Origin of the sequence: Pseudotabrizicola alkalilacus, from assembly GCF_003443995.1 — a bacterium.
GTDB lineage: Bacteria > Pseudomonadota > Alphaproteobacteria > Rhodobacterales > Rhodobacteraceae > Pseudotabrizicola > Pseudotabrizicola alkalilacus.
On record NZ_QWEY01000003.1, the window covers coordinates 339,112 to 393,844 of the forward strand.

General features: G+C 63.4%; 64 protein-coding genes (2 of these 64 running past the window's edge). 33 read left to right on the forward strand and 31 right to left on the reverse strand.

Going from position 1 to position 54,733, the window contains the following annotated elements; genetic code table 11:
• On the reverse strand, positions 1-332 hold the start of the coding sequence (gene argE / locus D1012_RS08410) for an acetylornithine deacetylase (protein WP_118151212.1). It extends 829 nt beyond the left edge of the window; only the first 332 of its 1,161 coding nucleotides appear in the window; the start codon lies at positions 330-332; the stop codon falls past the left edge of the window.
• A gap of 199 nt (positions 333-531) precedes the next feature.
• On the opposite strand from argE, the gene D1012_RS08415 reads away from it, so the two are divergent.
• From D1012_RS08415 to D1012_RS08440, 6 genes are all read left to right on the forward strand, one after another.
• Positions 532-1,542, forward strand: coding sequence for an ABC transporter ATP-binding protein (locus D1012_RS08415; protein WP_118151006.1), 1,011 nt, complete (start codon positions 532-534; stop codon positions 1,540-1,542).
• Positions 1,535-2,599, forward strand: coding sequence for an ABC transporter ATP-binding protein (locus D1012_RS08420; protein ID WP_118151008.1), 1,065 nt, complete (start codon positions 1,535-1,537; stop codon positions 2,597-2,599). The genes D1012_RS08415 and D1012_RS08420 overlap by 8 nt, the downstream gene beginning before the upstream one ends.
• A complete protein-coding gene (locus D1012_RS08425; protein ID WP_118151010.1) occupies positions 2,596-4,296 on the forward strand; it encodes a peptide ABC transporter substrate-binding protein in 1,701 nt (566 codons plus the stop codon). The genes D1012_RS08420 and D1012_RS08425 overlap by 4 nt, the downstream gene beginning before the upstream one ends.
• Before the next feature lie 140 nt (positions 4,297-4,436).
• The gene (locus D1012_RS08430; protein WP_118151012.1) at positions 4,437-5,444 is read left to right on the forward strand and encodes an ABC transporter permease; all 1,008 of its coding nucleotides are present in this window, start codon (positions 4,437-4,439) and stop codon (positions 5,442-5,444) included.
• Complete coding sequence (locus D1012_RS08435; RefSeq protein ID WP_118151014.1) at positions 5,437-6,357, forward strand: ABC transporter permease; 921 nt, start codon at positions 5,437-5,439, stop codon at positions 6,355-6,357. Before D1012_RS08430 ends, D1012_RS08435 begins: the two co-directional genes overlap by 8 nt.
• A 119-nt stretch (positions 6,358-6,476) precedes the next feature.
• Complete coding sequence (locus tag D1012_RS08440) at positions 6,477-6,839, forward strand: ArsR/SmtB family transcription factor (RefSeq protein ID WP_435530910.1); 363 nt, start codon at positions 6,477-6,479, stop codon at positions 6,837-6,839.
• Between the two features lie 27 nt (positions 6,840-6,866).
• Here D1012_RS08440 and D1012_RS08445 read toward each other — a convergent pair whose 3' ends face one another.
• Together D1012_RS08445 and D1012_RS08450 are read right to left on the reverse strand one after the other, a co-directional pair.
• Positions 6,867-7,601 (reverse strand): SDR family oxidoreductase, encoded by a 735-nt coding sequence (locus D1012_RS08445; protein WP_118151016.1) that lies wholly within the window; start codon positions 7,599-7,601, stop codon positions 6,867-6,869.
• A gap of 69 nt (positions 7,602-7,670) precedes the next feature.
• Positions 7,671-7,940 carry an usg protein gene (locus D1012_RS08450; RefSeq protein ID WP_118151018.1) on the reverse strand — a complete coding sequence of 90 codons (270 nt, stop codon included), beginning with the start codon at positions 7,938-7,940 and terminating at the stop codon, positions 7,671-7,673.
• A gap of 194 nt (positions 7,941-8,134) precedes the next feature.
• Here D1012_RS08450 and gyrA point away from each other — a divergent pair, with 194 nt between their 5' ends.
• The 5 genes from gyrA to gluQRS are packed head-to-tail and all read left to right on the forward strand — an operon-like array spanning position 8,135 to position 13,781.
• The gene (gene gyrA, locus D1012_RS08455; RefSeq protein ID WP_118151021.1) at positions 8,135-10,852 is read left to right on the forward strand and encodes a DNA gyrase subunit A; all 2,718 of its coding nucleotides are present in this window, start codon (positions 8,135-8,137) and stop codon (positions 10,850-10,852) included.
• Positions 10,845-11,144, forward strand: a complete 300-nt coding sequence (locus D1012_RS08460; protein WP_118151023.1) for a hypothetical protein — start codon at positions 10,845-10,847, stop codon at positions 11,142-11,144. Before gyrA ends, D1012_RS08460 begins: the two co-directional genes overlap by 8 nt.
• Before the next feature lie 53 nt (positions 11,145-11,197).
• The gene (locus tag D1012_RS08465) at positions 11,198-11,548 is read left to right on the forward strand and encodes a DUF6614 family protein (protein ID WP_118151025.1); all 351 of its coding nucleotides are present in this window, start codon (positions 11,198-11,200) and stop codon (positions 11,546-11,548) included.
• 53 nt (positions 11,549-11,601) lie between these two features.
• On the forward strand, positions 11,602-12,933 hold the full coding sequence (trmFO, locus tag D1012_RS08470; protein ID WP_118151027.1) for a methylenetetrahydrofolate--tRNA-(uracil(54)-C(5))-methyltransferase (FADH(2)-oxidizing) TrmFO: 1,332 nt from the start codon (positions 11,602-11,604) through the stop codon (positions 12,931-12,933).
• Positions 12,921-13,781, forward strand: a complete 861-nt coding sequence (gluQRS, locus tag D1012_RS08475; RefSeq protein ID WP_118151029.1) for a tRNA glutamyl-Q(34) synthetase GluQRS — start codon at positions 12,921-12,923, stop codon at positions 13,779-13,781. Before trmFO ends, gluQRS begins: the two co-directional genes overlap by 13 nt.
• 64 nt (positions 13,782-13,845) lie before the next feature.
• Here the strand turns inward: gluQRS and D1012_RS08480 are convergent, their stop codons facing one another.
• The 5 genes from D1012_RS08480 to D1012_RS08500 form a co-directional block, all read right to left on the reverse strand.
• On the reverse strand, positions 13,846-14,394 hold the full coding sequence (locus D1012_RS08480) for a sarcosine oxidase subunit gamma (protein ID WP_118151031.1): 549 nt from the start codon (positions 14,392-14,394) through the stop codon (positions 13,846-13,848).
• Positions 14,387-17,392, reverse strand: coding sequence for a sarcosine oxidase subunit alpha family protein (locus D1012_RS08485; RefSeq protein ID WP_118151033.1), 3,006 nt, complete (start codon positions 17,390-17,392; stop codon positions 14,387-14,389). The genes D1012_RS08480 and D1012_RS08485 overlap by 8 nt, the downstream gene beginning before the upstream one ends.
• Before the next feature lie 130 nt (positions 17,393-17,522).
• Positions 17,523-17,843, reverse strand: coding sequence for a sarcosine oxidase subunit delta (locus tag D1012_RS08490; RefSeq protein ID WP_118151036.1), 321 nt, complete (start codon positions 17,841-17,843; stop codon positions 17,523-17,525).
• A 78-nt stretch (positions 17,844-17,921) separates the two neighbouring features.
• Positions 17,922-18,344, reverse strand: a complete 423-nt coding sequence (locus D1012_RS22640) for a hypothetical protein (RefSeq protein ID WP_158569270.1) — start codon at positions 18,342-18,344, stop codon at positions 17,922-17,924.
• A 70-nt stretch (positions 18,345-18,414) separates the two neighbouring features.
• A complete protein-coding gene (locus D1012_RS08500; RefSeq protein WP_118151040.1) occupies positions 18,415-19,662 on the reverse strand; it encodes a sarcosine oxidase subunit beta family protein in 1,248 nt (415 codons plus the stop codon).
• 243 nt (positions 19,663-19,905) lie between these two features.
• On the opposite strand from D1012_RS08500, the gene ccmI reads away from it, so the two are divergent.
• From ccmI to D1012_RS08515, 3 genes are read left to right on the forward strand one after another with little or no spacing between them, the layout of a single operon-like run.
• Positions 19,906-21,126 (forward strand): c-type cytochrome biogenesis protein CcmI, encoded by a 1,221-nt coding sequence (gene ccmI, locus D1012_RS08505; protein WP_118151217.1) that lies wholly within the window; start codon positions 19,906-19,908, stop codon positions 21,124-21,126.
• On the forward strand, positions 21,123-21,608 hold the full coding sequence (gene ruvX, locus D1012_RS08510) for a Holliday junction resolvase RuvX (protein ID WP_118151042.1): 486 nt from the start codon (positions 21,123-21,125) through the stop codon (positions 21,606-21,608). The genes ccmI and ruvX overlap by 4 nt, the downstream gene beginning before the upstream one ends.
• A complete protein-coding gene (locus tag D1012_RS08515; protein WP_118151044.1) occupies positions 21,605-21,835 on the forward strand; it encodes a DUF1289 domain-containing protein in 231 nt (76 codons plus the stop codon). The genes ruvX and D1012_RS08515 overlap by 4 nt, the downstream gene beginning before the upstream one ends.
• Before the next feature lie 141 nt (positions 21,836-21,976).
• Here the strand turns inward: D1012_RS08515 and D1012_RS08520 are convergent, their stop codons facing one another.
• On the reverse strand, positions 21,977-22,708 hold the full coding sequence (locus D1012_RS08520; protein ID WP_118151046.1) for a hypothetical protein: 732 nt from the start codon (positions 22,706-22,708) through the stop codon (positions 21,977-21,979).
• On the reverse strand, positions 22,705-23,523 hold the full coding sequence (locus D1012_RS08525; RefSeq protein ID WP_118151048.1) for a sulfite exporter TauE/SafE family protein: 819 nt from the start codon (positions 23,521-23,523) through the stop codon (positions 22,705-22,707). The genes D1012_RS08520 and D1012_RS08525 overlap by 4 nt, the downstream gene beginning before the upstream one ends.
• Before the next feature lie 141 nt (positions 23,524-23,664).
• Between D1012_RS08525 and D1012_RS08530 the strand changes: the two genes are divergently transcribed.
• Positions 23,665-24,852, forward strand: a complete 1,188-nt coding sequence (locus D1012_RS08530; RefSeq protein ID WP_118151049.1) for a multidrug effflux MFS transporter — start codon at positions 23,665-23,667, stop codon at positions 24,850-24,852.
• Here the strand turns inward: D1012_RS08530 and dusA are convergent.
• Complete coding sequence (gene dusA / locus D1012_RS08535; RefSeq protein ID WP_233517064.1) at positions 24,834-25,778, reverse strand: tRNA dihydrouridine(20/20a) synthase DusA; 945 nt, start codon at positions 25,776-25,778, stop codon at positions 24,834-24,836. The genes D1012_RS08530 and dusA overlap by 19 nt on opposite strands.
• Positions 25,779-25,947: 169 nt before the next feature.
• On the opposite strand from dusA, the gene D1012_RS08540 reads away from it, so the two are divergent.
• Complete coding sequence (locus D1012_RS08540; RefSeq protein WP_118151051.1) at positions 25,948-27,015, forward strand: site-specific integrase; 1,068 nt, start codon at positions 25,948-25,950, stop codon at positions 27,013-27,015.
• 52 nt (positions 27,016-27,067) lie between these two features.
• On the opposite strand, the gene D1012_RS08545 is transcribed toward D1012_RS08540, so the two are convergent.
• The 8 genes from D1012_RS08545 to D1012_RS08580 form a co-directional block, all read right to left on the reverse strand.
• The gene (locus D1012_RS08545) at positions 27,068-27,475 is read right to left on the reverse strand and encodes a glycine zipper family protein (protein ID WP_233517054.1); all 408 of its coding nucleotides are present in this window, start codon (positions 27,473-27,475) and stop codon (positions 27,068-27,070) included.
• 475 nt (positions 27,476-27,950) lie between these two features.
• Complete coding sequence (locus tag D1012_RS08550; protein WP_118151055.1) at positions 27,951-28,145, reverse strand: hypothetical protein; 195 nt, start codon at positions 28,143-28,145, stop codon at positions 27,951-27,953.
• 9 nt (positions 28,146-28,154) lie between these two features.
• Positions 28,155-28,886, reverse strand: coding sequence for a TIGR02594 family protein (locus tag D1012_RS08555; RefSeq protein ID WP_354002031.1), 732 nt, complete (start codon positions 28,884-28,886; stop codon positions 28,155-28,157).
• Between the two features lie 67 nt (positions 28,887-28,953).
• The gene (locus D1012_RS08560; RefSeq protein ID WP_147335644.1) at positions 28,954-29,286 is read right to left on the reverse strand and encodes a coiled-coil domain-containing protein; all 333 of its coding nucleotides are present in this window, start codon (positions 29,284-29,286) and stop codon (positions 28,954-28,956) included.
• A 19-nt stretch (positions 29,287-29,305) separates the two neighbouring features.
• Positions 29,306-29,752 carry a hypothetical protein gene (locus tag D1012_RS08565; protein WP_118151059.1) on the reverse strand — a complete coding sequence of 149 codons (447 nt, stop codon included), beginning with the start codon at positions 29,750-29,752 and terminating at the stop codon, positions 29,306-29,308.
• Positions 29,739-30,062 (reverse strand): hypothetical protein, encoded by a 324-nt coding sequence (locus D1012_RS08570; RefSeq protein WP_118151061.1) that lies wholly within the window; start codon positions 30,060-30,062, stop codon positions 29,739-29,741. The genes D1012_RS08565 and D1012_RS08570 overlap by 14 nt, the downstream gene beginning before the upstream one ends.
• A 17-nt stretch (positions 30,063-30,079) precedes the next feature.
• Positions 30,080-31,231: a pyocin knob domain-containing protein gene (locus D1012_RS08575; protein WP_118151063.1), complete on the reverse strand. Its 1,152-nt coding sequence runs from the start codon at positions 31,229-31,231 to the stop codon at positions 30,080-30,082.
• A gap of 8 nt (positions 31,232-31,239) precedes the next feature.
• Positions 31,240-33,048: a hypothetical protein gene (locus D1012_RS08580; protein WP_147335645.1), complete on the reverse strand. Its 1,809-nt coding sequence runs from the start codon at positions 33,046-33,048 to the stop codon at positions 31,240-31,242.
• Here D1012_RS08580 and D1012_RS08585 point away from each other — a divergent pair.
• From D1012_RS08585 to D1012_RS08645, 15 genes are read left to right on the forward strand one after another with little or no spacing between them, the layout of a single operon-like run.
• On the forward strand, positions 33,001-33,693 hold the full coding sequence (locus D1012_RS08585; RefSeq protein WP_118151067.1) for a hypothetical protein: 693 nt from the start codon (positions 33,001-33,003) through the stop codon (positions 33,691-33,693). The genes D1012_RS08580 and D1012_RS08585 overlap by 48 nt on opposite strands.
• Positions 33,693-34,682 carry a recombinase RecT gene (locus tag D1012_RS08590; RefSeq protein WP_118151069.1) on the forward strand — a complete coding sequence of 330 codons (990 nt, stop codon included), beginning with the start codon at positions 33,693-33,695 and terminating at the stop codon, positions 34,680-34,682. Before D1012_RS08585 ends, D1012_RS08590 begins: the two co-directional genes overlap by 1 nt.
• The gene (locus D1012_RS08595; protein ID WP_118151071.1) at positions 34,679-34,936 is read left to right on the forward strand and encodes a hypothetical protein; all 258 of its coding nucleotides are present in this window, start codon (positions 34,679-34,681) and stop codon (positions 34,934-34,936) included. Before D1012_RS08590 ends, D1012_RS08595 begins: the two co-directional genes overlap by 4 nt.
• Position 34,937: 1 nt before the next feature.
• On the forward strand, positions 34,938-35,117 hold the full coding sequence (locus D1012_RS08600; RefSeq protein WP_118151073.1) for a hypothetical protein: 180 nt from the start codon (positions 34,938-34,940) through the stop codon (positions 35,115-35,117).
• Positions 35,114-35,389, forward strand: a complete 276-nt coding sequence (locus tag D1012_RS08605) for a hypothetical protein (RefSeq protein ID WP_118151075.1) — start codon at positions 35,114-35,116, stop codon at positions 35,387-35,389. The genes D1012_RS08600 and D1012_RS08605 overlap by 4 nt, the downstream gene beginning before the upstream one ends.
• Positions 35,386-35,667, forward strand: coding sequence for an NrdR family transcriptional regulator (locus tag D1012_RS23325; protein WP_435530907.1), 282 nt, complete (start codon positions 35,386-35,388; stop codon positions 35,665-35,667). Before D1012_RS08605 ends, D1012_RS23325 begins: the two co-directional genes overlap by 4 nt.
• Entirely contained in the window at positions 35,664-36,020 is a 357-nt protein-coding gene (locus tag D1012_RS08615) for a nuclease domain-containing protein (RefSeq protein WP_199489460.1), read from the forward strand. Before D1012_RS23325 ends, D1012_RS08615 begins: the two co-directional genes overlap by 4 nt.
• The gene (locus D1012_RS22380; protein ID WP_147335646.1) at positions 36,017-36,271 is read left to right on the forward strand and encodes a hypothetical protein; all 255 of its coding nucleotides are present in this window, start codon (positions 36,017-36,019) and stop codon (positions 36,269-36,271) included. Before D1012_RS08615 ends, D1012_RS22380 begins: the two co-directional genes overlap by 4 nt.
• Complete coding sequence (locus tag D1012_RS08620; RefSeq protein WP_118151079.1) at positions 36,268-36,456, forward strand: hypothetical protein; 189 nt, start codon at positions 36,268-36,270, stop codon at positions 36,454-36,456. Before D1012_RS22380 ends, D1012_RS08620 begins: the two co-directional genes overlap by 4 nt.
• Positions 36,449-36,646 (forward strand): hypothetical protein, encoded by a 198-nt coding sequence (locus D1012_RS08625; protein WP_118151081.1) that lies wholly within the window; start codon positions 36,449-36,451, stop codon positions 36,644-36,646. The genes D1012_RS08620 and D1012_RS08625 overlap by 8 nt, the downstream gene beginning before the upstream one ends.
• A complete protein-coding gene (locus D1012_RS08630; protein ID WP_118151083.1) occupies positions 36,639-36,821 on the forward strand; it encodes a hypothetical protein in 183 nt (60 codons plus the stop codon). Before D1012_RS08625 ends, D1012_RS08630 begins: the two co-directional genes overlap by 8 nt.
• Positions 36,818-37,144 carry a hypothetical protein gene (locus D1012_RS22385; protein ID WP_147335647.1) on the forward strand — a complete coding sequence of 109 codons (327 nt, stop codon included), beginning with the start codon at positions 36,818-36,820 and terminating at the stop codon, positions 37,142-37,144. Before D1012_RS08630 ends, D1012_RS22385 begins: the two co-directional genes overlap by 4 nt.
• Positions 37,141-37,371 (forward strand): hypothetical protein, encoded by a 231-nt coding sequence (locus tag D1012_RS08635; RefSeq protein WP_118151085.1) that lies wholly within the window; start codon positions 37,141-37,143, stop codon positions 37,369-37,371. Before D1012_RS22385 ends, D1012_RS08635 begins: the two co-directional genes overlap by 4 nt.
• Entirely contained in the window at positions 37,368-37,625 is a 258-nt protein-coding gene (locus tag D1012_RS08640) for a pyocin activator PrtN family protein (RefSeq protein WP_118151087.1), read from the forward strand. Before D1012_RS08635 ends, D1012_RS08640 begins: the two co-directional genes overlap by 4 nt.
• Before the next feature lies 1 nt (position 37,626).
• Positions 37,627-38,244, forward strand: a complete 618-nt coding sequence (locus D1012_RS08645; protein WP_118151089.1) for a hypothetical protein — start codon at positions 37,627-37,629, stop codon at positions 38,242-38,244.
• A 756-nt stretch (positions 38,245-39,000) separates the two neighbouring features.
• Here the strand turns inward: D1012_RS08645 and D1012_RS08650 are convergent.
• Positions 39,001-40,428: an FAD-binding oxidoreductase gene (locus D1012_RS08650; protein WP_118151091.1), complete on the reverse strand. Its 1,428-nt coding sequence runs from the start codon at positions 40,426-40,428 to the stop codon at positions 39,001-39,003.
• 121 nt (positions 40,429-40,549) lie between these two features.
• On the opposite strand from D1012_RS08650, the gene D1012_RS08655 reads away from it, so the two are divergent.
• Both D1012_RS08655 and D1012_RS08660 read left to right on the forward strand, forming a co-directional pair.
• Positions 40,550-41,320: a FadR/GntR family transcriptional regulator gene (locus D1012_RS08655; protein WP_118151093.1), complete on the forward strand. Its 771-nt coding sequence runs from the start codon at positions 40,550-40,552 to the stop codon at positions 41,318-41,320.
• Positions 41,317-42,312 carry an MDR family oxidoreductase gene (locus D1012_RS08660; RefSeq protein WP_118151095.1) on the forward strand — a complete coding sequence of 332 codons (996 nt, stop codon included), beginning with the start codon at positions 41,317-41,319 and terminating at the stop codon, positions 42,310-42,312. Before D1012_RS08655 ends, D1012_RS08660 begins: the two co-directional genes overlap by 4 nt.
• A 50-nt stretch (positions 42,313-42,362) precedes the next feature.
• Here D1012_RS08660 and D1012_RS08665 read toward each other — a convergent pair whose 3' ends face one another.
• The 11 genes in view from D1012_RS08665 to D1012_RS08715 are tightly spaced (at most 26 nt apart) and all read right to left on the reverse strand, a layout consistent with a single transcriptional unit that may run on beyond the window.
• Positions 42,363-44,012, reverse strand: coding sequence for an acyl-CoA synthetase (locus D1012_RS08665; protein ID WP_118151097.1), 1,650 nt, complete (start codon positions 44,010-44,012; stop codon positions 42,363-42,365).
• Positions 44,013-44,038: 26 nt separating this feature from the next.
• Positions 44,039-44,434 carry a rhodanese-like domain-containing protein gene (locus tag D1012_RS08670; protein WP_118151098.1) on the reverse strand — a complete coding sequence of 132 codons (396 nt, stop codon included), beginning with the start codon at positions 44,432-44,434 and terminating at the stop codon, positions 44,039-44,041.
• Between the two features lie 2 nt (positions 44,435-44,436).
• Complete coding sequence (locus tag D1012_RS08675) at positions 44,437-45,006, reverse strand: peroxidase-related enzyme (RefSeq protein WP_118151100.1); 570 nt, start codon at positions 45,004-45,006, stop codon at positions 44,437-44,439.
• Between the two features lie 16 nt (positions 45,007-45,022).
• Positions 45,023-47,326: a molybdopterin guanine dinucleotide-containing S/N-oxide reductase gene (locus D1012_RS08680; protein WP_118151102.1), complete on the reverse strand. Its 2,304-nt coding sequence runs from the start codon at positions 47,324-47,326 to the stop codon at positions 45,023-45,025.
• 12 nt (positions 47,327-47,338) lie between these two features.
• Positions 47,339-48,883 carry an acetolactate synthase large subunit gene (locus D1012_RS08685; protein WP_118151104.1) on the reverse strand — a complete coding sequence of 515 codons (1,545 nt, stop codon included), beginning with the start codon at positions 48,881-48,883 and terminating at the stop codon, positions 47,339-47,341.
• Complete coding sequence (locus D1012_RS08690; RefSeq protein ID WP_233517055.1) at positions 48,880-50,385, reverse strand: FGGY family carbohydrate kinase; 1,506 nt, start codon at positions 50,383-50,385, stop codon at positions 48,880-48,882. Before D1012_RS08690 ends, D1012_RS08685 begins: the two co-directional genes overlap by 4 nt.
• Positions 50,385-51,062 (reverse strand): class II aldolase/adducin family protein, encoded by a 678-nt coding sequence (locus D1012_RS08695; RefSeq protein WP_118151225.1) that lies wholly within the window; start codon positions 51,060-51,062, stop codon positions 50,385-50,387. Before D1012_RS08695 ends, D1012_RS08690 begins: the two co-directional genes overlap by 1 nt.
• A gap of 8 nt (positions 51,063-51,070) precedes the next feature.
• The gene (locus D1012_RS08700; protein ID WP_118151106.1) at positions 51,071-52,120 is read right to left on the reverse strand and encodes a 2-hydroxyacid dehydrogenase; all 1,050 of its coding nucleotides are present in this window, start codon (positions 52,118-52,120) and stop codon (positions 51,071-51,073) included.
• A 9-nt stretch (positions 52,121-52,129) separates the two neighbouring features.
• Positions 52,130-53,326, reverse strand: coding sequence for a CaiB/BaiF CoA transferase family protein (locus D1012_RS08705; protein ID WP_118151109.1), 1,197 nt, complete (start codon positions 53,324-53,326; stop codon positions 52,130-52,132).
• A gap of 16 nt (positions 53,327-53,342) precedes the next feature.
• Positions 53,343-54,095, reverse strand: a complete 753-nt coding sequence (locus D1012_RS08710) for a CoA transferase (RefSeq protein ID WP_118151111.1) — start codon at positions 54,093-54,095, stop codon at positions 53,343-53,345.
• A protein-coding gene (locus D1012_RS08715) for a CoA transferase subunit A (protein ID WP_118151113.1) crosses the window boundary here: on the reverse strand, positions 54,092-54,733 show its 3' portion. Its footprint extends 159 nt past the window's final position; 642 of the gene's 801 nt are visible here — the last part of the coding sequence; the start codon falls outside the window, past its right edge — the gene reads right to left on this strand; it ends in the stop codon at positions 54,092-54,094. The genes D1012_RS08710 and D1012_RS08715 overlap by 4 nt, the downstream gene beginning before the upstream one ends.

A 54,733-nucleotide genomic window follows, 5' to 3' on the forward strand; every position in this document is an offset into this window, starting at 1 on the left:
GCGTCAAACCCCTTCATGTCGCAGGTGCCGCGCCCGTAGAGCCGCCCGTCGCGTTCGGTCACCACCCATGGGTCTGAGGTCCAGACCTGCCCGTCCACCGGCACCACATCGGTATGCCCCGACAGAATCACCCCGCCCGCCACGGTCGGCCCGACATGGGCAAACAGCGCCGCCTTGCTGCGGTCCTCGTTCCAGTGCCGGTGCGCGGGGATGCCATGGCTGGACAGATACGCTTCGACCCAATCCACCAGCGGCAGGTTGGTGTCGCGGCTGACGGTCGGAAAGGCCACCAGCTGATCAAGGATCTGGCGCGGCGAAAGTCGTTTTATCATCGGGTCATCCTTGATGCTGTTGCGGCAAAGGTGCGCCGCGAAATCAGGCAAGGTCAAGCCCGCAGCACCTGACGCAACGGAAGGGCGAACATGCCGCTTGCGGGATGAAGAAAAATATCTAACACTTGGTCAAATTCCCGGCATGTCGGTGACATAAGACCGGAAAAACAAAGAAAAAGAACGACTTGGGGGTTACCATATGGCCGATGGGGCCACGCCCGTCCTTGATGTCAGGGGGCTGAAGACCGTGTTCCGCACGCGCGGAGGCGAAGTGCATGCCGTCAATTCCGTAAGCTTCCATCTGAACCCTGGTGAACTTTTGGGCGTTGTCGGCGAAAGCGGTTCGGGCAAGTCGGTAACGATGATGTCGCTGATCGGTTTGCTGCCCTCGCCGCCTGCCGATGTGCGGGCCGGTACGGTGATGCTGGGCGGTCGGGATCTGTTGAAGATGAGCGCCGATGACCTGCGCGATGTGCGCGGTGCAAAGGTCGGTTTCGTGTTTCAGGATCCGATGACCAGCCTTAATCCGGTGTTCACCGTCGGCAATCAGATCATGGAGCCGCTGATCCGCCACATGGGGCTGAACAAGAAACAGGCCCAGATCCGTGCGGCGGAGCTGCTGGCGTTGGTCGGCATCCCCGATGCGGCGGCGCGGCTGAAATCCTATCCGCACCAGTTCTCTGGCGGGATGCGGCAACGGGTTATGATCGCCATCGCGCTGGCCTGCGACCCCGATGTGCTGATCGCCGATGAGCCGACCACGGCGCTGGATGTCACCATTCAGGCGCAGATCCTGGAGCTGGTCAAAGACCTGCGGCAAAAGCTGGGCATGGCGATTGTCTGGATCACCCATGATCTGGGCGTGATCGCGGGCATCGCCGACCGGGTGATGGTGATGTATGGCGGTCAGGTGGTCGAGCAGGCCCCGGTCAGGGAACTGTTTGCCAACCCGCAGCACCCCTATACCCGCGCCCTGCTGAAAACCATTCCGTCGCTGACCGGCGAGCGCGAGGCGCGCTTGCAGGTGATCGAAGGCCAGCCGCCGATTCTGAGCGGCGCGCCAACCGCCTGCCCGTTCCGCGCCCGCTGCGCCTATGCCTTTGCCAGATGCGAGGTTGAAAACCCCGAACGCCGCGCCATTGACGGCCGCGCCGTCGGTCAGGGCCATGATGTAGCCTGTCACTGGACGGCAGAGGTGGCCCATGCTTGATGCAAGCCCGAAACCCATTCCGCCGCTTGTACAGGTGCGCGGGCTCAAGATGTATTTCCCGATCTACACTGGCCTGCTGCGCCGTCACACCGGCGATGTCAAAGCGGTGGATGGCGTCAGCTTTGACATCATGCCGGGCGAAACCCTTGGGCTGGTCGGCGAATCCGGCTGCGGCAAATCCACCGTCGGGCGCGCGCTGCTGCGGCTGTACGAGATCACCGGCGGCAATGTGGTGATCAACGGCACCGATATTGCCACGTTGGGACCAGAGGCTCTGCGCAAGGCCCGCCCGCAGATGCAAATGGTGTTTCAGGACCCGCAAGCCAGCCTGAACCCGCGCATGACGCTGGCCGACATCATCGGCGAGCCACTGGACGAACACACCGACTGGAACAGCGACCGCAAACTCGCCCGTGTCTACGAGCTGATGGATGCGGTCGGCCTGAACCGCCGTTTTGCCAACCGTTTCCCGCATGAGTTTTCCGGTGGCCAACGTCAGCGCATCGGCATTGCCCGCGCGCTTGCGCTGAACCCGCGCTTTATCGTCTGTGACGAGCCGATTGCCGCATTGGACGTGTCGATCCAGGCGCAGGTCGTCAACCTGCTGGAGGATCTGCAGGACAAGCTGGGCCTGACCTATCTGTTCATCAGCCACGATCTGTCGATGGTGCGCCATATCGCCGACCGGGTGGCGGTGATGTATCTGGGCCGGATCGCCGAATTGTCGCCCCGCGATGCACTCTATGCCCGCCCGTTGCACCCCTATGCCGAAGCGCTGCTGTCTGCCGTGCCGGAGCCTGATCCGACCCTTGCCCGCGCGCGTCAACGCATCATCCTGCAAGGCGACGTGCCCTCGCCCGCAAATCCGCCCAAGGGCTGTAACTTCTGCACCCGCTGCCCCAAGGCGTTTGATCTGTGCCGTCGGGTCAAACCCGAACTGGCCGAAGTAGAGCCGGGCCGCTTTGTCGCCTGTCACCTGTTTTCCGATACTGCTGCCGCCGGATCAACCGGCGCATCCGAGGCCAAAGAGCGCAACCAACAAGGAGTCACTCAATGAAACTGAAAACCGCCCTTCTGGGCGCTGCCGCCACTTTGGCCTTTGCGCCTGCCGCCTTTGCGGAACGCGGAGCCGATGGCAACGTCAAGGTTCTGTATTCGCAGGCCGTGTCGATCATGAACGCCTATCTGTCTTCGGGCACCAAGGATGTCGAAGTGGGCAGCCTCGTGCTGGAGCCGCTGGCCGGGTTCGACAACGAAGGCAATGTAATCCCGCGTCTGGTCACCGAAATCCCGTCTGTCGAAAACGGCGGCATTTCCGAAGATCTGACCACCATCACCTGGAAACTCACCCCCGGCCTGCTGTGGTCGGATGGCACGCCGGTCACGGCGGCAGATGCGGTGTTTTCCTATGAATACTGCACCCATCCCGAAGGCGGCTGCGCGCAGGCGGCGCGGTATGAGGGCATCGAAAAGGTCGAAGCCGTCGATGAGCTGACCGTCAAGATCACCTGGACCGCGCCGAAGCCAAACCCGTTCACCGCCTTTGTCGGGGCCACCTCGCCGATCCTGCAGGCCGCGCAATTCGCCAATTGCCTTGGCACCGCCGCCCCCACCTGCACCGAGCAGAACTTCAAGCCGGTCGGCACCGGCCCGTTCATGGTCACCGATTTCAAAGTGAATGACGTGGTCGAACTGGCCGCCAATCCGAACTACCGCGATGCGGCCAAACCGGCCTTTGCGACCATGACCGTCAAAGGCGGTGGCGACGCCGCCGGGGCAGCCCGCGCCGTGATGGAAACCGGCGAGTTCGACTACGCCTGGAACACCCAGATCAACCCCGAGCTGCAATCCCAGATGGAAGCCGGCGGCAAGGGCGTGTTCGTCTCTGCCTTCGGCACGCTGGTCGAGCGGATCGAGATGAACCTGACCAACCCCTCGCCCGATCTGCCCGAAGGCGAACGCTCGACCGCGAAGCACCCGCACCCGTTCCTGTCGGATATCCGCGTCCGGCAAGCCCTGTCCAAAGCCATTGACCGCAACCTGCTGGTCGAAGTCGGATATGGCAACGCCGGTCGCGCCACATGCAATCTGGTGCCTGCGCCAGCCCTTTATGCCTCGCCCAACACCGATTGCATTGAACAGGACATGGAGGGTGCCAAGGCCCTGCTCGATGAGGCAGGCTGGACAGTGGGTGCCAATGGCATCCGTGAAAAAGACGGCAAGCCGCTGAAAATCCTGTACCAAACCTCGGTCAATGCCGTGCGGCAGGACTTTCAGGCGCTGGTCAAAGGCTGGTGGAATGAACTCGGCGTTGATGTCGAGCTGAAGTCGATCGACGGTGGCGTCTACTTCGGCGGTGATCCGGGCTCGCCGGACACGTTCCAGAAGTTCTACGCCGACGTGGAAATGTACGCCAACAACTTTGATGGCACCGATCCCGAGCCCTATCTGGCGCAATACCTGTGCGACAAGGCGCCCAAGCCGGAAAACGGCTGGCAGGGTGAAAACGTCAACCGCTTCTGCGACCCGGCCTATGATGCGATGGTTGCCGAACTGGCCACGACCCGCGACATGGACAAGCGCGGCGAGATCGCCATTCGTCTGAACGAGATGCTGACCAAAGACAGCTATGTCATCGTGCCGCTGGTCGACCGTGGCCGTCTGTCGGCGCATTCCAACACGCTGGGTGGTGTGGTGCTGAACACCTGGGATTCCGAACTGTGGAACGCCAGCGACTGGTTCCGCATCAAGTGATCTGACCTCAGGGCGCGTCCGGCACGAATTTTCTGCGAAAATTCCCCGGATGCGCCCTTTTCCTTTCCGCATCCTCGTGCCGGCCTGAATTTTCGCAGAAAATTCGTGCCCGCCCGACTGTTGACCCGAGGCGTTGCCCCATGCTCACCTTTACGATCCGTCGGTTGCTGATGGCCATCCCGACGCTTCTGTTCATCAGTCTGGTGATCTTTCTGCTGGTCGATTTCGCCCCCGGATCGCCGATGAGCCAGATCCCCCTGACCGTCCCGCCCGAAGTCCGGCTGAAGATCATCGAGGCCATGGGCGCGAATGACCCGCTGTTCGTGCGCTATCTGCTCTGGCTCAAGCAATTCTTCTGGGTCGAGCCTCTGGTGCTGTTCGACACCCTGTTCGGCACCAGTCATGCGCATGGCATGCAGCGCATTGTCAGCTGGCAGTCGCGCAGCCCGGTAATGGACATCATCTGGCAGCGCCTGCCGCAGACGCTGTCGGTCGTGGGTTCTGCCTATGTGATCGGGGTGCTGATCGCGCTGCCGATCGGGATCTATTCCGCTTACCGGCAATATTCCTGGTTTGACCAGCTAGGCACCTTCATTGCCATGATCGGCTTTTCGGTGCCGACCTTCTTTACCGGCGTCGTGCTGATCCTGGTGTTTTCGGTCAATCTGGGCTGGTTCCCGTCGATCTATGACACCAGCCTGCGGGTTACGGACTGGGAGAGTTTTCTCAAACAGGTCAAGCAGATGGCGATGCCGGTGGCGGTGCTGGCACTGTATAACGCGGCGCAGATCAGCCGCTACATGCGCTCGTCCATGCTGGACAATCTGGCGCAGGATTATGTCCGCACCGCCCGCGCCAAGGGCATGGCCGAACGGGTGGTGGTGCTCAAGCATGTGCTGCGCAACTCGCTGATCCCGGTGGTGACCGTGATCGCACTTGGCATTCCGACCATCTTTGGCGGCGCCATCATCACCGAACAGGTGTTCAAGGTGAACGGGCTTGGCGCGCTGTTGATCAACGCCATCCACGGCTCTGACCTGCCGATGGTGCAGACCCTGACCTTCATCTTCGCGGTGCTCATCGTGATGTTCAACCTGATCGCCGACGTGCTCTATGGCATGCTCGACCCGAGGATCCGCTATGACTGATATCAGCCACATCGAAAAACCCCGCAGCCAATGGGCGGATGTCTGGTCGCAGTTCAAGACCCACAAGGGCGCGGTGGCGGGCCTGACGGTGTTTGTGACGCTGATCCTGTTTGTCACAATCGGCCCGTTCATCTGGACCGTGGACCCGACCTATATCAACCCCAACGCCGCCGAGATGATCCGCACCCGCAACAAGCCGCCCAGCTGGCAGTTTCCGCTGGGCACCGATCAGCTGGGCCGCGACATGCTGGCCCGGATGATGAAGGGCGGACAGGTCTCGATCGCCGTCGGTCTGGTGGCGATGGCGATCTCGATCCTGCTGGGCACGCTGGTCGGCGTTATGGCTGGCTATTTCAAACGGCTTGACGGCCCGCTGATGCGGCTGACAGACCTGTTCCTCGCCCTGCCGCTTCTGCCCTTGCTGCTGGTCATGGTCATGCTGTTCCGCGATCCACTGGCCCGCGCCATGGGGCCAGAGGCCGGCACCTTCCTGCTGATCGTCTTTGCCATCGGCGTCACCAGCTGGATGCAGGCCGCCCGCATCGTGCGCGGCGATGTGCTGGCGCTGAAAGAGCGTGAATTCGTGCTGGCCGCCCGGTCCATCGGCACGCCCTCGCGCCGGATGATCCTGCGCCATATCCTGCCCAATGTGGTCAGCCCGATCATGGTATCGGCCACGCTTGGCATCGCGAGCGCCATCATCACCGAAAGCGCCTTGTCCTTCCTGGGCCTCGGCTTTCCGCCTGATTTCCCGACCTGGGGGCGGCTTTTGTTCGACGGGGTGGATTACATCCAGCAGTACCCCGAGCGGGTCATGTGGCCTGGCATCGCCATTTCGCTGACCGTGCTGTCGGTGAATTACATCGGCGATGGTCTGCGCGATGCGCTTGACCCGCGGATCAGGGGGCGCTGACGCGACAAACCGCCTGTCTGGCTTGATGTCGCCGGGCACGCCCTTGTTTCGCGCCGGTCACCTGCATTACATATCGGTCAACGCATCTCATGCAGGACCAAGCGATGTCTCTCGACCGGATGACAGATCAGAGCGACGCCCCCCGCTCCGCGCAGGATGCGCAGCGGGGCGATGCCCTGCCACCTTCTGCGATGGAGGTGCAGGCCGCGACCGCCGCCAGCTTTCTCAAGGCACTCAGCCACGAAGGACGGCTGATGATCCTGTGCCACCTCTCCACCGGGGAAAAGACCGTGACAGAGCTGGAACACCTGCTCGACAGTCGGCAAGCCGCCGTCAGCCAGCAACTGTCGCGACTGCGGCTTGACGGTCTGGTGTCCTGTCGGCGTGAGGGCAAGGCGATCCATTATGCGATCCATGACCCAAAGGTCAGCCGCACCATCGCGCTGATGTATGAGATGTTCTGCAAGCCGGGTCAGGACTGAAACAACCCTGAGCCCGGCGCAGAGGGCTCAGCCGCGCCCCAGATAGGGCATGTCGCGCGCCATGATGGTCATGAATGGCACATTCACATCCAGCGGCAGGTTCGCCATGTGCAGCACCGCCTCGGCCACATGTACCACCGGCATCAACGGCTCGGGCCGCATCTCGCCGCTGGCTTGCGGCATGCCCGATGAAAACCCGGCCGTCATCTCGCTGGCGGCGTTACCGATGTCGATCTGCCCGCAGGCAATGTCAAACCGCCGCCCGTCCACCGCTAGCGTCTTGGTCAGCCCGCTGACCGCATGTTTCGACATGGTATAGGGCGCGGAACCGGGACGCGGACGATCAGCGCTGATTGAGCCGTTGTTGATGATCCGCCCGCCCTGCGGGCTTTGCCGCCGCATCAGGCCAAAGGCCGCGCGGGCGCACAGAAACATGCCGGTGATGTTCACATTCGACAGCGCCAGCCAATCCGCCACCGCAATCTCGTCAATCGGTTTGCCGGGCAGCGACATGCCCGCGTTGTTGAACAAAACGTCCAGTCGCCCGAATTTAGCCTCCACCTGCGCAAAGCCTGCATCGACCTGCGCCGGATCGGTCACATCGGTCGGCAGGATCAGCGCTTCATGCGTGCCCGCGGTCTCGCGCAAAGCGTCTTCACGCCGCCCGACCAGTGCCACCTGCCAGCCTGCCGCGATAAACCCGCTCGCCGTGGCCCGTCCGATGCCGGACCCCGCCCCGGTGATCAGAATGCTGCGCTGCATGATGGTCCCTCCCTCTTATCAAGGGGGAAAGCTTAGCGGTCGTTCCGCCCGGAGGCCAGACCGGGCGGCCTAATGCAGCCGGAATTCCCCCACCACATTGCGCCATTCATTCGGGCCGATCAGCCGTTTATGGCTGAAGCGCACCGAATGCAGCGGCCCTTCGATCTTTTCCTGCCAGTATTCGATGAACTTGAACAGTCGCGGATAGTCGGGCGCAAGATCATAGTCCTGCCAGACAAAGGTATTGAGAACATTGCGATAATCCGGCATGCGATAGACCATTTCCGCCGTGGTCAGGCCATAGCCTTTCAGCATCAGTTCGGTTTCAGATCTTTCCATATGAGTCTCCTGTTCGGCCTCCCCCAGAAAGAATCATGCCAAAGACAGATTAAAAATCAATGATTTCAATTTGTTGTCACTGCCCCTCGCTGGCTGCCAAATCCCCCGGCGGGGCGGCATTGCACCCCATCCCTTGCTTGGTGTAAGGTTGCCGCAACAAGATATAGCCCCCCCGCAAGGAAGGCACCGAGCACATGAGCGACACGCCCGAAGATACTGATACCAAAGACGAAATGCCGCAAAAGCCGGTTCATTCCGGCCCGCAGATCGACATCAGTGCCGAGATGAAGACCGCCTATCTGGATTACGCGATGAGCGTGATCGTCAGCCGGGCGATCCCTGATCTGCGCGACGGGCTTAAACCCGTGCACCGCCGCATTCTTTTCGCGATGAGTGAATCGGGCAACAGCCACGACAAGCCTTACCGCAAATCGGCCCGTCCGGTGGGCGACACCATGGGGAAATACCACCCCCACGGCGACTCGGCGATCTATGACGCGCTGGTGCGGATGGCGCAGCCGTTTTCGATGTCTTTGAAGCTGTTGGACGGTCAGGGCAACTTTGGCTCGATGGACGGCGATTCTGCGGCGGCGATGCGTTATACCGAAGTGCGGATGGACAAGCCGTCTGCCTTCCTGCTGGCAGATATCGACAAGGAAACCGTTGATTTCCAGGACAACTACGATGGCAAAGACCGCGAACCCACGGTCCTTCCCGCCCGGTTCCCCAACATGCTGGTCAATGGCGCGGGCGGTATCGCTGTCGGCATGGCCACCAACATTCCGCCGCACAACCTTGGCGAGGTCATCGACGGCACGCTGGCGCTGATCGACAACCCCGATCTGTCGTCCGAGGCGCTGATGGAAATCATCCCCGCCCCCGATTTCCCCACCGGCGCCACGATCCTTGGCCGCGCCGGCGCGCGCAAAGCCTATCTCGAAGGCCGCGGCAGCGTGATCATCCGCTCGAAAACCCATATCGAGGAAATCCGCAAAGACCGCTACGCCATCATCATTGATGAGGTGCCGTATCAGGTCAACAAGGCCTCGATGATCGAGAAAATCGCCGAACTGGTGCGCGACAAGCGGATCGAAGGCATTTCTGCCGTGGCCGACGAATCTGACCGCATCGGCATCCGCGTGGTGATTGAACTCAAGCGCGATGCAACGCCCGATGTGGTGCTGAACCAGCTGTTCCGCTTTACGCCGATGCAGACCTCGTTCGGCTGCAACATGCTGGCGCTGAACGGCGGCCGCCCCGAACAGCTGACGCTGCGCGATTTCCTCAGCCATTTCATTACCTTCCGCGAAGAAGTTGTAGCGCGCCGCACCGCGTTTGAACTGCGCAAAGCGCGCGAGCGCAGCCATATCCTGTGTGGTCTGGCCGTCGCCGTGTCCAATGTGGATGAGGTCGTCCGCACCATCCGCGCCTCGGCCGACGCGGCGGAAGCGCGCGAAAAGCTGATGACGCGCCGCTGGCCCGCCGCCGATATCGCGCCCTATATCCTGCTGATCGACGACCCAAGCCACACCATGAATGACGACGGCACCTATAACCTGTCCGAGGTTCAGGCCCGTGCCATTCTGGAACTGCGTCTGCAACGCCTGACCGCCATCGGCGTCAAGGAAGTGACGGACGAGCTGGAAGAACTGGCCCGCAAGATCAAGGAATACCTGGAGATTCTGGGCTCGCGTGAGCGGATCATGGCGATCATCTCGGACGAGCTGCGCGAGGTGAAACAGCTGTTCGCCGTGCCGCGCCGCACCGAAATCGTCGACTGGGCCGGCGATATGGAAGACGAAGACCTGATCGAGCGCGAAGACATGGTCGTGACGATCACCTCCGGCGGCTACATCAAGCGCACACCGCTGGCCGAATTCCGCCAGCAGAACCGTGGTGGCAAGGGCCTGTCGTCGATGGCGACCAAAGAAGACGATGTGGTGACGACACTTTTCGTTGCCAATACCCACACCTGGCTGTTGTTCTTCACCACCGATGGCATGGTCTACAAGCTGAAAACCTGGCGTCTGCCGCTGGCGGGTCGCACCGCCAAGGGCAAGGCCATCGTCAACATCCTGCCGATCCAGCCCCGCGTATCGATCGCCGCCCTGATGCCGGTCGATGTGCCCGAAGATGAATGGGCCACCTTGCAGATCGTCTTTGCCACCAGCGATGGCGATGTGCGGCAGAACGATCTGTCGGACTTCACCAACGTCAAACGCAACGGCAAGATCGCGATGAACCTGCCCGAAGGCGTGTTGCTGGTAAACGCGGCCATCGCCGATGAAAATGACGATGTGATGCTGGTCACGGCCCTTGGCCGCGCGATCCGGTTTTCCACCACCGACATCCGCGTGTTCAAATCACGCGGATCGACCGGCGTGCGCGGCATCCGTCTGGCGACGGACGACAAAGTGGTGTCGATGGCGATCATCCGCCACTTCGAGGCCACGCCAGAAGAGCGCGAAGCCTACCTCAAGCAACGCCGCCTGATGGCGGGCGCTGTCGAAGACGAGGCCGAGGCGGATGACGAGGAAGAAACCGTGCAAGCGGGCCAGCTGTCGCCCGAACGCTACGCCGAAATGTCGGCGCTTGAAGACCTGATCCTGACCATCACCGCAGGCGGCGCGGGCAAGCTGTCGTCCAGCCACGGCTATCCTGTGCGCGGACGCGGCGGCATGGGCGTGATGGCGATGGACAAGGCGATGCGCGGTGGCCGGCTGGTCGCCTCATTCCCGGTCGATCCGTCGGATCAGATCATGCTGGCCACCTCCACCGGGCAGTCGATCCGGGTGCCGGTCGATCAGATCAGCTTCCGCTCGCGCTCCGCTGGCGGCGTGCGGGTGTTCAACGTCGGCAAGGACGAGGTGGTGGTCTCGGTCGCCCGCGTCGCCGAACAGGGCGATGAGTGAGCTTGAGGACCGGTTGGCGGCACTTGCCGTCACCGGTCAGACCATCACTTACGGCGCTTTGGCCCGCGATCTGGGCTGGCGCATGGGGCAGCTGACCGCCGCGCTGGAAGCGCTGATGGAACAAGACGCGCGCACGGGGGCCCCCTTGCGCGCGTCGCTGTGTGAGGCGCGGCTTGGCAACGGCCTGCCCGCGCGGGGTTTTTTCGACACCGCGGCAGCGCTGGGGTTTGATGTCTCCGACCCCGCCGCTTTCGTGGCCGAGCAGCGGCGCAGACTTTCTGATCCCGGTTAAGACCTTGGAAATGATCCCCGGCCTATCCTTCAAGTCAAAGGGAGACGGCACGGATGAACCTGTATCACTGCATGATCGAATTGCGGCAAGACAGCCGCGCGCTGGCCTTTGCCAAGGCCACCGATGGCTGGATGAGCTATCTCAAGGGTCAGGGCCTGATCACCGGCTGGCGGCTGATGCGGCGCAAATTCGGCCTCGCCTCGGGCGCGCATCCCGATTTCCTGCTGGAGATCGAGGTGCCGGGCATGGCCGCGCTGGATGATGCCTTTGCCGCACTCGCCGCCGCGGATGATGAGGCAAGCCGCCGCTATGACCTGATGCATCAGCTGATCGCACGGGTCGATACCGGCCTCTATCGCCCCTACCCCGATAGCAGCCAACGCGAACGCATCGCTCTGGTCTGACCCGGCCAAAGCGATGGCTTGAAAGCGACAGGGCGGCGGGATATCTCCACCGCATGAGCAAAACACTTCACATCATCGGCGGCGGCATGGCCGGGTCAGAAGCGGCATGGCAAGCCGCCCATCAGGGCGTGCAGGTCGTCATCCATGAGATGCGCCCGCAGGTCGGCACCTTCGCCCATCGCACCGGACATCTGGCCGAAATGGTCTGCTCCAACTCCTTCCGCTCCGATGACCACGAAAGCAATGCCGTGGGGCTCTTGCATTGGGAAATGCGCGCGGCAGGCGGGCTGATCATGGAACAGGCCGCCGTCCATCGCCTGCCCGCAGGCGGCGCGCTGGCGGTGGACCGTGATCCCTTTGCCGAAAGCGTGACCGCCCGGATCAAGGCGCATCCGCTGATTTCCGTCTCTTATGAGGAAATCACCGAACTGCCCGACGATGGTCACTGGATCATCGCCACCGGCCCGCTGACCTCTGGCGCGCTGGCCGAAAGCATCCGCGCGGCCACCGGGGCCGAGGCGCTGGCGTTTTTCGATGCCATCGCCCCCATCGTCTATGCTGAGAGCGTCGATATGTCGGTGGCCTGGATGCAGTCGCGCTATGACAAGGGCGAAACGGCCGAGGAACAGACCGCCTATATCAACTGCCCGCTCACGCGCGAGCAATATGAAGATTTCATCGACGCGCTGCTGGCGGCGGAAAAGACCGAGTTCAAAGAAGGCGAGACGGCGGGCTATTTCGACGGCTGCCTGCCGATCGAGGTCATGGCCGAACGTGGCCGCGAAACCCTGCGCTTTGGCCCGATGAAGCCGGTTGGTCTGACCAACCCGCATCAGCCCGATGTCAAAGCCTATGCCGTGGTGCAGCTGCGCCGCGACAACAAGCTGGGCACGCTGTTCAACATGGTCGGCTTTCAGACCAAGATGAAATACGGCGCGCAAACCGATGTGTTCAAACGGATTCCCGGCCTGACCAATGCCAGCTTTGCGCGGCTGGGTGGTATCCACCGGAACACCTTCATCAACTCCCCCACGCTTCTGGACAATCAGATGCGGCTGAAATCGCACCCGCATATCCGCTTTGCCGGGCAGATCACCGGGGTCGAGGGCTATGTCGAAAGCGCCGCCATGGGGCTTTTGGCTGGCCGCATGGCCGCCGCCGAGATCAAGGGCGAAACCCTTCTGCCGCCGCCACCGGAAACCGCCACCGGCGCGCTGATCACCCATATCACCGGCGGGGCCGAGGCAAAGACCTTTCAGCCGATGAACGTCAACTTCGGCCTGTTCCCCCCGATCAACGCAAAAGGCGGGCGGCGTGGGCGAAAAGACCGCTACAAGGCCTATACCGACCGGGCCAAAGACGCCTTTACGGCATGGCTCGGTTGACGCGACCCGCGTCGGGGGCATTCGTAACCCGTTTCGCGCCCTCGCCCACCGGCCCGCTGCATCTGGGCCATGCCTATTCCGCAATTCTCGCGCATGACATGGCGCGGGCGGCACAGGGCCGGTTCCTGCTGCGGATGGAAGACACCGACACCGAACGCAGCAAATACACCTATGAGGCGCAGATCCTGGATGATCTGTCCTGGCTCGGCCTGACATGGGACGGGCCGGTACACCGCCAGTCTGATCATATCGCCGAGTACACTGCGCGGCTGGAGCCGCTGGCCGCGCGCGGGCTTTTGTACCCCTGCTCCTGCACACGGTCCGACATCCGCGCCGCCCTTGCCGCCCCGCAAGAGGGCACCATCCACCCGCACTATCCCGGCACCTGTCGCGGGCGCGCGATGGCAACCCGCCAGCCCGGCGATGCGCTGCGCCTTGACCTCGCCGCCGCCCTCGCCCTTGCCCCCGACCTCAGCTTTACCGAGACCGGCGCGGCCCATGCCGGCCAGCACCGCATTGACCCTGCCGACGCCACCCGTCGCATCGGCGATGTGGTGCTGTCGCGCAAGGGCGAGGATATCGTGGCCTATTTCCTTGCCTCGGCGCTGGATGATGCCGACCATGGCGTCACCCATGTGATCCGGGGCGAGGATCTGTTCGATTTCACCCCGGTTCAGGTGATCCTGCAGCATCTGCTGGGCCTGCCGACCCCAACCTATCACCACCACCGCCTGATCCGCGATGATCAGGGCAAGCGGCTGGCCAAACGCGACGATGCCCGCGCCCTGTCAAAATACCGCGCCGAAGGGGCCACACCGCAGGACATCCGCCGCATGGTCAGTCGCTGACCCATTTTCTGTCTGAAAATATCCTCGGGGGGTCTGGGGGGCAGACAGCCCCCCAGTGCACCGTCTAGAGCTCAGACCCCGGCCGGGCCGATACGCTCAACAACCCCATCACATACCCCGCCACCGACCGGAAGCAGACCAGCGTGAAGCCGCCGTCGTCGGCCCAGAACGCGGCAGCCACCTGTGCGGCGCGGCTGCGGCGCAGCTCGCCCGGCTCCAGCTGGTCGAAATCCACTGGCGACAGCTTGCGCAGCACCTGATCGGCCTTTGCGCCCTCGATCCGGAACACGGCGCGGGCGTCTGACACATCGACTGCCAGATGGTGCTGGCCCTGCAACGCCCCGGCAATGCTGGCCAAAGCCGCTGCCACATCGGCGTAAGGCAACACCAGCAACAGCTCATCCGGGCTCATCCAGCCCACCGCCCGCGTGCCCTGCCGCACGATCCGCCGCACCTCAGGCAGGCCGCAGCCGGTGGCGGCCAGCACCGCCGCCTCCAGCCCCGGCGTACCCGCCTTGGCGCGCAGGGTGATCATGCCAAGCGGCCCGATCTCGCGCACCGCGGCAAAACCGTCATAGCTTGCGCCCGAAAGCGCGCTGACCGGATCAGACATTCTGCTTCTCCCCGTCCTTGTCATAGAACACCGGGTTCACCACCCGAGCCTGGGTCTCGCCGCCGTTCATTTTGGTAAATGTCACCACCTCGCCCATCCGCTGCGGGCCGTGCCGCAGCAGGCCCATGGCAATGCCGCGCCCCAAAGTCGGCGACTGGTAGGTGGAGGTCACCCGCCCCTGCACGCGGCGCTGGCCATTGGCGTTCACCCCATGCTCGGGGATATAGGCGCCATCCTCAACCACCGACCCGTCCAGCGTCTCGAACCCCACCAGTTTCCAGCGGTCGGGGTTGGCAAGGAAGGTGCGTTCCTGCCCGCGCTTGCCCAGATAATCGGCCTTCTTTTTGCTGATCGCCCAGTCCAGCCCCAGATCCTGCGGGATGATGGTGCCGTCGGTTTCATCGCCGATCATGATAAAGCCCTTTTCGGCCCGCATCACATGCAGCGCCTCGGTGCCATAGGGCATCGCGCCAAACGCCGCCCCGGCCTGATGCAGAAGCGTCCAGAAGGCCGCGCCATGGCTGGCGGGCACCGCAATTTCATAAGACAGCTCGCCCGAAAAACTGATCCGGTACACCCGGCACGGGAACCCGCCCAAGGTGCCATCGGCCCATTGCATGAACGGCAGCGCCTCTTTTGACACGTCCATGCCGCCAAGCGATTCCAACACCTTGCGGGCATTCGGCCCGACCACCGCGACCTGCGCATATTGCTCGGTCACATTGGCGGTATAGACCTGCCAGTCCCACCACTCGCATTGCAGCCAGTCTTCCATCCAGGCATGGATGCGGTCGGCCCCGCCGGAAGTGGTGTGGCACAGCCAGGTGTCGGCGTCGATCCGCGCTACCACACCGTCGTCGGACAGAAAGCCCTGCTCGTTGCACATCAGACCATAGCGGCATTTGCCGATCGGCAGGTTGCTCATGACGTTGGTGTAAAGCATGTCGAGGAAGCGCCCGGCATCGGGCCCTTTGACGATGATCTTGCCAAGCGTGGAAGCGTCAAGCAAACCAAGGGCTTCGCGGGTGTTCTTCACCTCACGGTGCACCGCTTGCTCTGCGGTCTCGCCGGGGCGTTGGAAGCAATAGGGCCTGCGCCAATGGCCGACGGGTTCAAAGTACGCCCCGTTCTGCTGATGCCAGTCGTGCATCGGCGTCTTGCGCAGCGGCTGGAAAATCTCGCCCCGTGCTTCGCCTGCCAAAGCGCCCAAGGGCACCGGGGTATAGGGCGGGCGGAAGGTTGTCGTGCCGACCTGCGGGATCGCCGCGTTCAGACTGTCGGCAAGGACCGCCAGACCGTTGATATTGCTCAGCTTGCCCTGATCGGTCGCCATGCCGAGCGTGGTATAGCGCTTGGTATGCTCAACCGATTCATAGCCCTCGCGCGCGGCGAGCTGCACGTCAGACACCTTCACATCGTTCTGGAAATCCAGCCACATCTTTGAGCGCAGGGCAATCGACGCCCCTTGCGGCATGATCCAGACCGGCTCCAGCGGTGCCTCTGCCGGCACGTCATGAACCGGAGCCTGCGCCTTTTTGGCTTTCAAGCCGAGCGCTTGCAGCGCGATCCTCACCTGAGCATCCGCATCCGCCACTGCATCCCGCAAGGCGCCATTGGCGGCACCTGCGGCCATCACCATGGCCGATCCGTCTTCATGCAGCGGCGGGCGGGCCGGGTCGGGGCGGAACATCGCGCCCGCCTCATCCCAGATCAGCTTGCCGCCGCAATGGCTCCACAGATGGACCACCGGCGACCAGCCGCCCGACATCGCCACCGCGTCGCAGGGCAGCGTGGTGCTGGCTGCGCCCTCACCCGCCTGCAGGCAGATCTCCACCGCCTCCACCCGCTTGCCGCCCTTGACCCGCGCAATGGCGCGCCCGGTTTCCACCCGGATGCCAAGCGCGCGCGCGCGTTCGGGCAAGGCACCATTGGCGATACTGCGGGCGTCGATCACCGCCGCCACCTCCAGCCCCGCCTGATGCAGCGCAATCGCAGTGCGGTAAGCATCATCGTTGTTGGTCACAACCACCGTACGGTCGCCGGGCGACACCGCCCAGTTCACCGCATAATCGCGCACTGCCCCGGCCAGCATCACGCCGGGAATGTCATTGCCGGCAAAGGACAACGGCCGCTCGATCGCGCCGGTTGCCGCGATGATCTTGCCCACCCGCATCCGCCACAGCCGATGCTTTGGCCGCCCGTCGCCGGGGGTGTGGTCAGCGAGCTTTTCGTCCAAGAGCACATAACCATGGTCATAAGACCCCGCCGCCATGCAGCGCAGGCGCAGCGTTACCTGATCCATCGCCGCCAGTTCGGTCACGGCGGCCTCGATCCAGACCTCTGCCGCCATGCCGTCGATCACATCGCCATCCACCGGCGCGCGCCCGCCCCAATGCGCGGTCTGCTCGATCAGCCAGACCCGCGCGCCCGCACGGCCCGCGACCAGTGCGGCCTGCAAACCGGCGACACCGCCGCCCACGATCAAGAGATCGCAAAACCCGTAAGCTTGCTCATACCGGTCCGCATCACGGTCTTTTGGCGCCGAGCCAAGGCCTGCCGAGTGCCGGATGATCGGTTCAAACACATGTTTCCACGCCGCGCGCGGGTGGATGAAGGTCTTGTAATAGAACCCACCCGGCAAAAACCGCGCGGCATAATTGTTCAGCACACCGACATCGTATTCCAGCGATGGCCAATGGTTCTGGCTCCGCGCTTCCAGCCCGTCGAACAATTCTGTGGTCGTGGTGCGCTGGTTCGGCTCCAGCCGTGTACCCTGCCCCAGATTGACCAGCGCATTCGGCTCTTCGGCCCCGCTGGCGACGATGCCGCGCGGGCGGTGGTATTTGAAACTGCGCCCGACCAGCATCTGATCATTGGCGAGCAGCGCCGAGGCAAGGGTATCGCCGGCACAGCCGCGCAACCGCTTGCCGTTAAAGGTAAACTCTACCGAAGCAGAGCGGTCGATCAACCGACCACCGGTTTTCAGGCGGGTGCTCATGGGGTGGTCCTTTTGCGGAAGGTCTTGATGCAGGCGTCAGCGCCCCCCCACCCCAGCCCTCCCCCACAGGGGGGGAGGGAGGCGCAGGCAGAGCCACAGGCGCGCAAGGCGGCAGGCGTTGCAGGCCCGCTCATGTCAGGGTCCAGTCCGGGCGGCGGGCCCTGATCTTGTCAACAATATCGGCGGGTGGTTCAGCGGTCTGCGCCGGATAAGTCCCGAACACCTCCAGCGTGGCAGTGCAGCGCGCGGCCAGAAACCATTTGCCACAGCCATAAGCATGCCGCCAGCGTTCGAAATGCACGCCCTTGGGGTTCTTGCGGGCGAACATATACGCCTCGAAGTCATCATCATCAGACCCCGGCCCGAACCGCTTCAGATGCGCCTCGCCCCCTGGGGTGAGTTCGGTTTCCTCGGCGCGCACGCCGCAATAGGGGCAGTCCAGGATCAGCATATGGCACCTGTAGACATGAATGAGGCGGGCGCCGTAAAGCGCCCGCCTTGCAAGGACAGAGAGAGAGGGGAAAAGGTGTTAGTTGGCCGGTGCCGGAGCAACGGGATCGGCCGGAGCCGGTGCGGCAGGTTCAACGGGAGCCGGGTCTGCCGGAGCAGGGGCGACAGGATCGGCGGGAGCCGGTGCGATCGGATCGCTGGGCGCCGTGCCATCCGGGACAGGGCTGACCGGACCACCCTCAGGCGCGGTTGCCGGGGCTTCGATGGTGACGTTGTTGCCGGTTGTTGGCTGGTTTGCCGGGGTGCCGTTGCCCGACATGAGCCAGGCCACGATACCAACCGCAATGACAGCCCCACCCAGCAGATACACAAACCAGTTGGTTGATCTGGTTTCGTGAATGTGGGTTGTGCTGGTGTTGGTGGAATGGGGCGGAACGTTGGGCGGAGTCGTGCTGGTGGTGGTGTAGGTCGGGTTCTTTGGTGGAATGTGCGGGTCGGCCATGACTGGTCCTCCATGCAATACGTGATTGCAGGACAAACCCGGCGCACCGCCGTTTGGTTCCCGGAAAACATCAATGCGCCACCCCGGCTGCCACCGACTCGTCGATGAACCGGCCTTCACGGAAGCGCCACATGTCAAATTCCGCCGCCAGCGGCCCCGGCTCGCCGCGCGCCATCAGATCGGCCATCGCCCAGCCGGAACCGGGAATGGCCTTGAACCCGCCGGTGCCCCAGCCGCAGTTGATAAAGCAGTTCCCCAGCGGGGTTTTGGAGATGATGGGCGAGCGGTCGCCGGTCATATCCACGATCCCGCCCCATTGCCGCAGCATCTTGAGCCTTGAAATCATGGGGAAAGTTTCGACCAACGCCCGCAGCGTTTCCTCGATATGGTGGAAAGATCCGCGCTGGGTATAGTTGTTGAACCCGTCCGTGCCGCCGCCGATCACCATCTCGCCCTTGTCGGACTGGCTCATGTAGCCATGCACCGTATTGGCCATCACCACCACATCCATGCAGGGCTTGATCGGCTCTGACACCAGCGCCTGCAGCGCCAGCGACTCCACCGGCAGGCGGAAACCCGCCATCTCGGCCACCTGCCCCGAATGGCCTGCCACCACAATGCCCAGCTTGCGGGTGCCGATATAGCCCTTGGTCGTCTCTACCCCCGTCACCTGCCCGTTTTCAGTCCGAACCCCGGTGACCTCGCACTGCTGAATGATGTCCATTCCCATGTCGGAACAGGCCCGCGCATAGCCCCAGGCCACGGCATCATGCCGCGCCGTACCGCCGCGCGCCTGATACAGCGCACCCAGAATCGGATAGCGCGGCCCGTCGATATTGATGATCGGCACCAGATCCTTCACCCGTTCCGGCGTGATCCATTCGGTCACCACACCTTGCAGGTTGTTGGCATGTACCGTGCGCAGATAGCCGCGCACCTCATGATGGGTTTGCGCCAGCATCAACAGCCCGCGCGGGCTGAACATGATGTTATAGTTCAGTTCCTGTGACAGCGTTTCATACAGGCTGCGCGCCTTTTCATAGATCGCCGCCGACGGGTCTTGCAGATAGTTCGACCGGATGATCGTGGTGTTGCGCCCGGTGTTGCCGCCGCCCAGCCACCCCTTTTCGATGATTGCGACATTGCGGATGCCATGGTTCTTGCCAAGGTAATAGGCCGTGGCCAGCCCGTGCCCGCCCGCCCCGATGATCACTGCGTCATAGGACGCTTTCGGCACCGGCGATTTCCACGCGCGTTCCCACCCCTGATGGTGGTTCATGGCCTCACGGGCGATGGCAAAGACCGAATAGCGCTTCATCTGACCTGTCTCCGGGCTGCCGCGTCTGTCTGACGCTCTTACTGAACCCATAGCGCGCTTGCGCCGCAGCCCCAAGCGGCACAACAGGGAAATTTACGACATCGCTACCGATTGCACCGCGCCCTGCTGTCGCAGGGCAAGACAGGGCCGACTGGGGCCAGATCAGCCTGCGGCCAATTCCCGCCTTTTGTCGGCGGCGCACAGGCCTTACATGGGGGGATCTGGGCAAACGAGGGCGTGACGATGGGAGTGTGGGGATTCTGGGCAGCAGCGGCGCTGCTGGTCGTGGGCATCGGGGCCACGCTGTTGCGCGCCATGACACGCGCACGCAGCGAAGAGCGTGCTCCGGGCAGCTTTGACCTTGCCGTCTACCGCGACCAGCTGACCGAGATCGAGCGCGACATCGCCCGTGGCACCATCCCGGCGGATGAAGGCGCGCGCCTGCGCACCGAGATCCAGCGCCGGTTGCTGGATGCCGACCGCAGCGCGCGCGCGACTGTGCCCCACAGTGAAAGTCGTGCCGGACGGGGCTACGCCATGCTGATCATGGCCACCCTGCTGGCCGGTGTGGCGGGTTACTGGCATCTGGGTGCGCCGGGCTACCCTGACCTGCCATTGGCCGACCGCTTTGCCCTGTCGGAACAGATCCGTACCGATCGTCCGTCGCAAGCCGAAGCTCTGGCGCAGACCCCCGCCGCCCCCGCACGCGAAGACATCGACCCGTCGTTCCTTGAGCTGATGGGGAAATTGCGGCAGGCGGTGCAGGACCGCCCCGACGATCTGCGCGGGCTGGAACTGCTGGCCCGCAATGAGGCGGCGATGGGCAATCTGGTGGCGGCCACAGCCGCGCAACAGGCCATCGTGATACTCAAAGGCGATACCGCCACCGCCGAAGATCACGCCGCCCATGCCGAGCTGCTGATCATGTCCGCCGGCGGCTATGTCTCGCCCGAGGCGGAACAGGCTCTGGTCCGCGCGCTGGAGGCAGACCCGCGCAATGGTACAGCGCGCTATTATACCGGCACGATGTTTGCGCAGATCGGCCGGTTTGACCGCACCTTTACCCTGTGGAACCGCCTGCTGACCGAAAGCCCGCCCGATGCCCCCTGGGTTGCGCCGATCCGCAGCCAGATCCCCGACATCGCCGCCCGCGCCGGGGTCAACTTCACCCTGCCCCCGGTCGCCCCCGGCCCTACCGCTGGCGACATTGCCGCCGCCGAAGACATGAGCCCCGAAGACCGTCAGGCGATGATCGAGGGCATGGTGGACCAACTCGGCGCCCGTCTGGCCGCAGAGGGGGGGCCTGCCGAAGACTGGGCGCGGCTGATTACATCCCTCGCCCGGATCGGTCGTCAGGATCAGGCCCGCGCAATTTATGCCGAGGCGCAGACCCGCTTTGCCGGTCGCACCGTAGAGCTGTCTGGCCTGCGTCAGGCCGCAGTCGAGGCTGGGGTCGCAGAATGATCCTGCCTGACATTGCCGCTTTCGTTGCCACCCTGCCCCGCTCGGGCGGCATCGCCGGGCTTGATCTGGGCGACAAGACCATCGGCGTCGCTCTGTCCGATCTGCGTCGCATGGTCGCCACGCCGGTCGAGGTGATCCGGCGTGAGAAATTCACGCTGGATGCCACCCGCCTCCTGACCCTGCTCACCGCGCGCGGGGCCACGGGCATCATCCTTGGCCTGCCGCTGAACATGGACGGATCAGAGGGCCCGCGCGTGCAATCCACCCGCGCCTTTGCCCGCAATCTGGAAAAGCTGACCCCGCTGCCGATCACCTTCTGGGATGAGCGTCTGTCCACCGTTGCCGCCGAACGCGCGCTGCTGGAGGCGGATACGTCGCGAAAGGGTCGCAAAGAGGTGATCGACAAGGTCGCGGCCAGTTATATCCTGCAAGGAGCGCTGGATCGCATGGCGTATATGGCAGCAAGGCAGGATGATCCGTGAGTGACGAGATCTGGAAACGCGACGAGATCGACTCGCCTTGCGTCAAACTCTGCGTGGTCCACCCCGAGGCCCGGCTCTGCATTGGCTGCCTGCGCAGCATCGACGAGATCACGATGTGGTCACGCATGCCCCCGGAAACCCGCCGCACGATCATGGCTGAGCTGCCCGCCCGCGCTCCCTTGATCGCCAAACGCCGAGGCGGTCGCGCCGCCCGCCTGCAAGGCTGAGCACGGGCGGACATCGCGGCCGCTCCGCGGGGAGTATTTCAAAAGCAGCAATCCGAAGGCACTCTGCTGGCATTGCTGCTTGCCAAATACTCCCGCCGGAGGCTCCTCCGATACCGCCAGCGCAGCTTTCGGCGAACAGACCTACGGTGCCGCGACCCAGTCGGCCACGCTGGCCAGCATCGGGCGGACATAGGCGATGATCCGGTCCCCCTGCTCCGTGCCTTGCCAGGGGGCAACGCCATGCAGGGTCAGCCGGTGCAGCAGCGTGGCCTCCCCCACCGCGGCGGGCAGTTCTCTGCGTGGGCAGGTCCGGAACACCTCGGTACGGGCGGCCTGATAGGCATCGGTCACGTCGATGTCGCCCCAGTGTTCCGGCGGGTGTGCGCGCAAGGCGGCGCGCAGCGCTTGCGCCATGATCCGGTGACTGCCTTCCCACACCACCAGCGGTGCCGCGCGGATGTCGGTCAGCGGCAGGCCCAGAATCCACGCATGCGGCTCGCGGATCATCCGGCGACGGTCGGGGCCGACCGGCAGCAGCCCGTCCAGATGGGCAGCGTCGCGGGTCTGGCGAAAGCGAAAGGCGCTGGCCGACTCCTCCGGCGACGGTTGCGGATAGCCGGGGCGGATCACCGAAAGCTGCGCGCGGTGCAGTGGCAGCGGCGTCAGCGGCAGCGCTGCCCAAGGGAACGCCGCGCCCGCAACCGTGCCATCCGGGCCATTCGGCAGCGCATCGACGCCGACAAACCATGTCCCGCCACAGCGCCAAGGCTCAGCACTGTCCGCAATCGCCCGCGCGGCAACCGGCAGCGCCGCGCGCGCCCAGGCGGCAATCGCCGGATCTGGCCCGATCCTGTGCCAGCCCGGGTCGCTCAATAGCCAAGCACCTTGCGCAGCATGTTCAGCGCGACCAGCGTGATGAACACCGCAAACACCCGTTTCAGCGGCTTGGGGTCCATCGCATGCGCGAGCTTTACCCCCCAAGGCGTTGAAATCATTGTCATTGCAAAGATCAGCGCAAAGGCCGGCAGATTGACCGCGCCCAAAGTATAGGGCGGCGCGCCCGTCACCGGCAGGAACAGGAACACCAGCACCGAAGGCACCGCGATCGTCATGCCAAAACCCGAAGCGGTGGCGACGGCGCGGTGGATTGGCGTGTTATACAGGCTCATCAGCGGCACGCCAAAGCTGCCGCCGCCAATCCCCATCAGCACCGACAAGAACCCGATCATGCTGCCAAACCCCGCGCGCTTTGCGCCCTTTGGCATCTCGGCCCCCAGCCGCCAGTCTGAGCGGCCAAAGGCCATGTACAGCCCGACCACAATGCCCAACCCGCCAAAGATCGCCTGCAAGGTCACCGATTTCAGCGCCGAGGCGGTGAACACGCCGATCACCGCCCCCACGCCGATGTAAGGGGCCCAGCTGCGCAAAATCTCCCAGTCCACCGCGCCGCGTTTGTGATGCGCCATGACCGAACGCGCCGAGGTTACCACGATGGTCGCAAGCGAAGTGGCCAGACAGACCTGCATCAGCTGAGGCCCGGCAAATCCCAGATAGCCAAAGGCATAGAAAAACGCCGGCACCAGCACGATGCCGCCCCCGACTCCCAGCAGCCCGGCGATGACGCCCGCAAACAGGCCGATCACAGCCAGCAGACCGATCATCGGCAAAAGAAGGCTCAGGTCTGGCATGGGCGGCTCCTGTGGCAACCGTGCAGGGTGCGTGTGCAGCCGTCATAGCGCTCTGCCTTGGCGGGGGCCAGTGCAGGGTTACTCCGGCCGCGCAAAAGGTGTAGTCCTGTCACACCATTCCCCGGATGCGAGTCGTTCCCCATGTCTTCTTCGTTGTTGCGCCCCGCGCTTGTGCTGGGGCTGTTGTCCTGCGTTGGTCCCTTTGCCATCGACATGTATCTGCCCGCGATGCCCGAGATCGGGGCCGATCTGGGCACCAGTGTTGCGGCGATGCAGGGCACGATCACCGCGTATTTTCTGGCCTTTGGCGTGGCGCAGCTGTTTTACGGGCCCTGGGCCGATCAGGCCGGGCGCAAGGCTCCGCTGTATGCCGGGCTGGCGGTGTTTCTGCTGGGCACGCTGATCTGTGCGCTGGCCCCGACGATTGGCTGGCTGACCGCCGGGCGGTTTGTGCAGGGTCTGGGCGGTGCGGCCGTGATGGTGGTGCCGCGCGCCATCATCCGCGACATGGCCACCGGGCATCAGGCCACACGGCTGATGGCAGCGATCATGCTGGTGATCTCGGTCTCGCCGATGCTGGCCCCGCTGGCGGGGGCCGGGGTGCTGGCCATCGCCGACTGGCGCTGGATCTTTGGCGTGCTGGCCATCGCCGCGTTCCTGTCGCTCTTGATGATCCGCTTTGTGCTGGCCGAAACATTGCCGCAGACCCAGCGCCAGCGGTTTGACATGGCCGATACCCTGCGCGGCGCAAAGCGGCTGCTCAGTGACCGCAGCTTCATGGCGCTGACCTTTCTGGGCGGCTTTGCCATGGCGAGCTTTTTTGTCTTCATCGCCTCCGGCCCGTTTGTCTATACGCAAGCCTTTGGCCTGTCGCCGACTGGATTTTCGCTGGCCTTTGCGGTCAATGCGATCGGGTTTTTCTCGGCCTCGCAACTCGCCGCCGGCTTTGGTCAGCGCTTTGGCGCGACGCGGGTGGTCAGGGTGGCGGTGCTGGGGTTCTTTGCCAGTACGGTCTGTCTGGCGCTGATCGGCGCGATGGGATTCGCCACTCTCGCAGTGGTGATGGCCGGGCTGTTCATCGCCAATGCCTTCCTCGGGCTGGTTATCCCCACGGTGATGGTGCTGGCGCTGGAGGATCATGGCGATATCGCGGGTCTGGCGTCATCGCTCGGTGGTACGCTGCAGATGCTGGCGGGGGGCGTAATGATCGCGGTGACAGCACCTTTCTTTGACGGCACCGCCCTGCCGATGCTGGCCGCAATTGCGGTCTGTGGCACCATGGCACTTGCCCTGTCGCGGCTGGTCCGGGGTCAGGCGGCGGTCGCCTGAACCTGCGACAAAGCGTGGTCCAGCAGGTCGAGCCCCGCGCCCTCGCGCGTGGCGCCTTCGGACAGCACCCGTCGCCAGCCACGCGCGCCGGGGCGGCCGGTGAACAGACCCAGCATGTGCCGGGTGATCTGGTGCAGCCGCCCGCCCGCCGCCAGATGCGCGGCGATATAGGGCTTCATGTCCAACACCACCTGATGCGCATCGGGTGCATACTCACTGCCCCAGAGCGCATCAGCCCCGATCAGGGTGGCCGCCGGGTCGTGATAAGCGGCGCGGCCGATCATCACCCCGTCAAGCCCCTGATCCAGCAGCTGTTTCGCCTGTGCCAAGGTGGAGATCCCGCCATTGATGCAAATGGTCAGCTCGGGGAAGCGCCGTTTCATCTCCAGTACCAGCGGATAATCCAGCGGCGGGATCTCGCGGTTTTCCTTGGGCGACAGCCCCTGCAGCCACGCCTTGCGGGCGTGGATCACGAAATGGCCCACCCCGGCCTTTGCGACGGTCTCGATGAACGCGGGCAGCACCTGCTCCGGGATCTGGTCATCGACCCCGATCCGGCATTTCACCGTCACCGGCACCGCAGACTCGGCGATCATCGCTGCCACACAGTCGGCCACCAGCGCCGGACGCTCCATCAGCACCGCGCCGAAACAGCCCGATTGCACCCGGTCTGACGGGCAGCCGACGTTCAGGTTGATCTCGTCATAGCCCCAGCCTTGCGCAATCCGCACCGCCTGCGCCAGATCGCGCGGGTCCGAGCCACCCAGCTGCAACGCCACCGGATGCTCCACGGCGCTGAAATCCAGCAGCTTCGGACGCGGCCCGTGCAGGATCGCCGGAGCCGTCACCATCTCGGTATACAGCATCGCGCGCTGCGTCATCATGCGGTGAAAGACGCGGCAATGGCGGTCCGTCCAATCCATCATCGGTGCAACGGACAAGCGGTGAGCCTTGTATTCCTTGGCTTTTTCCACGCCTTCAATCGCTTGACCGATAATCGACATTGCAGATTTGTTCCCGTTCTTTTCCGTTCTTGACCATTTCCGAAAGGTCAGGCCTACAATGAAGGACCAAATCTCACCGTTGTAGGACTGCATGGCCACCATTACCGCCCGCCCCCGCAAGGACGGCACCATAGGTTATACCGCCCAGATCAAGATCAAGCGAGGGGGCAAGGTGATCTTCTCGCAGGCGCAAACCTTCGATCGGGAATCAGCTGCCGCGACGTGGGCTAAGAAGAAAGAGGCCGCCCTTGCTAAGCCCGGCGGTCTGGATGCCGCGAGAAAGACAAAGGGCAATCTGGGCGACATGATCGACAAGTATGTCGAGCTGTTCCGCAAGGACATTGGCAGGACGAAGGAGCAAGTGCTGCTGGCGCTCAAGGGCTATGCCATAGCTGAAAAGGCGATGGATGAGATTACCTCGGCCGATGTGGTGGATCTGGCGCGCGAGCTGGGCAACGGCCGGAAGCCACAGACCGTTCAGAACTATCTCTCGCACCTGTCGGCCGTCTTCTCGATCGCCCGCGCCACATGGGGCGCCGACATTGACCGGAATGTGATGCGCGATGCCATGGAGGCGGCCAAGCACTTCGGCATGGTGGCCAAAAGTGCCAAGCGAGATCGCCGGCCGACGGTGGATGAAATGACCCGGCTCATGCTGCACTTTGAGGCCAAGACCCGCAGACGCAATTCCATGCCAATGCAGAAGGTGGCCGCGTTCGCCATGTTCAGCACGCGGCGGCAGGAAGAAATCACCCGCATTCGGTGGGCGGATCTGGAAGAAGGCCGGGTGCTGATACGAGACATGAAGCACCCCGGCGACAAGATAGGGAATGATACATGGTGCAACCTGCCGCCCGAGGCAGAAGCCATTGCACGCGCCATGCCAAAGGTCGCGGCCGAGATCTTCCCGTTCTCCACGGATGCGATCAGCGCGGCGTTCACCCGGGCCTGCCAGACGCTCGGGATAGAAGATCTGCACTTTCATGATCTGAGGCACGAAGGCGCATCGCGACTATTCGAAATGGGAAACACCATACCGCGCGTTGCCGAGGTGACGGGGCACCGCACTTGGCAGAGCCTCCAGCGCTATTCCCACCTTCGGCAGACCGGCGACAAATGGGCCGGATGGGTCTGGGCGGATCTTTTGGCCCAGAAATAGAAAGGCGCCCCCGGGTATCCCTAGGGGCGCAGTGTCCACATATAGCCGAATGTCAGCCTTTGCCTAGATCGTTCAGAATAGTGTGCCCTCGATCCGCCATGCAGCGATCAATGATGCGGCGCGGACCACCCTGAGCCAGTTCTGTGTCTGTCGCAACCGCGCCCGCACCAGCACCATACACCGCGCCAGCAGCCGCATAGTCCGAACTGTCACCAATGGCCGCGCCAGCGATTGCCCCAACCAAAATCCCGGCAATCATATTCTGCGCCATTTCCTGCTCTTGCCGCTTTTTGTAGGCAGCTTCAGCAGTCAGGCCGACGTTGCGACAAGACGCAAGATCCCGCTCGAACTTGGCTGGATTTGACTTCGCAGGGTCCACAACCGGGCGGTACTCAGCAAGGGGTTCCTGCACACAAGCAGCAAGGGATAGCATGCAGGAAAAGGCGACTAAACGTTTCAAGGGAATCTCCACATCTTAAGGTCACACAGCCTTCACAGAGAAGTGAGGCATTTCAAAGAACAAATGTGATTCCAAAAATGATTGAAGCCCCCCCGGTTTCCCGAGGGGGCCTGAGCGGGCGATCCTATCGCGCCTATGTGCGTGTCATCCCTGCCCCGCGGTTGCAGACCGGGCTGATGTTGGTGTGCTGGGGCCTGCCTCTCCGGCCGCAGGACCGGCACACCATGCGGTCAAACACCCACGGCAATATGTTCAGGCCAGTTTCATCCAGCCATGAGCTCGAAATATCCTCAGCGTACAGGTGCCGGGATCTGCCGCAAGCGCATGTGATATACAGATCGTGTTTGCTGATCATGCGCGAACATATGCGGAACGTCGCGCGATTCTGGAAATCACATTTTCAGCCGCCACCACCCCCGCCTTAAACGCGCCAGCACCCTGACCCGTGCCATGCGATGAAGGTGGTGGCGCGCCCTCACTTCACACCCCAGCGGGCAAAGACCGCGCCGGAGATCCCCAGGCCCGCCACGAACGCGGCGATCAGAGTTTCCAAATCAATGCTGACGACGCCGCCGGCGTAGCTGATACCCCAGCCAGGGATCAGCGCCAGCAGGGGTGGGATCAGCGGCGAGAGGACGTAAAGGATCATTCGGACAACGACAGAGTTCATAAAGGCCTCCTATGCCTCGTTGGTGGAAACAGCCCCGCCAGCCGTCATCTGCGGCAGACGAATCGACAAAGGGCGGGGGAATGTCGCGGGCCAGCGCGCGCCCAGCAGGCGGCTCTTGGCAATGCGGGCAATGGTGACGGCGTTGCTCTGATTGCCGCCAAGCACGTGCAGCGTGGTTGCATCCTCCCCCACGGCGAAGCCGACATGGCCGCCAGAGCCGCGCTCGAACACAACGACCGCGCCATAGCAGGGCGCAATCTCCGCCCCCAGCCGCAGCCAGTTGCGCGCCCAGTACGGGTTTTGCCCAAGCGCGCCGGGGAAGGACTCGCCGGGTAGCGCCAGGCGGATGCAGGTTTCCACGAAGTCACCGCACCACGGCAACTTCATAGGGTCGCCCAGCGTCTTGCCGTCCGATTTCAGCCATTTGCGCAGCAAACTGTTGTCGCGGATCTCGTGGCGGCCCAGAAACCTTTTGCCCTCGGCCATCCACGGCAAATCCGTGACGGCATCGGCCAGCACCGGCTTGCCAGCCGTGGCCAGCATTGCGCGCATCGCCCCCTCTGTGCGCTTGCCCCAGATGCCATCCAGCGGGCCGGGATCATGGCCCAGCCCCTTCAGGCCGGTCTGCACCAGCCGAATGCTCTCGCGTGTATTTGCTTGGAACGGTGCCGACACCATCAGCGCCGCCATGTCCGCGTCAGCGGCAGCGCGAGTAGCTGCCTCTTGATTGTCCTTTTGCATGCTTGTCTCCTGAAAATGAAAAACCCCGCGCGATGGCGGGGCGGTGTCGGGTTGTGGTTCGGGCCGGTCAGCCGCCAAACATGAACTTTGCAAAAATCGTGGCAGCAGCCCCGGCCATCGCGAACCCCGCTGCTTTTGCCAAATCGAAAAACGGGCTTCGGCGGTGGTTGACCGTTTCCAGCGCAGACACCCGCTCCACCAGATTGGGCAACACAGCGGCCTGGTTGCCGCTGCGCTCCAGCGCGGCAATCCGGTCAGAGATCCGCTCCTGGCGCTGATCGTAGAGATCCATCCGCCGGAACAACGTCACCATGCGTTCATCCAGCCGGATCAGCTCGGTCAGGGCTTTCGACATATCGTCCAGCTTGTCTTCAATTCGCTTCAGTCTGGACTCTTCCATGCCCTTCCCTTTCGGATCGTCAGTCATTGCCCTGCCCCAGCGTCGCCAGCTGCGCTGCCATCGCTTCGACGGCGGTCTGAACCGCCTCCGGGGTCTGTGCGGTGTCGATGGCGGCCGAGGTCTTGCGACGCAGGCCTGCCAGTACGGCGATGATGGTGCGGTAGGCGTCGGCATTGGCGATGATCTTTGCTGCGAGACTCTGGACTGTCTCGCCGGTGATCGCCGCCTCCCCAACCAAGAGCGGCTCCGACGGCGCGTTCACAATCATCTCAAACGAGCGCCGCGCCGCTTCCTCTTTGGCCGTCCAGGACAGCATCTCGGCCAGAGGCACCGGGCCGGTGATCGTGGCGGTGGCGGCTTCGATCAGGGTGATGACGCGGGCATTCGCCTGCGCCTTTGCAGCGGCCAGCGCCGAGGCGTTGCGTGTGGCGGCAGTCGTCGCCTGGCTGAAATCAATCTTCGGCATGTGCAATCTCCTCGATCTGATAGGGCGGCAGGGCGACCGGGCCGCTGGTGACGGTCAGGGGCGCGGGGAACAGCGTTTCCTCCGGCGCACTGGCCCCGTGCGGCAGGATCAGCGGCACGGTCAGGACGCCCGCCATGTCGCGGCTCACGTCGCCTGCGATCCACGGGCTGTCGATGGCCTCGCGGGGCAGCAGAGCGCCATTTGGCAGCGGGCCGAAGTCCAGCGCCTCGCCGTTGAGGGTGAGCGTGGATCCTGACACCGAGGCAGTCAGGGCGGTGTCCATGCGGACGGGGGACAGGATAAGCTTCATGGTTATCTCCTTGAAAATCAGAACCAGCGGCCAATGCCGAGGCTCCAGCCCTGTGCTCCGGTCACCGAGGTCGGGTTCACCAGGCGCAAACCGACAGAGGTGGCGGTGGCGCTAAGCTGAGAACCGCCCCACATTGTGGCGGAGTCGAGCGGCACGTGCGTGACCAACGGCACCGCCGAGAAAGCGGCGGGCCAGTTGACGGAGGTACCAAACCCCCGGAACAGGCTGCCTGCGGTGGTGGCCACATCAATGGTCTGCGCCACCGTGCGGCAGATCTGGGTGCCATCGGCAAAGCGCACGTACTCGCCATTGGCGTTGCTGCCGCGCTCGATCACAGCGCCGGTCGGCACCCCGGAAGATTGGCTGACGGTGCCGAGGATGCTGCGCTGGCTGTAGGTCCGCGACCATGCCGACCAGGTTGTGCCATTGTCCTGCGAGAACCGGGTGAACTCCTGGAAATCATTTGCCCGGTGTGCGGTCTGGAGGATGAAGGTCGTGGCATGGCGCTGGACCAACACCATTCCCCCGGCCCCGGCAGATGGGTTGTTCGCGTCACCGGCAGAATACTGAAACAAGCCCTGCGCCGTGGCGCTGTTGAGGGTGATGGCGGGGGGGGCCCCCGCCACGCCCAGACCAAAATCCCCCACCTTCATGAGCCGCCCCGCCGTGGTGTCGGTGGCACTCTGGGTCACGGCGGTGCCGGTCAGCAGGCCGGTCAGGACTGCCCCGGCGTTGGTGACATTCAGCCGGTCGGCCCCGCCCGTGACCAGCGCCAGCGCATTGGCGGCGGTGCGCCGCATGCCGGTGTCTTCATCGGCGGTAAACCGCAGGCCCGGAATGGCCACCGTGCCGTCGGCAAACTTGCCCGCCCCGGCCCCGTCGATGGTGCCCTGCATCGCGGTCAGGATGGTCTGCAGCTGGGTCAGAAAGGTGGTCATCTCGCCACGGGTGGCCAGAGCGTTGTAGACCACGCCCGACCGGGTGCTGCCCTGATAGGGCCGCGCCAGCGTCAGGGCGGTGTCGGAGGCCACGCTCTGGATCAGCAGCGGCCCCTCCCCCGGCACCAGCAACAGCCAGCCCGCCCGAACCCCGCCCACCCATGCGGTGCCGGTGCCGGTGACGGCGGCAGAGCCATTGGTCAGGGCCAGAGTGCCCGTTGAATACTGCATGTTCGCTCCTATCGTTTGAGTTGTTCGACACCGGCGTAGATCCGGCACAGCCGGATTCGGCGCTCGGGCGCACCTGGCTGTCGGCGCAGCAAGAATCTGTACTGTCGGTATTCGGCGGCCGACCTGAGATCAGCCGTCATGTGGTAGAAAGGTGTCATGTTGAGGGTGGGACCATAGACGCTGCCGGAGAGAGGGCCGGTGTCTGAAAACCGCACATCCTCCCAGCCTGACCAGCCTGACACCAGATCCGGCCGCACCCTGCGCTGGAACAGGAACAGCCCAAACACCAGCCCATCGGGCGCGTCGATGTTGCAGCTGATGTGCATTTTGACAGGCCGACCGGCAACGGTTCGGATCTCGTCAAGGATCATGACCTCGACATAATCAGTGCCATGAATGACCCGGAAATTAGCATCTGCATCGCCAACATAGGGCACATCAAAAGCATGGCTCTCGGCCGAGATATCCCCTTCAACGATCAGGTTACCCGTAATCCGCACGTCACCGAGAAATTCGGCCAGATCTCCCTCAAATCGGAATCGGTCAGAGCGGATGGTGACCGCGCTGGCATCTCCGGTCAGATCGTCCCCCGCGACGATCTCGACCTCGCCCACAGCGCCGCCCGCGCGGGCGCGGAACACAAGGGAAGCTGCCTGCCGCCCTTCCACATCTGCAAGCGTGGTGGCCTGCGTTGTGACCTCGGCCGAGAGGGTGTCCACCGATGAGCTGACGGTCACCAGCTGCGTGGCAAGCGCCTCGTCGGCGGTTGCCCGCGCCGTGGCCTCGGTTGTGATCGCGGCGGCGTTGGCACCGATGCGAGTATCAGAGGTATCTACCCACGCGGTTCCTGACCACCGCTTGGCCCGGTTGTCCGACGCAGTGTCAAACCACAGATCTCCGGTCTGGGGTAACCCGGGAGCCGTGGGCTGACGATAGGACCGAACCCGGTTCGCCTGCGCGCTGACGGTAGTGATCTGACCGGCAAGAACGTCATCGGCCGTTGCCCGCGCCACCGACTCGCTGGTGATCGCAGCCGCATTCGCTGCAATCCGCGTGTCATCGGTATCGACCCATCCCGTCCCTGACCAGCGCCGCGCTAGGTTGCCATTCGCGGTATTAAACCAGAGATCCCCGGTGGCCGGGTTTTCAGGCGCTGTGCTTTGCCGATAGGTTCGGTTGCGCGCGTTGGCAACCGCGCTGACTGTTGTGATCTGGGTCGCCAAGGAGCCGTCTGCATCAGCCCGCGCGAGCGCTTCAGCCGTGATTGCAGCAGCGTTGCTGGCCAGGCGTGCATCATCGGTCGCCACCCATGCCGAGCCAGACCAGCGGCGAAGGAGGTTCCCGGTTGCGGTGTCATACCAAAGATCGCCAGCAACAACGCCGGTCGGAGCCGTGGCCTGACGGAATGTCCGATTGCGGGCCGTTGCGACCGAACTGACCGTGTTGATTTGACCGGCCAACGCGCTGTCTGCATCCGCTCGGGCCACCGACTCGGTAGTGATCGCTGCAGCGTTGCTGGCAATGCGCGTGTCCGAAGTGTCCACCCACACGGTGCCAGACCAGCGGCGCGCACGATCGCTTGAAGAGGTATCAAACCAGAGATCCCCAAGGACAGGCGCGGAAGGGGCTGTTGCCTGCCGATAGGTTCGGTTCCGACCATTGGCCACGGCGGAGACGGTGCTGATCTGGCCTGCAAGCGCACCCTGCGCGACGAGATCCGCAAGCCTCTGACTTATTGGGAAGAGAAGGACAATCAGCGCAAGGCGGCCTTGGTCGAGCGGATCAACACCTGTTTTGGGCTGCGCCCCTTCCCGCAATCCAGCGCCGAGCTGCGCGCGCTGCAGGATGCAACCATTGCGATTGAGCTGGATGACAGCTGGCAGGAATACCTGGAGGAAGCGACCAAGGCCAAAGACAATTTCCTGCGCCTACTGGCCGGCAAGATCACCGATGCTGTGCGGGTAGAAGAGCGCGAGGCCGAGCTTGAGCGCGAGCGTCAGGCGCAGGCGGCAGAGCTGGAGCGGCTGCGCGAGGCACAGGCGGCCCGCGAGCGGGAAGACGCGCTGCGCAAGGAAGAGGAAGAAAAGCAGGCGGCGGTTCTGGCGGCCAAGGATGCCGAGCTTGCAGCCATGAAGGCCCAGCTGGAGGCGGCTTTGCAGAAGCCTGCTCCGGTTGCCGAGCCTGCCCCTGTCGAGGTGGAGTCGACACCCTCCCCGACGGTCGAGAAAATCAACGCGCCAACCACGGGCGACAGCGTACCAGCCCCCGCAGCGTTCGAGCCGATGGTCATTGGCAGAGATTTTGTCGCGAAGGCATCCGGCCCCCTGTTCACCGAAGAGCAGCAAATCGCGGCGGCCATCCTTGCAATCTTGAAGGAATGTACGTCGCGCCAAGCCTCGGCCTCTGAAATCGCATCGGCCATCATCGCCGGTCAAATCCCCCATGTGAAAGCGACATTCTGATGAACGCCCCCAACGCAGAACCGACCGCCGTTCACCCCGCCGCACTGGAGCGCGCCCAGTTTGTCGAGGGCGTTAAGAACTATGATCCCGGCTTGGGGGCATACAACTTCGCCAACCTCGGCGACCTGGTGCGCTTTGCTGATCTGATGGCCAAGGCCGACGTGATGCTGCCGAAGCACCTTCGCAATAAGCCTTCCATCTGTCTGGCCGTCGCAATGCGGGCAACGCACTGGAAGATGGACCCGTTTGCGCTGGCGGTCGAAACCTATCAGGCCAAGGATGACCAGCCGATCGCCTATCAGGCAAAGGTCTTTGTCGCGGCCCTGAAGAACTGCGCCGGCATCGAATTACAGTATCGGTTCGAAGGCGACTATCGCGTTGAGAACAAGCCAGCGCAATCGAGCAAGGGGAATGAAACCTCCAAACGCACCTCAACCGGCGACCGGAAGTGCATCGCCTATGCCGAGGTGAACGGAAAGCTTCTCGAATACGAGACGCCGACGATCGACAACATCACGATCAAGAACTCCCCGCTCTGGCACAATGACCCTGACCAGCAGCTTGCCTATTACGCGGGGCGCGGCTGGACCCGTCGCTACCGGCCGGGCGTCATCATGGGGGCCTATTCGGTCGATGAGGTCGAGGAAATGCGCCCCATCCGTGACGTGACCCCAGCGGAGGACCGCAGCAAGCGGGTGGATGGCTTTGCGGCCATCGCAACAAAAGCGCGGGCCGAGGGCGCACAGGACGCAGCCCAGGGCGCTGCGTATGACTCGGATGATGAGTCCGAGCAGGCGGGCGAATTGTTCCACTGGACGTATCGTCACGATCCCCTGAACGCCATCCCCGGATCAAAGGAATGGACCTGGGGCGAGGAAAGCGCCGCTGACCCGGAACAGACGCGCCGGGCCTGCCCGTTCGAGCAGGGCACGCAGGAGGCAGATGACTGGCTGGGCGGGTTTATCGGGAAGCGGAGGGCTATGGAATGAAGCGCCTCACCTATCCGCAGGCCATGGCGCTGGCCGATGCGCTGGAGTGTCATCCCGAGATCGTCGCCACCAACGGCAAGACCGGCGAGATCCATCTGCTGCTGCCGAATTTCAGCGCGGATGACGCCACCGCCTTCATCGAGGTCTGCACCGGCGGGATGCACATCGAGCCGGCCAGCCTGATCATCACCAACGACACCGTGGAGGGATCAGACATGCCCTGCGCCCGCGTCGTCATCCACACGGAGAACTGACATGCAGATGACTATGGCAATTCTGGCGCTGGCCCTGTCGGCTGGCTTCATCTTCTGGGTGGGAGTGCTGTGCAACCTGCTGGGTGACAAAACTGGCCAGTGGCAGATGGGGCTCGCGATCCTGACCCTGACCTTTGCCGCCATCGCCTTTGCTTTCATGGCCGGGAGGGCTTGGCCATGAGCGTGAGCCTGACGCCAGACGAAGCACGGGGCAAGCGCCTGTGCCCCAATGCGGCCCTGATCGGCACAGAGAAGACCCAGACGCCGTTCTGCCATGGACCTGCTTGCGGCGCATGGCGCTGGACGCTTGATCAGGCTTACCGCGATGCGGTGAAGAAAGAAGCCGAGCGCACGGGCGAAAAGGGAAATCCGGTCAAAGCGGCCCAGACCGTTGCGGCCAAGCCGGTATCCTTCAATCTGCGGGGCCACTGCGGCTTGGGTGGCCAGCCGTGAGCGGACTTAAAAAATCCACCTTTCTTCCCTGCCCAAGCTGCGGCGGAAACCTGAACCGATGCGTGGATTCGCGGCCATCCGCTGATGAGGCGGAATTGCGCGGGGTCAGGACCATTCGCCGCCGTAGGCTGTGTGATGGGTGCGGGGAGAGGGCCACAACCTTCGAATATGTGGGAAACGACATGCCCGCCGCCCTGAACAAGCGGCAGATCGCCGCGCTTTCCGTGCCAGAGGTTCAGGCCTTGATCGGGAAACTGGTCGCGGAGGGTAAGCTATGAGCCCCTATGTCCCGCCCGTGTTGCTGCCCAAGGTGCGCTCAACCGCGCTGATGGCATCCGCCGCCGGCATGCCGTGCAGCCTGCGCCTGCCGGGCATCTGCAACCACAACCCGGCGACAACAGTGATGTGCCACCTTCCCGGCATCGGGAAGAGCATAGCGTCGAAGGTATCGGATCTGCACACCGCATTCGGCTGTTCCGCCTGTCACACCGCGATCGACACCCTTGGCTGGGATCGGCGCGGGCTGTCCGCGGCGGTGGTGCTGGACGCCATCCTGCGCGGCCATGCCGAGACACAGGCCCGGCTGGTCGTCATGGGCATCATCAGAGTCAAAGGGGGAAAGCTGGTATGAACCTCACCGGATACGACGCATGGAAGCTGTCACCGCCTGATGATCCGCCGAGTCCCGGCGACGAGGAAGGCCAGACCTGCAATCGCTTCTCTGAACCCGACGAGGACGCGCCGCGTGGCCACCGCGCCAAGCCCTGCCCTGGCACGATGGTCTTCAATGATGTGGAGGGCTGCAGCTGCCACATCAGCCCGCCGTGCGGCGCTTGTGTCAATAACCCCTTGGTTTGCGACACATGCGGAGAAGAGGCATGACCGACCCAGATGATCCTTTCAAGCCGCTGTCGGCCAAGATCCAGCCCAAGCGCCTGATCGCCAAGATGGCTGGGACAGGGAAACCCCTGAGCGAAAAGCAGATGGCCGCCGCCGCCCGCCGGCATGGGCACAACGCCAAGAAGGTCAACACCAAGTATCCGAAGGGGAAGAAGCGCGATGGCTGAGGCAACCCAAGACGAAAAATTCAAGGTCGCGACCCGTGAGGTCAAAATGCGCAAGCGCGTCTATCCTCGGTGGGTCGTAGATGGCCGGATGAAGCAAGCGGATATGGATCGAGAAATCCGCGTCATGGAGGCCATCGCAGAGGATTACCGCCCGCAGGCCGGGTTGTTCGATGGAATCGGCAATGCCTGACCGCAACCCCAACCCAGATGGCTTCACACCCGCGCTCATGGCGCTGTGCCGCGAGAACTGCGCCGCCTATGGCGACCCGCCATGCTGGATGCTGCCCGAATTGGTAGGCGAGCATGACTGCGAGCAGATCACGCCCTGCGCAGACTGTCTGGCGGGAAAGGTGCTGGAACCATGAGCCGCCCTGTCACACCAGCCCGCCGCCGATGCACGATCTGCCACGGTTGGGGCTACATTCCCTGCGAATGCTGGCCCGGCGATTGCATCTGCGGGTTTGGCGACGAGGATTGCGAATACTGCGAAGACGGCTGGATCTACGACGATGAAGACGACGACGTAGATTGGCAAAGCCTCTTATTCGGAACCGGACAGCATCAGCCCAATCTCAAGGGTCTGATCACCAGCAACCGACGCGCACCTTGGGAGGATGATCCGGCGCCACCATCAAGGCAGGTTCGGCGGCAGGCAGAGCGCCTGGCAAAGAAAGGGCGCAGGCCATGATCTCGAACGCAATTGAAGGCACCACTCGCCGCCTCGGCAAGTCGCAGGGCTACCACGGCCTTTGCGTCCGCGACGTGATCCACCCGCAGGGACCGGCCATGGTTTCCTCATGGCAACCCACCCCGGCCGAGGTCGAGCGCATCGCTGCCGGTGCGCCGGTCCTGCTGATGGTGCTTGGCACCGCCCACCCGCCCGTCATTCTCGAAGCTGGAGATATACCGACATGAAAACGCTGATGATGCTCTTGGCCAAGCATGAGGCCCCGGTGATCTCGGCCGAAGTTTGCTGCAAGGAATACTTTCCGCCCCTGACGCTTCCGGTCTTCATGAAGAAGATCAATGCCGGCGAAATCCCCCTCCCCCTCATCCGCATGGAGCCCAGCCAGAAGGGCGCGAAGATGGTCCACCTGACCGACCTGGCCGAATACATCGACCAGAAGCGCGAGGCGGCCGCCAAAGAACTGAAAGCGATGGGGTCTTAGGATGATGGACAAGGCGATGCTGCAATTCCATCTGGATAAGGCGACTGAGCAGATCCAGCAGGAGCATGAAGCTCTTCTGCACCTGTGCCGCAAACACGGCATGCCCGAGGGGATGGATCTGTGCATGAAGTGGCTGGATGAGACGCTGACCGCGCGGCAGGCCCGTGTGACCGATCTGGAGGCCGAGCGCGCAGCCCGCCACGCGAACCCGGCAGACTTCCGGTATTGGGAGGGCCGCTATCGGGATGAGAAAGCCCGTGTGGTGGACCTTGAGGCAGAGCTGGGCGGCCTACGGGACATGATCCAGAGCGCCGAGATTATGACGGCAACCGGCGAGGGGCTGGACCCAGACGAGACGATCCGCCTGCACCTGATGTTCGGCGCAGCGCGTGGTGACCAACCTGTCACGACAGAACGGCTGTCCAAGGCGCTGATAGACGCCAATGCGCGCTTGATCGAGCAGGAGGGCCTGTTGCGCCGGGGGCCGGTTGCATACCGTGTCAGACTTTCTGGCGACGATCCAGAGGAATGGCAGCTTGTGCCGGCGTCCCGCGCTGTCGATTTTCTGGACCGCCCAACATTCGAGTGCCAGCCGCTGTATCTGGAACCGGGGCAATGAAATGGCTCAGCGATAATGAAACCTGGGAATCTCGCACCCTGCGCTGGCACCATCACTTTTGTTGGTTCCCGACCCCGACCGAGACCGGACACAAGGTTTGGCTGGAATGGGCTTGGCGACGCAGGCGGCCCACCTTCAACCAGAACTATTACTGGGAATACCTGACCTGCGACCCGGAAGACTGGCGACCGAGCCGGGACGAGACTGGCAAGCCACTCTGGTACGGAACTGGGACTATGTGGACAAGACCCCCGGAAGACTGGGGCATACCGAAAGGTCCGCCACCCCCGAAGCCGAAGGGATGAGTGAATGACCATCCACCCTTGAAATCCTACAGCGGGCCTACAGGAAACTGTCAGGCCCGCAGTCACATGTAATTGCTGGGAAATTCGGAAACCGCAGACCAATCCATCATCGGGGCGACCGAAAGACGGTGCGCCTGTGAAACGGGCGACTCCTTGGAAAGCAGGGGTTTATTCTCAGTCACCGACACCGCGCATTCCCGTCTGTTCACGTCGTTTTCGTCTCGCCCGGTCGGGCATTTGCCCCATAACCCGCTCTACAAACCGGGCGCATACCACGGGACGCGATGTGCGAAAAGCGACATCCGACGGCACCACGCCACAGACCGGGCCGGGGATGCAAATTGCGTGGTTCACCACAGCGCAGACCGAGAGTAAAACCCCCGTAAATCGGGCAGTCAACCGGAACCGACACCCGTTTCTGCGCGGCTGGGCAACTGTTCTGGCGTGCCGGTCACTGGCCCTGCAGACCCTCTGGCAGGTCGAAAACCCGCCGCCGGTTGAGGATCAACCGCGGATCCAGCGCAGTTTTGAGGGCGCGCATCGTCGCAATCTCTGCCGGGCTGCGTGACAGGTGCAGCCAGGGTTTCTTATCCATTCCAATGCCATGCTCTGCCGAGACAGACCCGCCATAGGCTGCGACCATCGCAAGCAGTTGCTCTGTCGCAGGCTCTTTCCGGGTAGTCTGAAAGACGTAGTGCAGGTTGCCGTCCCCCAGATGACCAAACCCCAGAAAGACGGTTCCGGGATCTATGGCAAGCAGCGCCGCCTGACTTTCACGAAGAAATGACGGTACGCGCCCCACGGGTACGCTGATGTCACCATTGGCGACGTTTGGCAGCGTCCGGACAAAATCTGCACAGCCGTCCCGCATGTCCCACAGCGCCTGAAATTCGCGCCGCGATTGTGAAACCACTGCGTCCAGCACACAATTCTCTTCGATAGCCGTCATCAGGGCTGTCTCGAAAACGTCCTGAGCCGTGAGGGCCAGCGGTCCGGCCTGAATCTCGGCCAGCACATAGACCTGCGCCTTTGTGCAAAGAGGCGGGGTTATCTGCAAATGGCCACAGACACCGTGATACGCTTCGGGCAACATGATTTCAAAGGCAGAGAGCATGCCGCCCATGGCCTTGCGTAGCCGCCTGAGCAGGTCCAGCGCGGCCTCGGCGGATGGCAGGGCAAGAAAGGCGTTGGCCTCGACCACGGGCTGCGGATGCAGACGCAGCCGCGCGCGTGTCACCACGCCAAGAACGCCCTCACTGCCGACAAACAGTTGGGCAAGATCCGGCCCGGTATTATCTTTCTCGACATGTTTCATCGAGGTCAGGACGGTGCCATCAGCCAGCACCGCCTCCAGCCCTGCCACCTGCGCCCGGAACATGCCGTAGCGCATGACGCGGATGCCGCCCGCATTGGTGGCAATGTTGCCGCCGATGGTCGCGCTGCCACGTGACCCGATATCCACCCCGAACATCAGGCCCGCGCGACTGGCGGCCTCTTGCACCAGTTGAAGCGGAACACCGGCCTGTGCCTCTATTGTGGCACTGTCAGGGTCAATCTGGCCCAAAGCAGTGAACCGCTCCAGCGACAGAACCGCCTCGCCTTCGAGAACGCGATGCGCGCCAGACAAGCCGGTGCGTCCGCCCTGCACAACCACGGGCTGGCGATACGCGTGACAGGCTGCCAACGCCGCTGCCATCTCGACCGTAGAAGAGGGACGCAATACGAAAAGGGGTTTGGCGGAACAACGGTCGCGCCGGTCTTCCTGATAGCGCGGGCTGATAGCGTCTCCTGTCAGCACTGTCCCCGGCGGCAGTGTGCGGACAAGCCGGTCCAGAAGGGCGGCATCGGCTGCAGGCAACATGTTCCTGACATCAGTCATGATGGTGGCTTTCCTCGCTCCACACGTCAAAGCGACGGTACCTCCATTCATATATTTGTCAAACCTTTTACATTTGAGTTTCCGGTGCTAGGATAGGCAGCAACCAAAGGGATACTCTGGCATGGCACTGCAATATGACGAGATCGTCCGCACCGGGCTGGCGCGGCAGGTGGCAGATCTGATCCGCACCGCCATTCTTGAAGGGAAGTTGCAGGTTGATGAACGCCTGCCAAGCGAGGACGAACTGGCGAAGCGGTTTGGCATTTCGCGGCCAACGGTGCGGGAAGCGCTGAAAGTGCTGGCAGCGCAAAGTCTGATCCGCGCGCGGCGCGGCCCGACGGGCGGAAATTTTGTAACTCGGCCTGACCCGGATGCTCTGGCGCGTTCGATCACCGATGCATCCACATTGCTGGTCGGCGTGGGCACCTTCGGTATAGACGAAATCATTGCTGCCCGCATCGAAACCGAGACCATCTGTTGCCGGCTGGCAGCAACCAACCGCACCGACGAGGATCTGGCCAGGTTGCGCGAAGAAATTGCGCTGCAGCGCGACGAAGCCCTGTCAGACACCGATTTTTGCGCGTCTGACGTGCGGTTTCACCGTGCAGTTGTCACCGCCACGGGCAACGGCCCGCTGTGGCTGATGATGCATGTTGTGATCGAAAGCTTTATTCCCGTGACCAACATGCTGATCTTTGGCGCGCAAGAGCGTCGGCGGACCGTTGATGGCCATGCCAGTGTGGTGGATGCGATTGCTGCGCGCGACGCAGATCGCGCGACTTTGCACATGCGCAGGCATCTGAACGGGATGTGTGCCGTTGTAAATCAGGCATTGGATCAGCGGGTGGCGCGCGCAGTGCCGAAGAATGACCAAGGAGAACAAACCGGATGACCGAGACATTTCGCGCGATGATGATCGTGGACCATGACGGCAAGCCAAAGGCAGAATTCCGCGATCTGACCCAGGCCGATCTGCCTGATCACGATGTGCTGGTCGAAGTGGCCTATTCGACGGTCAATTTCAAGGATGGGCTGGCCATCAGCGGCAAGGGTCGCATCGCGCGGCGGTTGCCGATGGTGGCGGGTATTGATCTGGCGGGTACGGTGGTGGAAAGCCGGTCACCCGACTGGGCGGCGGGGGACAAGGTGATTGTCAACGGCTGGGGCTTGTCGGAAACCGAATGGGGCGGTTACAGCCGGTTTCAAAGGCTGAAACCACAGTGGCTGACCCGTCTGCCTGCGGACTTCACCATGGAACAGGCGATGGCGGTGGGAACCGCCGGCTATACCGCCGCCCTCTGTGTTCTGGCGCTGGAGGACTGGGGGACGATCCGGCCCGGTGAGGGCGAAGTGTTGGTGACCGGGGCGGCGGGCGGCGTCGGCTCTACCGCTGTGGCTTTGTTGTCGGCGGGGGGGTACCGGGTCACGGCGGCCACCGGACGCCCTGAAACCCATGACTATCTTGCGGGTCTGGGGGCCAGCGGCTTTGTCGACCGCGCGGCGCTGGCGGAAAAGGGCGGAGCCTTGCAAAAGGAACGCTGGGCCGGTGCGGTGGACTCGGTCGGGTCCACGACGCTGGCCAATGTTCTGGCGCAGACAGCCTATGGCGGGGCGGTGGCGGCCTGTGGTCTGGCTGGTGGCATGGATCTTCCGGCGACGGTGATGCCGCATATCCTGCGCAGCGTGGCCTTGCTGGGCGTTGACAGCGTGATGGCCCCCCAGACCCGGCGCGACCGGGCCTGGGACGTGTTGGCCCGGCGTCTGGACAAGGCACATCTTGCCAGCATCGCACGGACCGAGCCGCTGTCGGCGCTGCCACAGCTGGCGCAAGACATCGTGGCCGGTCGTATCCGTGGCCGTGTGGTGATCGACATCAGTGCCTGATCGGGTGGCGCCGGGCAACGGCCCGGTGCCACATCATGCCGGTGCCCGCATCATGCTTTGACTGCTTCGGTCGCCAATGCCCGCAGCACGAATTTCTGGATCTTCCCGGTCGAGGTTTTTGGCAGATCGGTGAACACCACGCGGTCCGGGCATTTGTACGCTGCCATCATTGTGCGGCAATGGGCGATGATGGCGGCCTCGGTCGCGATCTGGCCGGGGCGCAGTTCCACAAAGGCGCAGGGCCGTTCGCCCCATTTGGCATCGGCCATTGCAACCACGGCGCATAATGCGATGGCCGGATGGCGATACAGCGCATCCTCGACCTCAATGGACGAGATGTTCTCGCCGCCGGAAATGATGATGTCCTTTGATCGGTCTTTCAACTGCACATAGCCGTCGGCATGCATGACACCCAGATCACCGGAATGGAACCATCCACCGGCAAAAGCATCCTCCGTGGCTTTGGGGTTCTTGAGATAACCCTTCATTACCAGATTGCCGCGAAACATCACCTCGCCCAAGGTTTCACCGTCTGCCGGAACCGGTTGCATCGTTTCGGGGTCCAGCACCGCAAGATCGGACAGCGACAGATAGCGGATGCCCTGCCGCGCCTTGCGGATGGCCTGATCGGCAGGTGCCAGAGAGTCCCAGGCGTTGTGCCATTCGTTTGCCACCGTGGGGCCGTAGGTTTCGGTCAGACCGTACAGATGATTGACGTGAAACCCCTGTTCTTTCATCGCCTGAAGCACCGCCTCGGGCGGCGGGGCGGCTGCGGTGTTGAAGGTTACCCGGTGCGGCAGCGCGCGCCGCTCGGACGCGGGGGCATTCAGCAGGGTCGACATCACGATCGGCGCGCCGCACAGATGGGTCACGCCATGATCGGCAATAGCCGCATAAATGGCGTCCGCCCGTACCCAGCGCAGGCAGACATGCGTTCCCGCCTGCACCGCGATTGACCAGCTGAAGCTCCAGCCGTTGCAATGGAACATCGGCAGCGTCCACAGATAGACCGGATGCTTGCCAAGCTCGCCGTGGATGGTGTTGTTCAGTGCCATCAGCGCCGCACCGCGATGGTGACACACCACGCCTTTCGGGTTTCCGGTCGTGCCGGAGGTATAGTTCAGGGCGATGGCATCCCATTCGTCCTGCGGGACTGCGCCGGGGAAATCCGGATCGCCGCCGGCCAGAAAACCGGCATAATCCAGCGTTCCGATCGCAGGGCCCTTGGGGTGAGGGGCATCGTCGGGGAATTCGCTGTCATCGAAATCAATGATCAGCGGCCGTGCCTTTGCCATGTCCAGCGCCTGCGACACAACCGCCGAAAACTCGCGGTCCACGATCAGAACCTTTGTTTCAGCATGGTCGAGCTGAAAGGCGATGGTGGCGGCATCGGACCGTGTGTTGAGCGAATGAAGCACCGCGCCATTGGCCATCGGCACGCCATAATGCGCCTGCACCATCGGCGGCGTGTTCGACAGCATCACCGTCACGGTATCGCCCCGCCCGACGCCCTGCCCCACAAGGGCCGAAGCAAGGCGGCGGCAATCCTGCCAAAGCGCGGCATAGCTGATACGAAGACGCCCGTGGATCACCGCCGGATGGTCGGGATAGGTGCGCGCCGACCGTTCCAGATAGGAAACGGGGGTCATCGGCTGGTGGTTTGCCGCGCGGCGGCCAAGTCCGTCTTCGTATTTGTCCAAGGCGCTCTCCGTTGTCTTCTGGTCGGTCAACCGTTGTGTTTTTCCCGCGCGTTCACCGGCTTGCCCGATGACTTCCACTCGCCAAAGCCACCGCGCAACGACCGCGCGTCCAGCCCCATCTCCAGCGCGACGCGCGCCGCCAACAGCGACCGCCAGCCAGAGGCGCAGTAGAAAACAAAGGTCTTCGGCTCTGCAAAGCGGGGTTTATGATAGGGGCTTTCGGGGTCGATCCAGAATTCGAGCATACCGCGTGGCGCATGAAAGGCACCAGGGATCATGCCATCACGTTCCAGCTCGCGCGGGTCGCGGATGTCGACGAAAACGATGCTGTCATCGTCCAGCCGGTCTGCCATCTGACCGCCCTCCACCGATTGCACCACGGCATCGGCTTCGGCCAGCATCTGCTTGTAACCTTTGGCCATGATCAGCGCCCCAATGCGTAGAATTCGTCATTCGGCCGCATGCTGGTCACATTCGCCAGCCGGTTTGACATGCCAAAAAAGGCCGAGATGGCGGCAATGTCCCAGATGTCATCCTCGGTAAAGCCATGGGATTTCAGCAGGTCCATGTCGGCATCCCCCACCTCGTAGGCGCGGGCCGAGACCTTCATGCCAAAGTCGATCATTGCCATCTGCCGGGGCGTGATATCGGCCTTGCGGTAATTGACAGCGACCTGATCCGCGATCAGCGGATTTTTCGCCCGGACGCGCAGAATGGCCCCATGGGCAACCACGCAATACTGGCATTGATTGGCGTTTGACGTCGCAACAACAATCATCTCGCGCTCTGCCTTGGTCAGATTGCCGGGCTTGTCCATCAGCGCGTCATGATAGGCAAAGAAGGCGCGGAATTCATCGGGCCGGTGCGCAAGGGTCAGGAACACGTTGGGCACAAAGCCGGATTTTTCCTGCACCGCCAGAATACGGTTGCGGATGTCCTCGGGAATGTCGTCCAGCGCGGGGACGGCAAAGCGGCTGATGGCATGGTCGGTCATGGATGAGGTCTCCTCCTCAGACGGGCATAATCTCTGCCAGTTGGTGGTTATAGGTGTCGATGGCATCGGGCGCTTCACTGCCATAGGGCTCGACCCTGATCAGGCAGGTGTGGGCCGAGCAGCCCTGCCCGAAGGCAGAGGTGCCGATATCAAGCGTGAGCACATTGGGGTTGCCCGACAGGTCCAGCCCGCTGTTGCCCAAAGGCGTGAACCACGCCCCGGTCGGCAACACGGCGACGCCACGCGCCACCGCATCGGTCAGGCAGGCGGTGGCCAGGCAGGCCCCGCGCGCATTCCACAGCCGCACCGTGGCACCATCCTCGATGGCGCGCAGTCTGGCATCTGCAGGGTTCAGCCGCAGCTGTTCACGCCCCGCCCGCTTTTCGGCAAGACTGGCCGGGGCGGTCTCCAGCTGGCTGTGCAGGCGACCGTTCGGCTGGTGCGAAATCAGGTGAAGCTCCCCCGGCGCCGCCCCACCCAGCCATTCCGCAGGCGCAATCCACGACGGATGGGCACCACAATCTGCGTAGCCAAGTCGGGCCAGCGTGTCGCTGCCAAGAACGATCCTGCCACTTTCGGTGTTCAGTGGGTGGGAGTCCGGGTCGTTGCGGTAATCGGCCAGATAGGTGTGGTTGCGTTGCACCGGGCACGCCGCATAGCCTTGTGCCCAGAACGTATCAAAATCAGGCATATCGAACGCCAGCTGCTGCGCGGCATAGTCGCGGCTTTCATTGTACAGATGACGGACCCAGCCCATTTCATCCCGGCCTTCGTTGAAGGCATCGGAAACGCCGAGCTTTCCGGCAATCGCGTTGAAGATATCGAAATCCGACCGCGCCTCACCCAATGGTTCGATGGCCTTACCCATGGCAAGGATGAAGTCTGAGCGTTTGTTTCCCGCCAGATCGTTGCGCTCCAGCGACGTGGTCGCGGGCAAAACGATATCGGCGCGTCTTGCCGTGGCAGTAAACATCGGATCTTGCACGATGATTGTCTCGGGCCGCGTCCAAGCCTCTGCCAAGCGGTTCAGATCCTGATGGTGATGGAACGGATTGCCGCCCGCCCAATAGACCAGCCGGGTGTCGGGATAGGTCCGGTCCTGGCCCTCATAGGTGTAGCGTTCGCCGGGGTTCAGCAGCATGTCGCTGATCCGCGCCACCGGAATGAAACTGCTGATAGGGCGCGGCCCCTGCGACATGCCGGGTGATCTGCCGGTTACGAAGGGCGCGCCGACCCCGCCCAGCGAGCCGTAGCCAAAGCCCATGCCGCCGCCGGGCAGGCCGATCTGTCCGGCCACGGCGGCCATCCCGATGGCGGCCCAGAACGGTTGCTCGCCATGATGCGCGCGTTGCAGCGCCCAGCTTGCGGTGATCATGCTGCGCGTGTCCACCAGCCGCCGCGCAAGTGCGCGGATGGCGTGCCCATCAAGCCCGGTGATCGCGGCGGCCCAGTCGGCCGTCTTTGGCTGCCCGTCTGGCGCGCCGCGCAGATAGGCCAGAAACTGGTCTGATCCGCTGGTGCAGCGGTCAAGAAACCCTGCATCATGCCGACCAGCCAGAACAATCTCACCCGCAAGACCCAGCATCAGCGCCGTGTCGGTGTTGGGGCGGATCGGCCACCATTCCGCCCCGACCCAATCCGGCAGATCGTCGCGGAACGGCGAGACAAGAATGACCCGGATCCCACGCGCCGCAATGGCGCGCAGATAGCCATCCAGATGGTGCCCGCCAATCCCGCCCGCTTCGCTTTGCGCCGTGCGCGGGCTCATCGCACCAAAGATCACCAGCGTTTCGCTGTGCTCGGCGATGGTGTCCAGCGTGTTGGACTGACCACCACAAGCCCGTTCATCCCCCAGCGTATGACGCAGGATCACCGGCCCGGCTGCGATGGAATATGTATCGACATGACCAGTGTAGCCGCCTGCCAGATTCATCATCCGTTTCAGAAGCGTCGAGGCGTGGTGAAAGCGGCCACAGCTTGTCCAGCCATAGCTGCCGGCGAAAATCGCCTCATTTCCATGATCGCGCGCCACGCGCCGGATCTCGCCTGCAACCAGATCGGTTGCCTCGTCCCAGCTGACGGGCACAAAGCGCTCGCTGCCCCGGCCACGCCGGTCACTTTGCGCCCCAGCGGCCAGCCAGCCTTCACGCACCATGGGTCGCAGGATGCGACGGTCAGGATTGGCCCATTCGGTGACCGAGTGAATAACCGGTGACGGCGCGGGGTCGTGGACAAAAGGTTCCACCCCCACGATCCGGCCCTGATCGACCAGCAAGGTGTAGGCGCCCCAATGGCTGCAATGCGGAACACGGCGGATCATGGCTGCATCTCCTCAGATCACGGCCTCGATCAGGAACGGCCCTTTGCGGGCCAGCGCGCTGTGCAGCAGATCGCGGAACCCTTCCGCCGTATCGGCGCGCGCCGCCTCTACCCCCATGGACCTGGCCAGTTGCACCCAGTCCAGCGTGGGATCTTCGAGGTCAAGCATGCGCCGCGCATTTTCACCCGCCGGACCTGCGCCGACATTCAGCAATTCCCCGTGCAGGATCTGATAGCGGCGATTGGCAAAGAGGATGGTCAGCACATCCAGCCGTTCGCGCGCCTGTGTCCACAGGCCCTGCACCGTGTACATGCCACTGCCATCGGCCTGCAGGCCGATCACTTTGCGGTCCGGGCAGGCCACGGCGGCCCCCGTCGCCAGCGGAATGCCGCAACCAATGGCGCCGCCGGTCAGCTGCAGAAAGTCATGTGGCGCGGCACCATAGGTGGACCGGAAGAAATCCCGCCCCGAGGTTATGGATTCGTCGCAGATGATGGCATCGTCGGGCATCGCCCCGGCCAGCGCTATGGCGATAGCATCGGGGGTCAGCTTGCCTGTGGGCAGGTCTGGGCGGTGCCGCGCCGCCAGCCGGGCTTTGGGGGCAGCGCCGACCGCATCGGCCAGTGCTGCAATCGCTGCGGTCAGATCGTGATCGGGGCTTGCAAGTTCGATCACATCACATGTCTCTGGCAACATCGAGCCTGGCTTGCCGGGATAGGCGAAAAAGCCGACCGGAGCTTTTGCACCAATCAGGATCAGGTGTTCGGTCGCTGAAAAACAGGCCAGCGCCTGATCAATCACATAAGGCACACGATCCAGCGCGACCCGGCCAGCGCCGCGCTGCATCCGGCCATTGGCCTGTTGTGCCAGCAGACGCGCACCGGTTTTCTGCGCGATGCGGTCAAGCAGGTCGAGCTGGGCCTCGCGCAGGGCAAGGCCGCTGACGAGAATCGTCGTGGCTCTTCCACTGCGCAGCGCCGCTGCCGCCTGACCGGTCAGTGCGGCATCAGGCCCGGCCAGCTCGGGGCGGGCCACAGGAACGGGTTTCACGAAGGGCGTTTCCGTCCAGGCCGCATCTGCGTGAAGGATCAGCGTGGAAATGCCGCCCGCACCCGCGCGCGCAGCAACGATCGCCTGTTCGCAGCGCGCGCCGACTGTCTCTGCCGTCTCTGCCCGACCGACCCAGTGGGACATTGGCCGGGCAAGCGAGTCGATGTCCGAAGTCAGGGGGGCATCGTGGATCAGGTGGCCGGTGGCATGGTCGCCCACCACATTGACCATCGGGGTCCGGGCGCGGCGGGCGTTGTGCAGGTTTGCCAACCCGTTGGCCAGCCCCGGCCCCAGATGCAGAAGCGTCGCGGCAGGCTTGTCCGCCATACGGGCATAGCCATCGGCGGCACCCGTCACCACGCCTTCAAACAGGCCCAGCACGCACCGCATACGCGGCTGGCGGTCCAGCGCCGCGACAAAATGCATTTCAGAGGTGCCGGGGTTGGCAAAGCAGGTGTCGATGCCATTGGCCAGCAGGGTTTCACACAGGATGTCTGCACCGTTCATTCTGATCTCCCGACAGCGGTTTCGGCGGTTTCGGCGACGGTCCGAAGTTCTGCAAGTCCCGGCCAGTGCGGGCGCAGCGCTTCGACCAATGCCACAAAGACCGCGTATTTGCGATCAGCGTAGCGGGTAACCTCGGCGCTGTCCTGCGGCCCGACGGTCGTTGCCGGCGGACCAATCAGCTGCGTCGCGATGGTATCAACATCTTTGCCCAGCAGGAACTTTGCCCCGATGGCGGCCAGCCCGCGCAGGCCTGCCTGGGTGCCGGGGCTGAGTTGCACTTCGTGACCCGTTGTTGCGGCCAGAAAGCGGGCGAAATGCTCATCGCCCGCCAACCCGCCACCCAACGACAGTGCGCCCTGCCCGGTACCCAGCATGTCGTGACTATGCCTCGCAACAAAGGCAAGTGCCTCGCGCCCCGCCCAGGCAATCTCGGCGGGCGTCGTTGCGGCAGTCAGGCCCAGCATCGCGCCGATGGCCAGTGGGTCGGTCCAGGGCGCGCGCTCCCCCCCTGGTTCAAAGAACGGATGCAGGATCAGGCCGGAATAGTGCGGCAGCGCAGGCGCGGGCAGATCGCTGAACCGGGCGGCAAGATGGTGCAGAAGTGTCGCGCCGTTGAAACTGGGGTGAAAGGACACCCATCCTGACCCCAGCGCAAAGGCCTGTGTCATCGCACCGGGGGGGGCATCACCCATGGTGCTTTGGTCCATGTGCAGGCAGGCATGGATGGAGCTGGTCCCGAAGATCGAGGCCCGCACCACCCCGCTGCGGCTGCCAAGACCCAACCCGATCAGCGTTGATTGCACATCGCCCGGTCCAAGCAGCACCGGCAGGCCCGGCGGCAGCCCGATGTCTGCGGTCAGACCCGCGCGGCATGTGCCAACCGGCAGGAACTCGGGCAGCAGCGCCAGCCCGCGCGTCAGACCCAGCGCCTGCTCGACGCCCGAAGACAGCTGACCCGCGCGCCAACTGCCCCAGACCGGCAAGGCTGCCGCAGGCTCGCCCATCACCCGGCCGGTCAGGGACAGGAACAGCCATTCTTTCAGACGCAGCGCATGGGCAATACGGGCAAAGCGGCCCGGATCGTGCCGCTGCAACCACAGCAGCTGCAAGCTGGCCGAAGCGGCAGTGGGGCGCGAGCCGGTGATTGCCTGAACCGCGTCCAGAGCCGGAGCTTCTTGCGCCACCAATGCGCGGGCACGGCCGTCCAGCCAGGTCAGCGCCGGTCCCACCGGCAGGCCCGCCGCATCCACCGGCCAAAGACCGTCCCCCTGCCCGGTGATGATCAGCCCTGCGACAGGCTGGGACAACTGAGCCACGCACTCCCGCAGCACGCCAAATGCCTCGTCCCGCGTGAGTGTCATATCCTGCTCGACCCGCGCGCCGTCACGCCGCAGCGCACCGTTCGGGCGTTCGGCGCTGGCGATCACGCGCCCCCGGCCATCAAAGGCAGCCGCCTTGACCGCTGTGGTCCCGGAATCGAGGCAGAGCAGGATATCGCTCATCACGATGCCTGACGCAGACCGTCCTGAACCTGCGGCACCTGCTGGCCATAGGTCTTGAACTTTACCAGAACATCGGCAATCTGCGCCTCGGACAGAACCGGGGGGGCACCCAGCGGCAGGCACAGCAGGTATTGCGTCGCCAGCTCTTCGACGGTCACGGCCAGCGCCAGCGCCCGTGCAATGGACACATGGGCCGCGATCACACCATGATGCGCCAACAGGCAGGCGCGCCGCCCGTCCAAAGCTGTCACAACCCGGTCGGCCAGCTCTTGTGATCCGAAGATTTCATATGGGGCGCAGCGAATGCTGGACCCACCGGTGGCGGCAATAGAATAGTGGATCGCGGGAATGTCATGCCCCAGTATTGATACGCTGGTGGCCTGGGTGGAATGGGTGTGCACCACTGCATTCAGATCGGGGCGCGCGCGCAGGATATCGCGGTGAAACCGCCATTCCGACGAGGGCAGCACATCGCCCTGAAAGGTCGCATCCCAGGTCATCGCCACGACATGTTCGGGCGTCAGCTGATCATAGGGGATGCCGGTGGGCGAGATCAGGAATCCGTCGCCATGGCGGACACTGATGTTTCCGGCTGTCCCCTTGTTGATGCCAAGCCGGTTCATGCTGCGGCATGCCTCGATCAGTTCGGTGCGCAGGGCGCGTTCATCATCGGTCATCACAAACCTCATGTGCAGGGATAAAGCGGCGTCTTGCCGTCCAGGATCAGGGCAATATCCCCGGCGATCATGCTGGCCGCCTTGGTGGCGGAATGGCGCGACGCGCCGGCGATATGGGGCGACAGCGTGACATTGGGCAGTTTCAGAAGCGGCCAATCAGGCGGCGGCGGTTCGGGTTCGAACGTATCCAGTGCCGCCCCCTTCAGATGCCCGGACACCAGCGCATCATAAAGCGCGCTGTAGTCCAGAACCTGACCCCGCGTGGTGTTCACGATATAGCCGCCGGGCTTCATCATCGCGATCCGCTCGCGGCTGATCATGCCCTTGGTCTGGGGTGTAACGCGGGGGTGCAGCGTGATCACATCGGCCCCGCGCATCACGTCATCCAGATCGGCCTTGCGGAACCCTGCGGCCATTTCGTCTTCGGTCAGGTCTTTGAACGGATCATAGATCAGGATCGAACACCCGAACGGACGCAGAAGCCGCGCGACACGTGTGCCGATGTCGCCATAACCGATGATGCCCACGGTCAGCTCGCACAGTTCCGGACCGGCATTGGCATAATGGTAGAAGTCGCGCCCGAAGGTGCCGTCGGCCACCGCCAGATGCCCCCGGATCAGATTGCGCGTTTCCGCCAGAAGCGAGGCCACGGTGAATTCCGCCACCGCCGACGCATTGCGTCCGGGCGTATTCACCACGGTAATGCCACGTTCGCGCGCTGCGGCCATTTCAATGTTTACCGGCCCGCCGCGCGATACCGCGATCACACGCAGGTCTGGCGCATGGGTCAGGCTTTGTGCGGTGATCGGCGCCAGATGGGTGATCAGAACATCCAGCCCGACCAGAAACCCGAAGTAATCTTCGGGACGACCGACAAATTCACCGACCGGCAGAGTGGGATCGAATTTGGTCGATTTCAGCTTGAGCGGCCAGTCCAGCTCTTTGGTCCGGAAGTGCAGGTCACGGTCTGGCAACCGGGCGGTCAGCGCATTCTGAAAGAGCGCGGGCTGCATGAAGCCGTCACCAATGATGCCAATGGTCAGGGGCTGTTGGGGCATGGTCGTTCCTTACACTTCGGTTGCGGCGGCCAGCGGGTCTATCCCCGGCAGCACGTCGCGGTAACGGTCGGTGTCGAGCCCGCGTTCGGCCATCACTTCTGCAGTGTGCTGGGCGAATTGCGGCGGGGCAAGGCGATAGCTGGCAGGGGTGCGGGACAGTTTGATCGGGCTGCCCGTGCCACGATAGCTGCCGATATCCACAATCATTTCCCGGTGCGCCGTATGCGGGTCCGCCACCACCTGATCAATCCGGCGTACCGCACCACAGGGCACGCCTGCCTTGATCAGCCGGTCCGAAAGATCGCCGCAGTCAAAAGCTGACAACGCGGATTCGAGTTCAACCTTCAGCGCATCACGGTGGGTATTACGCTGACTGTTCGACACAAAACGCGGATCATCGGGAAGGTCGGGACGGTCGATCATCCGGCACAGGATCGCAAACTGGCGGTTGTTGCCCACGGCGAGAAAAACCGGCTCGGTCGCGGTGGCGAATGTGTCATAGGGGCAGATGTTGGGGTGGGCATTGCCCGAAGGCGCCGCAACCTGACCTGACAAATAGTAGTTGGGCAAATGCGGGTGCAGCAAAGAAATGCCGCAATCGTAAAGACTTGCCTCAACGAACTGGCCCTTGCCGCTTTGGCTGCGTTCGTTCAGCGCCATCAGGATTCCAAGGGCTGCATTCAGCCCGGTCACCATGTCCACCACCGGCAGGCCGACGCGCAGCGGCTGACCGCCCTGCTCGCCGTTCACGCTCATGATGCCGCACAATGCCTGAATGGCAGCATCATAGCCAGGCAGCCCGCCCATCGGCCCATCAGCCCCGAAACCGGAGACGCGGGCGTGGATCAGAGTGGGAAACCGGCGCGCCAGCTCTTCGTGCCCCAGCCCCCAACGCTCCAGCGTGCCGGTCTTGAAATTCTCGATCAGCACATCCGCGTCAGCCAGCAGGTCAAGCAGCAGATCGCGCCCGGCCTCTTGCGCCAGATCAATCGCGATGCCGCGTTTGTTGCGGTTGAGACCAAGGAAGTAACTCGCCGCGCCATCCAGAAACGGTGGGCCCCAGCCCCTGGTCTCGTCGCCGGCAGGGGGTTCCAGTTTGATGACATCTGCGCCGTGATCTGCCAGAATCTGTCCGGCATAGGGCCCCCCCAACACGCGGCTGGCGTCGATCACCTTGAGATTGGCCAGAGAACCGATTTTGAACATGAGGGAGAGTGTCCTTTCAGGCGGCGAACGCGGCCAGATCGCGGCGCCAGTCAGCGGCGAACGCGGGGTAGGTTTCGGAAAGTTCGTCAAGCACCCGCCCGCGCAGCAACGTCAGTTCCGCGGCATCGGGCAGCGGGGTTTCGGGCGGGTTGGCAGGACAATCATAGGCAAAGCCCGTCGCTTCGGCGATGTCTGCGGCGGTGTGTCCGGGATGTACGCTGTCGAGCATAAACCCCGGCCGCTCCTTGTCAAAGCGGAACAGGCCTTTGCTGGTCAGCAGCGCAACGGGCCCGCCGGGGCGGTACACCCCCGCTGGGCTGACGCCGGGGGCCGATATGAAATCAACCTGATCCACCAGAACCCGCCGGCTATGCTCTTCGCGGAACAGGATAACCTTCGGTACGGTGAAGTAGAGATAGGCCGATCCGAACGAACCAGGCCAACGCACGGTACTTGCAGGATAATCCCCTACCCCCACAAGATTTACGTTGGCCTGCCCGTCGATCTGCCCTCCCCCCAGAAAAAAGGCATCCAGCCGACCTTGACCGGCGGCGTCAAACAGTTCGGCAGACCCGTTGGTGAAGAAATTGTGCTTTACCGAACCCAGAACCGACAGCCGCACCTGACGTTCGTTTTCGTCCAGCGCCCGCCGCAACATCGCCCCCGCCGCCGGAACCGGCGACGCAGCCCCGACCGCGACCATCCGCACCCCTTCAAGCAAACGCGCAATCGTGAAGATCAGCGTTTCGCGCAACAGCACCCCACTCATGCCGCCGCCTCCTGCGCCATGTATCCGGCAAATCCTGCTTCGGTGCGGGCGGCTTTGGCGTAGCGGATCAGCTCGTTCGTGTCTGTGGTGTATTCGCCCCAAAGCCCATAGGGCCAGGCCCCGCGCGGCGCAGCGGCAATCGCGGTCACATAGAGCGCTGGCAGAGTGCCCGCCGCTGTCATCTCGTCAGCCAGAAGATCATGATCGACAATCCGCTCCACCGTGATCAGGGTCCGGGCCGAGGCATAGGCCATGGCGGCCAGTTCGCGCCGCCGCCCGATCCAGACATTGCCAAAGCGGTCGGCCATCGCCGCATGAAAGATTGCCACATCGGGGCGGATGGCAGGGATCAGCACGATCGGGTCACCCTCGGCGGCAAACGGATTGTCGATCACGCGCCAGTCATCGCGGTGGCGCAGCACATCTGTCCCCAGCAGACCACGCAACGGCACGAAAGGGCTGCCCTTTTGTGCGGCCATCAGCCCGGCATGAATCGCCGGGCAAGTGGAATCGCGCAGCCCTATCGACCCGTCTTTCACAGCCTGATTGAAGCGAGGGGCACCGCCAGCTTCGCCCAGAGACACGGCGCTGGTTTCCACGCTGCGGACCAAACCGGCACCGATCAGCTGATCAACCTG

Coding starts and splice junctions, on each gene's coding strand:
- D1012_RS08415 (WP_118151006.1), top strand. CDS start 532: ATGGCCGATGGGGCCACGCCCGTCCTTGATGTCAGGGGGCTGAAGACC.
- D1012_RS08420 (WP_118151008.1), top strand. CDS start 1,535: ATGCTTGATGCAAGCCCGAAACCCATTCCGCCGCTTGTACAGGTGCGC.
- D1012_RS08425 (WP_118151010.1), top strand. CDS start 2,596: ATGAAACTGAAAACCGCCCTTCTGGGCGCTGCCGCCACTTTGGCCTTT.
- D1012_RS08430 (WP_118151012.1), top strand. CDS start 4,437: ATGCTCACCTTTACGATCCGTCGGTTGCTGATGGCCATCCCGACGCTT.
- D1012_RS08435 (WP_118151014.1), top strand. CDS start 5,437: ATGACTGATATCAGCCACATCGAAAAACCCCGCAGCCAATGGGCGGAT.
- D1012_RS08440 (WP_435530910.1), top strand. CDS start 6,477: ATGACAGATCAGAGCGACGCCCCCCGCTCCGCGCAGGATGCGCAGCGG.
- D1012_RS08445 (WP_118151016.1), bottom strand. CDS start 7,601: ATGCAGCGCAGCATTCTGATCACCGGGGCGGGGTCCGGCATCGGACGG.
- D1012_RS08450 (WP_118151018.1), bottom strand. CDS start 7,940: ATGGAAAGATCTGAAACCGAACTGATGCTGAAAGGCTATGGCCTGACC.
- gyrA (WP_118151021.1), top strand. CDS start 8,135: ATGAGCGACACGCCCGAAGATACTGATACCAAAGACGAAATGCCGCAA.
- D1012_RS08460 (WP_118151023.1), top strand. CDS start 10,845: ATGAGTGAGCTTGAGGACCGGTTGGCGGCACTTGCCGTCACCGGTCAG.
- D1012_RS08465 (WP_118151025.1), top strand. CDS start 11,198: ATGAACCTGTATCACTGCATGATCGAATTGCGGCAAGACAGCCGCGCG.
- trmFO (WP_118151027.1), top strand. CDS start 11,602: ATGAGCAAAACACTTCACATCATCGGCGGCGGCATGGCCGGGTCAGAA.
- gluQRS (WP_118151029.1), top strand. CDS start 12,921: ATGGCTCGGTTGACGCGACCCGCGTCGGGGGCATTCGTAACCCGTTTC.
- D1012_RS08480 (WP_118151031.1), bottom strand. CDS start 14,394: ATGTCTGATCCGGTCAGCGCGCTTTCGGGCGCAAGCTATGACGGTTTT.
- D1012_RS08485 (WP_118151033.1), bottom strand. CDS start 17,392: ATGAGCACCCGCCTGAAAACCGGTGGTCGGTTGATCGACCGCTCTGCT.
- D1012_RS08490 (WP_118151036.1), bottom strand. CDS start 17,843: ATGCTGATCCTGGACTGCCCCTATTGCGGCGTGCGCGCCGAGGAAACC.
- D1012_RS22640 (WP_158569270.1), bottom strand. CDS start 18,344: ATGGCCGACCCGCACATTCCACCAAAGAACCCGACCTACACCACCACC.
- D1012_RS08500 (WP_118151040.1), bottom strand. CDS start 19,662: ATGAAGCGCTATTCGGTCTTTGCCATCGCCCGTGAGGCCATGAACCAC.
- ccmI (WP_118151217.1), top strand. CDS start 19,906: ATGGGAGTGTGGGGATTCTGGGCAGCAGCGGCGCTGCTGGTCGTGGGC.
- ruvX (WP_118151042.1), top strand. CDS start 21,123: ATGATCCTGCCTGACATTGCCGCTTTCGTTGCCACCCTGCCCCGCTCG.
- D1012_RS08525 (WP_118151048.1), bottom strand. CDS start 23,523: ATGCCAGACCTGAGCCTTCTTTTGCCGATGATCGGTCTGCTGGCTGTG.
- D1012_RS08530 (WP_118151049.1), top strand. CDS start 23,665: ATGTCTTCTTCGTTGTTGCGCCCCGCGCTTGTGCTGGGGCTGTTGTCC.
- dusA (WP_233517064.1), bottom strand. CDS start 25,778: ATGATGGATTGGACGGACCGCCATTGCCGCGTCTTTCACCGCATGATG.
- D1012_RS08540 (WP_118151051.1), top strand. CDS start 25,948: ATGGCCACCATTACCGCCCGCCCCCGCAAGGACGGCACCATAGGTTAT.
- D1012_RS08550 (WP_118151055.1), bottom strand. CDS start 28,145: ATGAACTCTGTCGTTGTCCGAATGATCCTTTACGTCCTCTCGCCGCTG.
- D1012_RS08555 (WP_354002031.1), bottom strand. CDS start 28,886: ATGCAAAAGGACAATCAAGAGGCAGCTACTCGCGCTGCCGCTGACGCG.
- D1012_RS08560 (WP_147335644.1), bottom strand. CDS start 29,286: ATGGAAGAGTCCAGACTGAAGCGAATTGAAGACAAGCTGGACGATATG.
- D1012_RS08565 (WP_118151059.1), bottom strand. CDS start 29,752: ATGCCGAAGATTGATTTCAGCCAGGCGACGACTGCCGCCACACGCAAC.
- D1012_RS08570 (WP_118151061.1), bottom strand. CDS start 30,062: ATGAAGCTTATCCTGTCCCCCGTCCGCATGGACACCGCCCTGACTGCC.
- D1012_RS08575 (WP_118151063.1), bottom strand. CDS start 31,231: ATGCAGTATTCAACGGGCACTCTGGCCCTGACCAATGGCTCTGCCGCC.
- D1012_RS08590 (WP_118151069.1), top strand. CDS start 33,693: ATGAACGCCCCCAACGCAGAACCGACCGCCGTTCACCCCGCCGCACTG.
- D1012_RS08595 (WP_118151071.1), top strand. CDS start 34,679: ATGAAGCGCCTCACCTATCCGCAGGCCATGGCGCTGGCCGATGCGCTG.
- D1012_RS08600 (WP_118151073.1), top strand. CDS start 34,938: ATGCAGATGACTATGGCAATTCTGGCGCTGGCCCTGTCGGCTGGCTTC.
- D1012_RS08605 (WP_118151075.1), top strand. CDS start 35,114: ATGAGCGTGAGCCTGACGCCAGACGAAGCACGGGGCAAGCGCCTGTGC.
- D1012_RS08615 (WP_199489460.1), top strand. CDS start 35,664: ATGAGCCCCTATGTCCCGCCCGTGTTGCTGCCCAAGGTGCGCTCAACC.
- D1012_RS22380 (WP_147335646.1), top strand. CDS start 36,017: ATGAACCTCACCGGATACGACGCATGGAAGCTGTCACCGCCTGATGAT.
- D1012_RS08620 (WP_118151079.1), top strand. CDS start 36,268: ATGACCGACCCAGATGATCCTTTCAAGCCGCTGTCGGCCAAGATCCAG.
- D1012_RS08625 (WP_118151081.1), top strand. CDS start 36,449: ATGGCTGAGGCAACCCAAGACGAAAAATTCAAGGTCGCGACCCGTGAG.
- D1012_RS08630 (WP_118151083.1), top strand. CDS start 36,639: ATGCCTGACCGCAACCCCAACCCAGATGGCTTCACACCCGCGCTCATG.
- D1012_RS22385 (WP_147335647.1), top strand. CDS start 36,818: ATGAGCCGCCCTGTCACACCAGCCCGCCGCCGATGCACGATCTGCCAC.
- D1012_RS08635 (WP_118151085.1), top strand. CDS start 37,141: ATGATCTCGAACGCAATTGAAGGCACCACTCGCCGCCTCGGCAAGTCG.
- D1012_RS08640 (WP_118151087.1), top strand. CDS start 37,368: ATGAAAACGCTGATGATGCTCTTGGCCAAGCATGAGGCCCCGGTGATC.
- D1012_RS08645 (WP_118151089.1), top strand. CDS start 37,627: ATGATGGACAAGGCGATGCTGCAATTCCATCTGGATAAGGCGACTGAG.
- D1012_RS08650 (WP_118151091.1), bottom strand. CDS start 40,428: ATGACTGATGTCAGGAACATGTTGCCTGCAGCCGATGCCGCCCTTCTG.
- D1012_RS08655 (WP_118151093.1), top strand. CDS start 40,550: ATGGCACTGCAATATGACGAGATCGTCCGCACCGGGCTGGCGCGGCAG.
- D1012_RS08660 (WP_118151095.1), top strand. CDS start 41,317: ATGACCGAGACATTTCGCGCGATGATGATCGTGGACCATGACGGCAAG.
- D1012_RS08670 (WP_118151098.1), bottom strand. CDS start 44,434: ATGGCCAAAGGTTACAAGCAGATGCTGGCCGAAGCCGATGCCGTGGTG.
- D1012_RS08675 (WP_118151100.1), bottom strand. CDS start 45,006: ATGACCGACCATGCCATCAGCCGCTTTGCCGTCCCCGCGCTGGACGAC.
- D1012_RS08680 (WP_118151102.1), bottom strand. CDS start 47,326: ATGATCCGCCGTGTTCCGCATTGCAGCCATTGGGGCGCCTACACCTTG.
- D1012_RS08685 (WP_118151104.1), bottom strand. CDS start 48,883: ATGAACGGTGCAGACATCCTGTGTGAAACCCTGCTGGCCAATGGCATC.
- D1012_RS08690 (WP_233517055.1), bottom strand. CDS start 50,385: ATGAGCGATATCCTGCTCTGCCTCGATTCCGGGACCACAGCGGTCAAG.
- D1012_RS08695 (WP_118151225.1), bottom strand. CDS start 51,062: ATGACCGATGATGAACGCGCCCTGCGCACCGAACTGATCGAGGCATGC.
- D1012_RS08700 (WP_118151106.1), bottom strand. CDS start 52,120: ATGCCCCAACAGCCCCTGACCATTGGCATCATTGGTGACGGCTTCATG.
- D1012_RS08705 (WP_118151109.1), bottom strand. CDS start 53,326: ATGTTCAAAATCGGTTCTCTGGCCAATCTCAAGGTGATCGACGCCAGC.
- D1012_RS08710 (WP_118151111.1), bottom strand. CDS start 54,095: ATGAGTGGGGTGCTGTTGCGCGAAACGCTGATCTTCACGATTGCGCGT.